Origin of the sequence: Ralstonia sp. 22111, assembly GCF_052045895.1 — a bacterium.
Taxonomy (GTDB): Bacteria; Pseudomonadota; Gammaproteobacteria; order Burkholderiales; family Burkholderiaceae; genus Ralstonia; species Ralstonia wenshanensis.
Genome location: NZ_JBQEPR010000002.1, coordinates 170,522 through 225,137, shown reverse-complemented (window position 1 = coordinate 225,137; position 54,616 = coordinate 170,522). Strand labels below are relative to the sequence as shown.

At 65.0% G+C, this 54,616-nt stretch carries 58 protein-coding genes (2 of these 58 cut by a window edge); 32 read left to right on the top strand and 26 right to left on the bottom strand.

The window, feature by feature from the left end:
* Together icd and ACTJK4_RS07335 are read right to left on the bottom strand one after the other, a co-directional pair.
* Positions 1–1,103: the 5' portion of an NADP-dependent isocitrate dehydrogenase gene (icd, locus tag ACTJK4_RS07340; RefSeq protein WP_260802034.1), read on the bottom strand. It extends 148 nt beyond the left edge of the window; the window shows 1,103 of its 1,251 coding nt (coding positions 1–1,103); the start codon lies at positions 1,101–1,103; its stop codon lies off the left edge, out of view.
* A gap of 261 nt (positions 1,104–1,364) precedes the next feature.
* Positions 1,365–1,742: a sorbitol dehydrogenase family protein gene (locus ACTJK4_RS07335; RefSeq protein ID WP_232043043.1), complete on the bottom strand. Its 378-nt coding sequence runs from the start codon at positions 1,740–1,742 to the stop codon at positions 1,365–1,367.
* Positions 1,743–2,112: 370 nt separating this feature from the next.
* Between ACTJK4_RS07335 and ACTJK4_RS07330 the strand changes: the two genes are divergently transcribed.
* From ACTJK4_RS07330 to ACTJK4_RS07310, 5 genes are all read left to right on the top strand, one after another.
* Positions 2,113–2,325 carry a hypothetical protein gene (locus ACTJK4_RS07330; protein WP_004631913.1) on the top strand — a complete coding sequence of 71 codons (213 nt, stop codon included), beginning with the start codon at positions 2,113–2,115 and terminating at the stop codon, positions 2,323–2,325.
* A 187-nt stretch (positions 2,326–2,512) separates the two neighbouring features.
* Entirely contained in the window at positions 2,513–4,027 is a 1,515-nt protein-coding gene (locus tag ACTJK4_RS07325; RefSeq protein ID WP_343621371.1) for a metallophosphoesterase, read from the top strand.
* Positions 4,024–5,364, top strand: coding sequence for a cytochrome-c peroxidase (locus ACTJK4_RS07320; RefSeq protein ID WP_440817161.1), 1,341 nt, complete (start codon positions 4,024–4,026; stop codon positions 5,362–5,364). The genes ACTJK4_RS07325 and ACTJK4_RS07320 overlap by 4 nt, the downstream gene beginning before the upstream one ends.
* A gap of 90 nt (positions 5,365–5,454) precedes the next feature.
* Entirely contained in the window at positions 5,455–5,907 is a 453-nt protein-coding gene (locus ACTJK4_RS07315) for a DUF192 domain-containing protein (RefSeq protein ID WP_322017477.1), read from the top strand.
* Between the two features lie 38 nt (positions 5,908–5,945).
* Positions 5,946–6,911: an MBL fold metallo-hydrolase gene (locus ACTJK4_RS07310; RefSeq protein WP_440817158.1), complete on the top strand. Its 966-nt coding sequence runs from the start codon at positions 5,946–5,948 to the stop codon at positions 6,909–6,911.
* Here the strand turns inward: ACTJK4_RS07310 and ACTJK4_RS07305 are convergent.
* From ACTJK4_RS07305 to ACTJK4_RS07295, 3 genes are all read right to left on the bottom strand, one after another.
* Positions 6,908–7,375, bottom strand: coding sequence for an MliC family protein (locus tag ACTJK4_RS07305; RefSeq protein WP_045202750.1), 468 nt, complete (start codon positions 7,373–7,375; stop codon positions 6,908–6,910). The genes ACTJK4_RS07310 and ACTJK4_RS07305 overlap by 4 nt on opposite strands.
* Positions 7,376–7,410: 35 nt before the next feature.
* Positions 7,411–8,376 (bottom strand): LysR family transcriptional regulator, encoded by a 966-nt coding sequence (locus ACTJK4_RS07300; protein ID WP_440817156.1) that lies wholly within the window; start codon positions 8,374–8,376, stop codon positions 7,411–7,413.
* A 64-nt stretch (positions 8,377–8,440) separates the two neighbouring features.
* Positions 8,441–9,349, bottom strand: a complete 909-nt coding sequence (locus ACTJK4_RS07295; RefSeq protein ID WP_232043044.1) for a LysR family transcriptional regulator — start codon at positions 9,347–9,349, stop codon at positions 8,441–8,443.
* A 73-nt stretch (positions 9,350–9,422) separates the two neighbouring features.
* Between ACTJK4_RS07295 and ACTJK4_RS07290 the strand changes: the two genes are divergently transcribed.
* Positions 9,423–10,979, top strand: a complete 1,557-nt coding sequence (locus tag ACTJK4_RS07290; protein ID WP_440817153.1) for an MFS transporter — start codon at positions 9,423–9,425, stop codon at positions 10,977–10,979.
* A 9-nt stretch (positions 10,980–10,988) separates the two neighbouring features.
* Here ACTJK4_RS07290 and ACTJK4_RS07285 read toward each other — a convergent pair whose 3' ends face one another.
* Positions 10,989–11,399, bottom strand: coding sequence for a DoxX family protein (locus ACTJK4_RS07285; RefSeq protein WP_232040826.1), 411 nt, complete (start codon positions 11,397–11,399; stop codon positions 10,989–10,991).
* Positions 11,400–11,433: 34 nt separating this feature from the next.
* On the bottom strand, positions 11,434–12,318 hold the full coding sequence (locus ACTJK4_RS07280) for a LysR family transcriptional regulator (RefSeq protein WP_260802042.1): 885 nt from the start codon (positions 12,316–12,318) through the stop codon (positions 11,434–11,436).
* 124 nt (positions 12,319–12,442) lie between these two features.
* On the opposite strand from ACTJK4_RS07280, the gene ACTJK4_RS07275 reads away from it, so the two are divergent.
* Both ACTJK4_RS07275 and ACTJK4_RS07270 read left to right on the top strand, forming a co-directional pair.
* Positions 12,443–14,071, top strand: a complete 1,629-nt coding sequence (locus ACTJK4_RS07275; RefSeq protein ID WP_440817149.1) for a gamma-glutamyltransferase family protein — start codon at positions 12,443–12,445, stop codon at positions 14,069–14,071.
* Positions 14,072–14,172: 101 nt separating this feature from the next.
* Entirely contained in the window at positions 14,173–15,489 is a 1,317-nt protein-coding gene (locus ACTJK4_RS07270) for an MFS transporter (protein ID WP_440076185.1), read from the top strand.
* A gap of 30 nt (positions 15,490–15,519) precedes the next feature.
* Here ACTJK4_RS07270 and ACTJK4_RS07265 read toward each other — a convergent pair whose 3' ends face one another.
* Positions 15,520–16,110 (bottom strand): hypothetical protein, encoded by a 591-nt coding sequence (locus ACTJK4_RS07265; RefSeq protein WP_440817146.1) that lies wholly within the window; start codon positions 16,108–16,110, stop codon positions 15,520–15,522.
* Between the two features lie 318 nt (positions 16,111–16,428).
* Here ACTJK4_RS07265 and ypfJ point away from each other — a divergent pair, with 318 nt between their 5' ends.
* Positions 16,429–17,313: a KPN_02809 family neutral zinc metallopeptidase gene (ypfJ, locus tag ACTJK4_RS07260; RefSeq protein WP_316878715.1), complete on the top strand. Its 885-nt coding sequence runs from the start codon at positions 16,429–16,431 to the stop codon at positions 17,311–17,313.
* Positions 17,314–17,320: 7 nt separating this feature from the next.
* Here the strand turns inward: ypfJ and ACTJK4_RS07255 are convergent, their stop codons facing one another.
* A complete protein-coding gene (locus tag ACTJK4_RS07255; protein WP_440817143.1) occupies positions 17,321–18,067 on the bottom strand; it encodes an SDR family oxidoreductase in 747 nt (248 codons plus the stop codon).
* Positions 18,068–18,205: 138 nt separating this feature from the next.
* On the opposite strand from ACTJK4_RS07255, the gene ACTJK4_RS07250 reads away from it, so the two are divergent.
* The 4 genes from ACTJK4_RS07250 (at position 18,206) to ACTJK4_RS07235 (ending at position 23,100) form a co-directional block, all read left to right on the top strand.
* The gene (locus tag ACTJK4_RS07250; protein ID WP_440817141.1) at positions 18,206–19,681 is read left to right on the top strand and encodes an AlkA N-terminal domain-containing protein; all 1,476 of its coding nucleotides are present in this window, start codon (positions 18,206–18,208) and stop codon (positions 19,679–19,681) included.
* 17 nt (positions 19,682–19,698) lie between these two features.
* Positions 19,699–20,247, top strand: coding sequence for a methylated-DNA--[protein]-cysteine S-methyltransferase (locus ACTJK4_RS07245; protein WP_322017487.1), 549 nt, complete (start codon positions 19,699–19,701; stop codon positions 20,245–20,247).
* Positions 20,248–20,307: 60 nt separating this feature from the next.
* Positions 20,308–21,240, top strand: coding sequence for a DMT family transporter (locus tag ACTJK4_RS07240; RefSeq protein WP_440817139.1), 933 nt, complete (start codon positions 20,308–20,310; stop codon positions 21,238–21,240).
* Positions 21,241–21,789: 549 nt separating this feature from the next.
* Positions 21,790–23,100, top strand: coding sequence for a HipA N-terminal domain-containing protein (locus tag ACTJK4_RS07235; RefSeq protein ID WP_322017489.1), 1,311 nt, complete (start codon positions 21,790–21,792; stop codon positions 23,098–23,100).
* Positions 23,101–23,132: 32 nt separating this feature from the next.
* Here ACTJK4_RS07235 and ACTJK4_RS07230 read toward each other — a convergent pair whose 3' ends face one another.
* Entirely contained in the window at positions 23,133–23,408 is a 276-nt protein-coding gene (locus ACTJK4_RS07230; RefSeq protein ID WP_024974928.1) for a hypothetical protein, read from the bottom strand.
* A gap of 225 nt (positions 23,409–23,633) precedes the next feature.
* Between ACTJK4_RS07230 and ACTJK4_RS07225 the strand changes: the two genes are divergently transcribed.
* Positions 23,634–25,049, top strand: coding sequence for a M20 family metallopeptidase (locus ACTJK4_RS07225; protein WP_260802050.1), 1,416 nt, complete (start codon positions 23,634–23,636; stop codon positions 25,047–25,049).
* Between the two features lie 72 nt (positions 25,050–25,121).
* The gene (locus ACTJK4_RS07220; RefSeq protein ID WP_440817135.1) at positions 25,122–25,943 is read left to right on the top strand and encodes a transporter substrate-binding domain-containing protein; all 822 of its coding nucleotides are present in this window, start codon (positions 25,122–25,124) and stop codon (positions 25,941–25,943) included.
* Positions 25,944–25,958: 15 nt separating this feature from the next.
* Here ACTJK4_RS07220 and tet read toward each other — a convergent pair whose 3' ends face one another.
* Complete coding sequence (gene tet / locus ACTJK4_RS07215) at positions 25,959–27,140, bottom strand: Tet(A)/Tet(B)/Tet(C) family tetracycline efflux MFS transporter (RefSeq protein ID WP_440817133.1); 1,182 nt, start codon at positions 27,138–27,140, stop codon at positions 25,959–25,961.
* 119 nt (positions 27,141–27,259) lie between these two features.
* A complete protein-coding gene (locus tag ACTJK4_RS07210; RefSeq protein ID WP_232040840.1) occupies positions 27,260–28,066 on the bottom strand; it encodes a hypothetical protein in 807 nt (268 codons plus the stop codon).
* Positions 28,067–28,473: 407 nt separating this feature from the next.
* On the opposite strand from ACTJK4_RS07210, the gene ACTJK4_RS07205 reads away from it, so the two are divergent.
* The 5 genes from ACTJK4_RS07205 to ACTJK4_RS07185 all read left to right on the top strand — a co-directional run bounded on the left by ACTJK4_RS07205 (position 28,474) and on the right by ACTJK4_RS07185 (position 33,204).
* Positions 28,474–28,746: a hypothetical protein gene (locus ACTJK4_RS07205; protein WP_124381667.1), complete on the top strand. Its 273-nt coding sequence runs from the start codon at positions 28,474–28,476 to the stop codon at positions 28,744–28,746.
* A 271-nt stretch (positions 28,747–29,017) separates the two neighbouring features.
* A complete protein-coding gene (locus ACTJK4_RS07200; protein WP_440817129.1) occupies positions 29,018–30,226 on the top strand; it encodes an HD-GYP domain-containing protein in 1,209 nt (402 codons plus the stop codon).
* Entirely contained in the window at positions 30,208–31,764 is a 1,557-nt protein-coding gene (locus ACTJK4_RS07195; protein ID WP_440817126.1) for an ABC transporter permease/substrate-binding protein, read from the top strand. Before ACTJK4_RS07200 ends, ACTJK4_RS07195 begins: the two co-directional genes overlap by 19 nt.
* Positions 31,765–31,828: 64 nt before the next feature.
* Positions 31,829–32,596 (top strand): sulfite exporter TauE/SafE family protein, encoded by a 768-nt coding sequence (locus tag ACTJK4_RS07190; RefSeq protein ID WP_322017495.1) that lies wholly within the window; start codon positions 31,829–31,831, stop codon positions 32,594–32,596.
* A 167-nt stretch (positions 32,597–32,763) separates the two neighbouring features.
* The gene (locus ACTJK4_RS07185) at positions 32,764–33,204 is read left to right on the top strand and encodes a hypothetical protein (RefSeq protein ID WP_232040845.1); all 441 of its coding nucleotides are present in this window, start codon (positions 32,764–32,766) and stop codon (positions 33,202–33,204) included.
* A gap of 68 nt (positions 33,205–33,272) precedes the next feature.
* Here ACTJK4_RS07185 and ACTJK4_RS07180 read toward each other — a convergent pair whose 3' ends face one another.
* Together ACTJK4_RS07180 and ACTJK4_RS07175 are read right to left on the bottom strand one after the other, a co-directional pair.
* Positions 33,273–34,673 carry a GntP family permease gene (locus ACTJK4_RS07180; protein ID WP_322017496.1) on the bottom strand — a complete coding sequence of 467 codons (1,401 nt, stop codon included), beginning with the start codon at positions 34,671–34,673 and terminating at the stop codon, positions 33,273–33,275.
* 153 nt (positions 34,674–34,826) lie between these two features.
* Entirely contained in the window at positions 34,827–35,177 is a 351-nt protein-coding gene (locus ACTJK4_RS07175) for a hypothetical protein (protein WP_232040847.1), read from the bottom strand.
* Between the two features lie 182 nt (positions 35,178–35,359).
* Between ACTJK4_RS07175 and ACTJK4_RS07170 the strand changes: the two genes are divergently transcribed.
* The gene (locus ACTJK4_RS07170) at positions 35,360–36,691 is read left to right on the top strand and encodes an MFS transporter (protein ID WP_440817122.1); all 1,332 of its coding nucleotides are present in this window, start codon (positions 35,360–35,362) and stop codon (positions 36,689–36,691) included.
* A gap of 49 nt (positions 36,692–36,740) precedes the next feature.
* Here the strand turns inward: ACTJK4_RS07170 and ACTJK4_RS07165 are convergent, their stop codons facing one another.
* Positions 36,741–37,493, bottom strand: coding sequence for an oxidoreductase (locus ACTJK4_RS07165; RefSeq protein ID WP_414560994.1), 753 nt, complete (start codon positions 37,491–37,493; stop codon positions 36,741–36,743).
* 311 nt (positions 37,494–37,804) lie between these two features.
* On the opposite strand from ACTJK4_RS07165, the gene ACTJK4_RS07160 reads away from it, so the two are divergent.
* Entirely contained in the window at positions 37,805–38,089 is a 285-nt protein-coding gene (locus tag ACTJK4_RS07160) for an HU family DNA-binding protein (protein WP_003272088.1), read from the top strand.
* Between the two features lie 98 nt (positions 38,090–38,187).
* Here the strand turns inward: ACTJK4_RS07160 and ACTJK4_RS07155 are convergent, their stop codons facing one another.
* The 8 genes from ACTJK4_RS07155 to ACTJK4_RS07120 form a co-directional block, all read right to left on the bottom strand.
* A complete protein-coding gene (locus tag ACTJK4_RS07155; protein WP_440817116.1) occupies positions 38,188–38,766 on the bottom strand; it encodes a HutD/Ves family protein in 579 nt (192 codons plus the stop codon).
* Positions 38,763–39,722, bottom strand: a complete 960-nt coding sequence (hutG, locus tag ACTJK4_RS07150; protein ID WP_414560997.1) for a formimidoylglutamase — start codon at positions 39,720–39,722, stop codon at positions 38,763–38,765. The genes ACTJK4_RS07155 and hutG overlap by 4 nt, the downstream gene beginning before the upstream one ends.
* Positions 39,719–40,522: an amino acid ABC transporter ATP-binding protein gene (locus ACTJK4_RS07145; protein WP_440817112.1), complete on the bottom strand. Its 804-nt coding sequence runs from the start codon at positions 40,520–40,522 to the stop codon at positions 39,719–39,721. The genes hutG and ACTJK4_RS07145 overlap by 4 nt, the downstream gene beginning before the upstream one ends.
* Positions 40,519–41,187, bottom strand: a complete 669-nt coding sequence (locus ACTJK4_RS07140; RefSeq protein WP_012762742.1) for an amino acid ABC transporter permease — start codon at positions 41,185–41,187, stop codon at positions 40,519–40,521. The genes ACTJK4_RS07145 and ACTJK4_RS07140 overlap by 4 nt, the downstream gene beginning before the upstream one ends.
* Positions 41,188–41,205: 18 nt before the next feature.
* Positions 41,206–41,970, bottom strand: a complete 765-nt coding sequence (locus ACTJK4_RS07135) for a glutamine ABC transporter substrate-binding protein (protein WP_260802064.1) — start codon at positions 41,968–41,970, stop codon at positions 41,206–41,208.
* Between the two features lie 60 nt (positions 41,971–42,030).
* Positions 42,031–42,801, bottom strand: a complete 771-nt coding sequence (locus ACTJK4_RS07130; protein WP_440817110.1) for an IclR family transcriptional regulator — start codon at positions 42,799–42,801, stop codon at positions 42,031–42,033.
* A 109-nt stretch (positions 42,802–42,910) separates the two neighbouring features.
* Entirely contained in the window at positions 42,911–43,441 is a 531-nt protein-coding gene (locus ACTJK4_RS07125; RefSeq protein WP_440817108.1) for a hypothetical protein, read from the bottom strand.
* Positions 43,432–43,599 (bottom strand): hypothetical protein, encoded by a 168-nt coding sequence (locus ACTJK4_RS07120; protein ID WP_232040856.1) that lies wholly within the window; start codon positions 43,597–43,599, stop codon positions 43,432–43,434. The genes ACTJK4_RS07125 and ACTJK4_RS07120 overlap by 10 nt, the downstream gene beginning before the upstream one ends.
* 94 nt (positions 43,600–43,693) lie before the next feature.
* Here ACTJK4_RS07120 and ACTJK4_RS07115 point away from each other — a divergent pair, with 94 nt between their 5' ends.
* The 3 genes from ACTJK4_RS07115 (at position 43,694) to ACTJK4_RS07105 (ending at position 46,034) form a co-directional block, all read left to right on the top strand.
* On the top strand, positions 43,694–44,236 hold the full coding sequence (locus ACTJK4_RS07115) for an ester cyclase (RefSeq protein ID WP_260802067.1): 543 nt from the start codon (positions 43,694–43,696) through the stop codon (positions 44,234–44,236).
* Between the two features lie 145 nt (positions 44,237–44,381).
* The gene (locus ACTJK4_RS07110; protein WP_440817106.1) at positions 44,382–45,311 is read left to right on the top strand and encodes a DUF2167 domain-containing protein; all 930 of its coding nucleotides are present in this window, start codon (positions 44,382–44,384) and stop codon (positions 45,309–45,311) included.
* Positions 45,312–45,314: 3 nt separating this feature from the next.
* On the top strand, positions 45,315–46,034 hold the full coding sequence (locus tag ACTJK4_RS07105) for a site-2 protease family protein (RefSeq protein WP_440817103.1): 720 nt from the start codon (positions 45,315–45,317) through the stop codon (positions 46,032–46,034).
* 53 nt (positions 46,035–46,087) lie between these two features.
* Here ACTJK4_RS07105 and sodB read toward each other — a convergent pair whose 3' ends face one another.
* The gene (gene sodB / locus ACTJK4_RS07100; protein WP_009241368.1) at positions 46,088–46,666 is read right to left on the bottom strand and encodes a superoxide dismutase [Fe]; all 579 of its coding nucleotides are present in this window, start codon (positions 46,664–46,666) and stop codon (positions 46,088–46,090) included.
* Positions 46,667–46,813: 147 nt separating this feature from the next.
* The gene (gene xseA, locus ACTJK4_RS07095; RefSeq protein ID WP_440817100.1) at positions 46,814–48,223 is read right to left on the bottom strand and encodes an exodeoxyribonuclease VII large subunit; all 1,410 of its coding nucleotides are present in this window, start codon (positions 48,221–48,223) and stop codon (positions 46,814–46,816) included.
* 1,074 nt (positions 48,224–49,297) lie between these two features.
* Here xseA and ACTJK4_RS07090 point away from each other — a divergent pair.
* The 7 genes from ACTJK4_RS07090 to ACTJK4_RS07060 all read left to right on the top strand — a co-directional run bounded on the left by ACTJK4_RS07090 (position 49,298) and on the right by ACTJK4_RS07060 (position 54,471).
* A complete protein-coding gene (locus ACTJK4_RS07090) occupies positions 49,298–49,918 on the top strand; it encodes a MotA/TolQ/ExbB proton channel family protein (RefSeq protein WP_045202714.1) in 621 nt (206 codons plus the stop codon).
* Positions 49,919–49,946: 28 nt separating this feature from the next.
* Positions 49,947–50,375, top strand: a complete 429-nt coding sequence (locus ACTJK4_RS07085) for an ExbD/TolR family protein (RefSeq protein ID WP_232040860.1) — start codon at positions 49,947–49,949, stop codon at positions 50,373–50,375.
* A gap of 30 nt (positions 50,376–50,405) precedes the next feature.
* On the top strand, positions 50,406–51,455 hold the full coding sequence (gene lpxK / locus ACTJK4_RS07080; RefSeq protein WP_343620148.1) for a tetraacyldisaccharide 4'-kinase: 1,050 nt from the start codon (positions 50,406–50,408) through the stop codon (positions 51,453–51,455).
* Positions 51,456–51,524: 69 nt separating this feature from the next.
* Complete coding sequence (locus tag ACTJK4_RS07075) at positions 51,525–51,713, top strand: Trm112 family protein (protein WP_004631803.1); 189 nt, start codon at positions 51,525–51,527, stop codon at positions 51,711–51,713.
* Positions 51,714–51,729: 16 nt separating this feature from the next.
* A complete protein-coding gene (kdsB, locus tag ACTJK4_RS07070; protein ID WP_316870092.1) occupies positions 51,730–52,536 on the top strand; it encodes a 3-deoxy-manno-octulosonate cytidylyltransferase in 807 nt (268 codons plus the stop codon).
* A 346-nt stretch (positions 52,537–52,882) separates the two neighbouring features.
* Positions 52,883–53,551 (top strand): adenylate kinase, encoded by a 669-nt coding sequence (gene adk, locus ACTJK4_RS07065; protein WP_024974894.1) that lies wholly within the window; start codon positions 52,883–52,885, stop codon positions 53,549–53,551.
* 161 nt (positions 53,552–53,712) lie between these two features.
* Entirely contained in the window at positions 53,713–54,471 is a 759-nt protein-coding gene (locus ACTJK4_RS07060; protein WP_260802072.1) for a 3-hydroxyacyl-CoA dehydrogenase, read from the top strand.
* A gap of 14 nt (positions 54,472–54,485) precedes the next feature.
* Here ACTJK4_RS07060 and ACTJK4_RS07055 read toward each other — a convergent pair whose 3' ends face one another.
* A protein-coding gene (locus ACTJK4_RS07055) for a LysR substrate-binding domain-containing protein (RefSeq protein WP_440076204.1) crosses the window boundary here: on the bottom strand, positions 54,486–54,616 show its final stretch. The gene runs 766 nt beyond the window's last position; the window shows 131 of its 897 coding nt (coding positions 767–897); its start codon lies beyond the right edge, outside the window; its stop codon occupies positions 54,486–54,488.

Sequence of the window (54,616 nt, the reverse complement as noted above, 5' to 3'; positions counted from 1 at the left end):
CCCATGTGACGCAGCATCATTTCGGCCGACAGGATTTCCGAACCGGGGTTCACGTAGTCCTTGCCTGCGTACTTCGGAGCCGTGCCGTGGGTGGCTTCGAACATCGCCACCGAATCCGACAGGTTGGCACCCGGGGCGATACCGATGCCGCCAACTTGCGCAGCCAGGGCGTCCGAGATGTAGTCGCCGTTCAGGTTCAGCGTGGCCACCACCGAGTACTCGGCCGGACGCAGCAGGATCTGCTGCAGGAAGGCATCGGCAATTGCGTCCTTGACGATGATTTCCTTGCCCGTCTTCGGGTTCTTGAACTTGCACCACGGGCCGCCGTCGATCAGCTCGGCGCCGAATTCCTTCTGTGCCAGCGCGTAGGCCCAGTCACGGAAACCACCTTCCGTGAACTTCATGATGTTGCCCTTGTGCACGATCGTGACCGACGGCTTGTCGTTGTCGATCGCGTACTGGATGGCCTTGCGCACCAGGCGCTCCGTGCCTTCCTTCGAGACCGGCTTCACACCGATACCCGAGGTTTCCGGGAAGCGGATCTTCTTGACGCCAAATTCGTCCTGCAGAATCTTGATCAGCTTCTTGGCCTTGTCGCTTTGGGCTTCGAATTCGATACCGGCGTAGATGTCTTCCGAGTTCTCGCGGAAGATGACCATGTCGGTCTTCTCCGGCTCTTTGACCGGCGAGGGCACGCCCTTGAAGTAGCGCACCGGGCGCAGGCAGACGTACAGGTCCAGCTCTTGGCGCAGCGCCACGTTCAGCGAACGGATGCCGCCGCCCACCGGCGTCGTCAGCGGGCCCTTGATGGACACCACGTAGTCCTTCAGGACTTGCAGGGTTTCTTCCGGCAGCCACACGTCCGGGCCGTACACCTTGGTCGACTTCTCGCCGGCGTAGATTTCCATCCACGAAATCTTGCGCTCACCCTTGTAAGCCTTCTCAACCGCTGCGTCCACCACCTTGATCATCACCGGGGTGATGTCGAAGCCGGTGCCGTCACCTTCGATGTAAGGAATGATCGGGTTGTTCGGAACGTTCAGGGAGAAGTCTTGGTTGACAGTGATCTTCTCGCCGGCCGGGACCTTGATGTGTTGATACATGGACGACTCCAGTGCAGACCGCAGGTAGCGGGTGGACGGTGGGGGTTGACAGCACAGCGCGCCGCTCACGGGTTGGCCGGCGTGGCGCGCTGCAATGAACTGGCGATTCTAACGGCCTACGATGACGCTCTCACGATGCACCGCACAAAATCTCGCATCTGGCGCAAGCCGCAACTCTTATATAAGACACAAGAGTGAATTCCGCATTATGCCGGAAAATTTCACCATCCGCCATATTTCGGCCCCTGCTCCCGGGCGTTGTCAACGGCCGATCAGGTCGGCGTCGAAGGCGCGGGCGACCGGGCCGCGGACATCGCTCAAGGCAGGAACCGCATCCCGCCGGGCGCTCCAGGCATCCACCAGCCGGACCAACGCGGCACGCAGTTCGCGGGCGCTGTCAGCATCAAGCAAGCGGACCAGGCCGGCAGCGTCCACGCCCGGATGCCGGCGGACCAACCACGCAAGCGCCTGGATGTGTTCGATAAAGCGATCGTCAGCCCGGTGCAGATGGCTGAAACAAGACAGCCCCACGCGGCGATCCAGCGGTGCGCCGGAAATCGTCTGTGACACGAGCATGAAATCATCAAGTGCGGAAGCGCCGTGCGAACGGGGCCAGAAACCGGGCAAGGCCCCCAGCACAATCAACGCGCCGCAACCCAGGACGAAATCGCGGCGCCGGAGTGGGGCCGGCGGAATGGGAGAGGCGGGCTTGGTGGGGCGGAAGGATGACGGCGGGAGAGACACGGCAAGCCTTGAGCACAATCGGCTCGCATTCTCTGGGGGCAGGCGCCGCCATCCAATCAGATCGGTCCGAAATGCAGGCCCGCAGGCATCTTTCTTGCGCAGCGCAACATGCGCCACATGGCGGATCAGGCGGCGCGGAGGCTTTCGCCGGAGCCCAGAAAAAATTCGACGGAACGTGTCAACGCGCCTGTAACGGCCTGCGTTATTGCAGATGACTCATTTAGCGGGTCGTTGGTTAACTCACTGATCTATAAAAGGATTCACCATGAAGAAGCTGATCGCTGCCCTGATCGCCGGCCTGTTCGCCACCGGTGTGTTCGCTCAAGCCTCCGCTCCGGCTGCTGACGCAGCTGCTGCTCCGGCTGCTGCCGAAAAGGCTGCTCCGAAGGCCAAGAAGGCCAAGAAGCACCACCACAAGAAGGCTGCCAAGAAGGCTGCTGACGCTTCGGCTCCGGCTGCTGACGCCGCCAAGCAATAAGCTTGTGTTTCTGCCGGGCCCACGCGGCTCGGCCGATACAGAAAAAGCAGGTGCTTATGCATCTGCTTTTTTTTTCGCCCTCGCCTGCCCAACGGAAATCCCGGGCACGCATGCAGGGCTGTCAAAATAGCGCCATCAAGCTTGAGTACCTTGCCCGTTCCTCACAACAAGAAACAGGGATGGCGCAATGGAATTCCGATCGATGTTCGCTCCGGTGCGACGAAAACGCACCGTGTTCACGATGCTCTCTCTTGCCGCGCTGGCCGCTGCCGCCGTGATTGCGGGCTGCGGCGGCTCGTCGTCCGATTCGACGCCGGTGTCGACGGCCACGCCCTCGGATGCGGCCACGGCTGACGCCAACATACAGGCCGCGTGGGTGGAGATCGGCGACAGCAACCAGGCTGTCGTGCGCGCCGTCACCAGCTATACGAACAGCGCCTCGCCCGTCGACAGCTCGGTTTGCCCGCTGCTGACGGTGGACGGCACCTCCACGCGCATGACGCTGCGTGTGGCCGCCGGCACCCCCGCACAGCGCACCACGGCCAGCGCCGCCAGCGATTCGAAAGCCTCGTCCTTCCCTGTGAATGCCTGCGAAGCCACCGTGGCATCTACGGCCAAGGCCGCGTCGATCGGCTCGCGTGTGCTGCCGCTGCCCAAGGCCAACCCGCAGCGCGTGGTGATCCTTGCGGACACCGGCTGCCGCATGAAGAAGTCGAGCAACACGTTCCAGTCGTGTAACGACCCGCTGTCGTGGCCGTTTGCCAGCGCTGCCGCCACGGCCGCCAAGATGAACCCCGACCTCGTGCTGCATGTTGGCGACTATCACTACCGCGAAAACGCCTGCCCGCCCGACGTGGCCGGCTGCCAGGGCAGCCCCTGGGGCTACGGCTGGGATACGTGGCAGGCCGACCTGTTCCAGCCCGCCGCCCCGCTGATGGCCGCGGCCCCGTGGGTGCTGGTGCGCGGCAATCACGAGGAATGCGCTCGCGCCGGCCAGGGCTGGTACCGCTTCCTGGATCCGCGCCCGTATTCGGCCGACCGCTCGTGCGACAACCCGGCCAACGACACGGCTGCCAACGCGTCGGACCCGTACGCCGTCGCCCTCGGCAGCGATACGCAGGTCATCGTGTTCGATTCGGCCAAGGCTGGCACGACGGCATTGGCGACGACCGACCCGTGGTTCCAGACCTACCAGAAACAGTTCAGCACGGTGGGCACGCTGGCCGCCAAGCCGGGCGTGATGTCGATCTTTACCAATCACCACCCAATCCTGGGCTTCGTGCCCATCGCGGGCAGCACGCCGCTGGGCGGCAATGCCGCGCTGCTGTCGGTCATGAACAGCCTGAACGCCACGGCGTATTACCCGCCGGGCGTGCAGGTCGCGCTCCACGGTCACGTGCATGACTTCCAGGCCATCAACTTCACCAGCAACCACCCGGCGACCATCGTTGCAGGCAACGCCGGCGATTCGCTGGACGTGGCCCTGCCCGATCCGTTCCCGGCTGTCAGCCCGGCTTCGGGCGTGACGGTTGGCAGCATCTCGCACAACAACTCGTTCGGCTTCATGGTGATGGACCGCCAGCCCGCACCCGCCAAGGGCTGGCTGTTCAAGGCCTACACCGTAGCCGGCAAGCTGCTGACGACCTGCACGCAGAACGGCACGAGCCTGGTGTGCGACAAGACGGGTTTCGTCGCACCTTGAAGCGCCTGAGCACCGCGCTGTGGGTTGCCGCCGCACTCTTCTCGGGTGCGGCGGCGGCTGAATCGATCGGCATGACGCCCAGGCTGGACGCCGTGCCCCCGCCTGCGGAGTCGACCGCGTTCAAGCCGGACCCGAACCTCGTCGCGCTCGGTAAGCGGGTGTTTTTCGACCCGCGCCTGTCTGAGCCGCAAGGCACGTCGTGCGCGGCATGCCATGACCCGGGCCGCGCCTTCGCGCCCACGCTGAAGGGCGAGGCGCTGCGCATCGGTGTGCCGGCCGGCAGCCGCCCCGGGCACGTGGCGGCACGCAACGCGCCGTCGCTGCTGTATCTGCGCTACATCCCGCATCGCTACTTCTTCCAGGACGACGACGCGAGCTTTCCGTCGCCGTTCGGCGGCTTCTTCGCCGATGGCCGGGCAGATTCCATCCCCGAGCAGATCCGCGGCCCGTTGTTCAATCCGGATGAAATGGGCAACCGTTCAGCGCGCGACCTGCAGCGCAAGGTGGTCGGCACCGATCTGAGTCAGGCGTTGGCGAAGCAGTTCGGCGCCGATGCGGTGCATGAGCCCGAACGCCTCGTCGGCGCGTTGGGCAAGGCGCTGGAGGCGTATTTCCAGAGCGACGAATTGGCGCCGTTCACCTCCCGCTTCGACGATTTCCTGCGCAAGCGCACGCCGCTTTCCGCCGCCGAGATGCGCGGCCTCGCCCTGTTCCGCAATCCGGACAAAGGCAACTGCGCGTCGTGCCATCTGATGGTGGAATCGTCGTCGCGGCCGGAGCGATCGCTGTTTACGGATTTCGGCTACGACGCCATCGCCGTGCCGCGCAACCCGCTGCTGCCGGCCAACAAGGACCCGCGCCACTTTGACGTGGGGCTCTGCCAGACCGCCCGCACGCTGAAGTGGCCGGAGCCCGACCAATGGTGCGGCTACTTCCGCACGGCGGGCCTGCGCAACGTGGCGGTGCGCCAGACGTTCATGCACAACGGTGTTTTCCGTACGCTGCGCGACACCGTGGCGTTTTATGCCACGCGCTCGACCGACCCCGCACAGTGGTACCCCGGCGGCAAGCGTTTCAACGACGTGCCCGCCAGATACCAGGGCAACATCAACGTGAATGCCGTGCCGATGAACCGCCGCGCTGGCACCACGCCTGCGCTGACGGAAGATGAGATCGACGACATCGCGTCGTTCCTGCGCACGCTCACCGATGCGCGTTATGTGGCGCTGATGCCCGATCCTGCGGCCGACAAGGCGCGCTCTGTGCATACGCCCAAGACAGGAGCCAAAACGGTTGCCGTCGAGCACCAAGCCGCCCCCGGCCCGAATACGCGGTAACAACTTCGTCGCCCGGCCAGCGGCTGTCTGATTGACGGCGGCTGGCCGAGTGCCGATCATGGAGCGTTTCTTTTCCGACCCGTTCGCGCCATGACCACCCTGTCCCGCTTCTTTGCCGCTCTGTCGCTGGCCGTTGCCGCCACCGGTGCGCTCGCCCAGACGCCCACCGCCCCCAATACCGGCCTGCCCGTGGTCGACCTGACCATCGGCATGTACAAGGTCAAAGCCGAAGTAGCGGCCACCCCGCAAACGCGCGAGACCGGCCTGATGTTCCGCAAGACCATGCCCGACACCGCCGGCATGCTGTTCGTGTTTGATGAATCCGCGGGCCACTGCTTCTGGATGAAGAACACCGACCTGCCGCTGTCCATCGCCTTCATCACCGACGACGGCACCATCTCCGACATTGCCGAGATGAAGCCGCAGACCGAAGACAACCACTGCCCCACCCGGGCAGGCAGCTACGCGCTGGAAATGAACAAAGGCTGGTTTGCACGCAAGGGCGTCAAGCCCGGCATGAAGGTGGGCGGGCTGCCCCGCTAAAACAGGCACGCAGACAACAGCAGAGAGGAGACCGCCGCATGCACGCTTTCGACAACAACCGTCGCCGCTGGATGCGGCAGGCCGGCGCGCTGGCCGTGGGTGCGGGCGCGGCGTCCGCAAGTTTGCCGTTGAGCGCTTTGGCTGCCGATGCGCCCAAGAAGGGCACGCGGTTGATCCTGCTGGGCACGGCGGGCGGGCCGACGCCCAAGAAGAATCGCTCGGCCCCGGCGCAGGTGATCGTCATCAACGGCGTATCGTACGTGGTCGATTGCGGGAACGGTGTCGCACGCCAATACGTGACGGCGGGCCTCAAGCTCAAGGACATCCGCCACGTCTTCCTCACGCATCAGCACTCCGACCACAACGCAGACTACGGCACGCTGATGCTGCTGGCGTGGGCCACCGACCTGACCGGCCCCGTCGATGCGTGGGGCCCGCCCCCGCTGGCCGCGATGACGACCAAGTTCCTTGAGCTGTACGACTACGACATCCGCACCCGCATTGCCGACGAAGGTCGCCCGCCGCTGGCGCCGATGCTTCATCCGCACGAGCTGACCGAAGGCGGACTGGTCATGCAGGATGCCAACGTGAAGGTGACGAGCGCGCTGGTCAAGCACCCGCCGGTGTCGCCGGCATTTGCGTTTCGCTTCGATTCGGCAGACCGCTCCATCGTCATCTCCGGCGATACGGCGCCGAGCGAAAACCTCGTGCGCCTGGCGTACGGCGCCGACGTGCTCGTCCATGAGGTGATGCATCTGCCGTCGCTGGATAAGCTGCTGTCTACCGAGCCCAACGCCAAGACGCTGCGCGAGCATCTGCTGGCGAGCCACACCTCCACCGAAGAGGTCGGCCGCATTGCCACCGAGGCCAAGGTGAAGACGCTGGTGCTGTCGCACTTCGTGCCCGGGGGCTATCCGTTCCTGGAAGATTCAGTCTGGCTCGATGCCGTGCGCCCCCACTTCAAGGGCGAGATCATCGTCGGGCACGATCTGCAGGAAATTTAAGGCCGGCCGCTGGTCGCTTCGCTGCAATCGCGGTAGAGCTGATTGCGGCTGCCGGGCAGGGTCTCGTCGGCGAGGAAGCCGGTGGGGCCCTTCGTCCACCACACATACTGGCCCGACGCATAGCGCGCCCCCGAAGCGGCCATCACGTTGGCAAACACCAGTGTCTTGCCGTTAAGTGTCATGGCCGCCAGCGGGGTATCGCCCACGGTCATGTATTTCACGAGGAGCGTCTTGCCGCCCTCGCACGTGTAGCGCACGTCGTGCGGGTCCTTGATCGGCAGCGCGGAATACGCACGCGCCTGATCGATCGCCTTGTTGAGGCCGGCCTTGGCAAAGTCGAGCGCCGTGTTCAGATCGTCGGACGACATGCCGGGCACCGGCGACTGCTGCGCGGTGGCGACGCCGCTGAAGACGCCGGCGCCCAGCGCCAGCCCAAACATCACTGCAGTTGCAAAACGACGCATGGATCCGTCTCCTGGAAATGGTCAGTGCAAGCCGGTTAGTCTGCCGCGTCGCTGTCAGGTTCGGTGGGCTTGAGCACAAATGCGGTCGGTTCGACGCGCTGCGGGAGTTCATCGGACAGCGCGCGCGCGGCCTCGGCAAAACACTGCACCAGGCTATCCGCCAGCGATGACGGTGCGTGATGCTCGGCACGCATGGCGCGCACGTCAAACGTCTGCGCCGGCTCCAGCGCGAACAGCGCGATGCGCTCCATGCTGCCGGTGGCGGCAGTGAACTGATCAAGCATCGTCACGCCGAGCGACTCCTCTACCAGCGATCGCGCCAGCGAATACGTCTGCACTTCCAGCGTCGACTGCGGCGCCAGACCGCCGCGCGCCAGCGTCTGCCCGACCAGCGAGCCGAGCGAGATCTGGTCTTCCAGTCCGATGAACGGCTTCTCGGCAACGAGCTTGTGCAGCGCGCGGCCATCCGTCGTGTCCCCCACCCAGGCGCGCGGCGCGGCCAGCAGGATGCGGCCCTGCGCGACCGGCGTGGTGCTGATGGCCGGATGCACGGGCGGCGCAAAGGCGAAGCCGACGTCGATGTCCTGCGCGAGCAAGCCCTGCACGATCTCGGCCGTGTGATGCGTAAACACGCGCACCAGCGTATCGGGATGGCGCTGAGAGAAACGCCGCACGGCAGGCGCCAGGATGCTCGGGGCCAAGCTGGGCGTTGCCGCCACGCGCAAGCGCCCCGCCCCCTTGTGGCGCAGATTGGCCGACACGCGCCGCACGCGCTCGACCTCCTGGTACAGCCGCTCGACTTCGCTGAACAATTCGAACGCCTCGGCGGTGGGCTGCAGGCGCCCTTTGGTGCGGTCGAACAGGCGGAAGCCGAGTTGCAGTTCGGTGTGCTGCAACACGCGTGTCACCACGGGTTGCGACACGTTGAGCATGCGCGCCGCCTCGCTGACGGTCCCGACCAGCATCACGGCGCGGAAGACTTCAATCTGGCGCAGACGCATGGCCGCCGGTCCTCACAATCCGAATTGGGAAGCGCCGATTGTGACATCCAGCGCCGGTCTTCGGCTAGGCAGGGGCCGGTGTGGCGGAAACGCCCTCTGCTTCCAGCGCATCCAGAAACACGCGCACCTTGCGCGGCACCAGCTTGCGCGCAGGCATCAGCGCATAGACGCGCAGCGCGGTCAGTTCGAAATCGGGCAGCACGCGCACGAGCCGACCGGCCGCGACTTCCGTATCACCCACGGAGCGCGCCATGCGCGCCACACCCAGGCCACGCACGGCGGCCCGGGCGCGCATTTCGGCATTCAAGGTCTGCAGGCGCGGCTGGATCGGGACTTCGATTGGCTCCATTGCGGGCTGGCCGACGGGGCGGAAGGCCCAGCTTGCGTCGTCGGGGCCGGACAGGCAGGGCCAGCCGGCCAGATCGGCGGGTGTCTTGAGCGGCGGGCGTTCCGCCAACATGGCCGGCGACGCATACAAACCGCGCGGGATCAGCACCACACGACGCGCCACGAGCGACGAATCCGGCAGCATCTGGTCGACCATCACGAAGACGATGTCGTAGCCGCTAGCCAGCAGGTCGGGCTGCTCCCACGAGATGTGCACCTGGATTTGCAGATGCGGATACTTCTCGAGCGTACGGCACACCGGTTCAGTCAGGTGCTGCGCACCGACTTCGTACGGCGCGGCGATGCGCAGCGTGCCGGCCACGGTTTCGCTGGCTGCTGTGGTGTCGGCGTGCACTTCGCGCAGGCGTTCGAACAACGGCGCGATGTCGTCGTAGAACTGCGAGCCCGCTTCGGTCAGCCGCAACTGGCGCGTCGTGCGCGTCATGAGCCGCACGCCCAGCGCTGCTTCCAGCCTTGATACGGCGGCGCTGGCGGTCGATTTGGGAATGCCCAGCGCCTCGGCGGCGGCGGTGAAGCTGCCGGCCTCCACCACGCGGCAGAAGGTTTCCCAGTCGTTCCACTCCATTGTTCGCATGACTGGACAGTGTTCCTAGAGTTGGCCGTTTATCCGGCTGGCGGGCAAGTTTATGCTCGGGCACATGTCGCTGCAAATCCTCAAACCCGCGTCACTGCGGGCGTTCCCCCACTTCTCTTCTGCACGCGTCCACGCTTTTGGGCTGGCGCTGGGCCTCTCCACAGGCCTCGATTTTGTCTCGTCGCAGATGTTCGCCGTGGCGGGCCAGCACATCCAGGGCGGTGTGCATGCGAGTCCCGAGGCGTATCTGTACGCCGTCACAGCGTATGCCGTGGCGGCCGTGGTCGCCAACCTCGCCATTGGCCGCATTGCGGCGCACGTTGGCTACCGGACGTACTCGCTGGTGGGCATCGTGCTGTTCGCCATCGGCTGCATGGTGTGTGCGCAATCCAACAATATCGGCGAACTCGTCATCGGGCGGACCATCCAGGGCCTGGGCGCGGGCGGCTTGTTTTCGGCGTCGCGCATCCTGGTGCAACTCACAGCCGAGCCCGACGAGCGCATTCCACCGATGCTGATGTTCAGCGTCGGCCTGTTCGGACTGACCACGCTTGCGCCGTGGATCTGCGCCGAGGTGCTGGAGTACAGCGAATGGCGCGTGATTTTTTGGATCGAACTGGCGCTTGCCGGTGTGGCCTGGATGGCGATGTTCTTCCTGCCGCCCGAGCACCATCAACCGCGCACACGCGCCGCACGCCGCCCCGATGAAGCGCCGCCCGAAGACAGCCAGTGGGATTGGGTTGGCGTGGGCGCCATGGCCATCGGCGCGCTGTCGTTCCTGATGGGCCTGTCGGAGCTGCGCTACAGCCGCCTGACGGCCTCGCCGTTGATTCCGCTGTTGTTGCTGGGCGGTACGGCTTCGCTGCTGCTGGCCATCCATCGCCTGCGCACGCACCCCGATCCGTGGCTCGATCTCTCGCGCCTGAATGGTCGCCGTTACCTGTGGGGCATCGGCTTCTACGGCGTCTATTACCTGATGAGCGGGTACTGGTCGTACCTGTTTCCGGCGGTGTCGCAAGGCGGCCTGGGCTTCACGTTCCGCACCACCACGCTGTTCTTGATGATCAGCGGGGCAGTGTCGACGGTGGTGGCCGTCGTTATGACGATTTGGTTGCCGTTCTTCTTCCGCAAGCGCCGCTTCATCGCCATCGGCTTTGCCGTGTATGCGGCAGCGGCGCTGCTGCTGGCGACAAGCCTGATGCCGGGCGCGCCCGACTATGCGTTCTTCCCCGTGTCGATTCTGGAAGGCATCACGCCGGGCGCAGTGATGATTCAGGTCGCGATGATGACCTACCTCGATCTGGACCGAGAAGACTTCGCCCACGGCTACCAGATGAAGAACATCGCGCGCCAGTTTGCGACGGCGGTTGGCACAGGCTTGGCGGCTGTGTCGCTGCAGACGCAGCAGGCCGAATCGCGCTCGCTGATCGTCGCGCATGTCACGCGCTTCACGGCAGACCTGCAGGCCGCCAACCCGCTCACGCCGGAGCGCCTGGCGAGCCTGTCCGCCGAAATTGATCGGCAAGCCACGCTGCTGGCAGGCACGCAGCTCTTCAGTTGGTTTGCCGTGGCATGCGGTGTGTTTGCCGTACTAGTGCTGGTGCAGCGGTCGTTGCGTTGAGCGCGCGCACTACGACTTCTGCACCGCGTACTTGCCCGGCCCCACAGCAGCCAACAGAAACAGCCCGCCCATGATGCTCAGGTTCTTGTAGAACTGGATCTTGTTGGCGGCCTCCATGGCGCCTTGCATATCCCAGTAGGAATGGGCGATGAACGACGTGCCGAGCACGAACAGCGCCATCAGAATGGCCAGCGGCCGCGTCCACAGCCCGATGAGCAAGGCAATACCGACGCCGAACTCCATGACGACGGCCACCGCAGCGGCCACCATCGGCATGGGGGCGCCCGTGCTGGCCATGTAGCCGACCGTGCCCTGGAAACCGGTCAGCTTGCCCCATCCGGACATCACGAACAGCACCATCATCAGAATGCGAGCGAGCAGGATCAACTCGTCGCGCCAGCGTTGAATGATTGCGTCCATCGCGGTCTCCGGAGCCTGTCTGGGTGCATCCAGTCTAGGCGCTGGAATTGCCAAGTGTGGTTTCGAGCGCATCGAGTACCGCCTGAATCACACCGTGCCGCACGTGTTCTTTCCGCTCGATCATCCCGACAGCGCGCACCGGCGTCTGCGGCGGCATGGGCAGCACGCGCAGGGCGGGGTCGCTCTCCCAGCTTGCGCGGCGCAGGCGCGGCACCAGCGTCACACCCACCTGCTGGCGCACCAGCTCGACAATCGCCTCGATTGAATTGACCTCGATGAATTCGTTGACCGCCATGTGCGTCTTCCGCAGGGCCCGGTCGATGAGCGCCCCCGTGCGCACCGCGCGGTCGAAACGCAGGAATGGATGGGTGCGCAGGACTTCTTCGGCGCGGCCGCGCGTATGACGGCCCGCCACCACCACCAGCGGTTCGGTATAGAGCGGATGCCACGCGAGGTTGGCCGGCAGGCGCTCCAGGTGTTCGACCACCAGCGCGCCATCCAGCTCGCCCGCTTCCACCTGCTCGGCCAGCTCGCCCGATTTGCCGGTGATGAGCTTGACGTCCAGCCCCTTGTGCACCTGCTTGAGCCCCGCCACCGCATGTGCCAGCGACCCCATCACCGACACCACTGCGCCAATCGCCACGGCGCCGGACAGCTCCGTCTGCGGTTCGTCTCCGACACGCATGGCGTCGTACAGCGCCAGCAGGTGCTCGGCTTGCGGCAGCAGCGCGCGGCCATGCGCATTCAGTGTGACGGTGCGCCCCGACCGGTCGAACAGATCGCGGCGCAGTTCGGTTTCGAGCGCACGCATCTGCAGGCTCACTGCGGCCTGCGTCAGCGCAACGCGCTCGGCGGCGGCGGCAAACGAGCCATGGCGTGCCACGGCAACAAAGGTGCGGAGGAAGCGGACGGTACTCACGGCAAGGCGCGGCGGATTCTCAAGTTTTTCTTAAGCTGAATCCAATGAATTTTAACTTTATTAAATCCAGAGCACCGCAAATAATCATTCGTCAAACATTCCTGCTTATTCCCACTTAAGTCCCATGCCCCACCAGTTCGATTGGCAAAACCCGTATCCCACCGTCCGCATTCCGCTGTTTGCGCGCAACGTTGTGTCCACGTCTCACCCGCTGGCGGCCCAGGCCGGACTGCGCATGCTGCTAGCGGGCGGCAGCGCCGTGGATGCGGCCATCGCGGCGGCGGCCATGCTCACCGTGGTCGAGCCCGTCTCGTGCGGCCTCGGCAGCGATGCATTCGCCATCTTGTGGGACGGCAAGGAACTGCACGGGTTGAACGCCTCCGGCACCGCGCCGCAGGCCTGGAACCTCGACTACTTCCGCAACAAGTACGGCGAGGACGCCAACGGCAACCCCAAGCGCCCCATGCGCGGCTGGGACGCGGTGACCGTGCCCGGCGCCATCTCCGCCTGGGCTGCGTTGCACGAGCGCTTCGGCAAGCTGCCGTTTGCGGATGTGCTGGAACCGGCCGCCGAGATTGCCGAGCGTGGCCACACCATCGCGCCCATCGTCGCGCACAAGTGGGCAGCGGCCATCCCCGAACTGCACAACCAGCCCGGCTACGCGCAGGCCTTCATGCCGCACGGCCGTGCGCCGGAAGTCGGCGAGAAGTTCAAGCTGCCCGACGCCGCCGCCACGCTGCGCCGCCTGGGCCAGACCAACGGCCGCGATTTCTACGAAGGCGAACTTGCGGAACGCATTGCCGCGTACTCGCGCGAATGCGGCGGCGGCATGACCGCACAAGACCTGCGCGACTATCGCCCCGAATGGGTCAAGCCGATCACCAAGCGCTACCGCGGCTACGACCTGCACGAGATCCCGCCGAACGGCCAAGGTATCGCTGCGCTCATCGCCCTGGGCATTCTCGACCGCTTCGACCTCGGCGCCCTGCCCGTCGACTCGGCCGACTCGCAGCATCTGCAGATTGAAGCGATGAAGCTGGCGTTTGCCGATCTCTACAAATACGTGGCCGACCCGCGCTCGATGGAGGTCACGCCCGAGCAGATGCTCGACGACGCTTACCTCGATGCACGCGCCAAGCTCATCGACATGGGCCGCGCGCAGATGCCGACCTTCGGCATGCCGCGCGCCGGGGGCACGGTGTACCTGACGGCCGCCGACGAGAACGGCATGATGGTCTCGTTCATCCAATCCAACTACATGGGTTTCGGCTCCGGCGTGGTGGTGCCCGGCACCGGCATCAGCCTGCAGAACCGCGGCTTCGGTTTTTCGATGGACGCGCGTTCGGCCAATGTGGTGGAAGGCGGCAAGCGGCCGTTCCACACCATCATTCCGGCGTTCCTGACCAAGGACGGCCAGCCGCAGATGAGCTTTGGCGTGATGGGCGGCGACATGCAACCGCAAGGCCATCTGCAGACGCTCGTGCGCATGCTCGATTACAAGCAGCAACCGCAGGCCGCGTGCGACGCACCACGCTGGAAGGTCAACCGCGATTTCACGCTCGACGTGGAAGGCACGATGAACGCCAAGACCGTCGCTGCGCTGGAAGCGCGCGGGCACAAGCTCGAATCGGTGGCGGATCCGTACATGGATTTCGGCTCCGGCCAGTTCATCTGGCGCCTGTCGGACGACGCCGACCACGGCTACGTGGCTGCCAGCGACAGCCGCCGCGACGGCCACGCGGTGGGTTTCTAAAGAAAGCCCCTGCACGAGCGCGCTGACCCGTCGGACCGGGCGGGCAACGCGCTGCAGTTCCCATAAAAACGATCCCGGCCGGCACCAAAGGAACCCTGATCATGACCGCCCCCTCTGCGGCAGGCACTGCTGCGCCTGCTCGGCCCGCAACAACGAGTGCAGCGCATGCACGCCGCATCGTCGTTTCGTCGTCGATCGGCAATGCGCTGGAGTGGTACGACTTTCTCGTCTACGGCTTCTTCGCATCCATCATCGGCAAACTGTTCTTCCCAGCCGATGACGAATGGGTGTCGCTGCTGTTTGCGGTGGGCAGCTTTGGCGTGTCGTTCATCACGCGGCCGGTGGGCGCGATCGTGCTGGGCATGTATGCCGACAGGAAGGGGCGCAAGGCGGCACTGACGCTGTCGATCCTGCTGATGATCGTCGGCACATTGGTGATTGCCGTGATGCCGAGCTACCAGCAGATCGGCATCGTGGCGCCCATCACCATCCTGCTTGCACGCTTGGTCCAAGGCTTTGCGGTGGGTGGTGAATTCGGCAGCGCGACGGCCTTCATGGTGGAGCACAGCACGCGCGGGCGCGGCTACTACGCAAGCTGGCAATTCGCCAGCCAGGGCATTGCGACCATTCTGGCGGCGGGGCTTGGAGCGCTGCTCACCGCGTCGCTCACGCCGGCGGATCTGGAAGGCTGGGGCTGGCGGCTGCCGTTCATCTTTGGTCTGCTGGTCGGCCCGGTGGGTTTCTACATCCGCCGCCATCTGGATGAGACGCCCGAGTTCGTTGCCGAACAGAAGAAGACAACGGTCGACCCGCAAGCTTCATTCAAAGCGCAATGGACGAACCTGCTGCTGGCGGTGGGAGTGGTGGCGCAGTCGACCGTGTCGGTGTACGTGCTGCAGCTCTACATGCCCACGTATGCCGTCAAGCAGCTGCATCTGCCGGCGGCGCAGTCGTTTGCGGTGGTGGTGCTCAACGGCGGGCTGCAGTTTCTGCTCTCACCGGTGATGGGCGCGCTGTCGGATCGCATCGGCCGCATCCGCATCATGCTCACCACGTCGGTGCTGATGATCCTGCTGATCTACCCGATGTTTGCGCTGTTGCGCGCGTATCCGACCATCGGTGCGCTGCTGGCGCTGCAAGCCGTGTCGGGCATCTTCAAGGCCGCGTATTCGGGCCCGATGCCGGCACTGATGTCGGAGATCTTTCCCACGCGCGTGCGCTCGACCGGCCTGTCGCTCGGCTACAGCCTGGGCGTGACACTGTTCGGTGGGTTCGCGCCGTTCATCGTCACGTGGCTGATCCACGCGACGGGCGATACGCTGGCACCGAGCTACTACGTGCTGACCGCCGCCGTGGTGAGCGGCATCTCGCTGACGATCATCGCGCTGCGTCGTCGCAGGCACGCGCACGCGGGCTGAGCGCGCATTCGGCTGGATGCAGGAAGCCGATCAGGCGCCCTTGTACCAGGCCGCGTTGAATGGCGCGCCATGGCGCATGTAACGCGTGCCGCGATGATGACGGCGCACGTTGGCAGGTGCCGGCGCGTCGTTGTCTTCCAGCGTCTCGCGTTCGGCCACGGTGCGGGCGCGCGGCTGCTGCACTTGCGAGTACACACGTTGTTCCATCCGGTCACGTGCTGCCGCAACGCGGTCGGGCGATGCGGGTTGCGTGGCAGCTTCCGCGGGCGCCGGAGCAGCGGCCGACGCCGGCGTGGCTGCGTTGGCAGGCCCGGCGGCCATGGCAACACTCATCGCATCACCGGCCTGGGCGGCCGTCGGCGTGTGGCCGGCAAGGCTCTTCACCCAGGGAGCGTGATACATCCCAACGTAGATGGCCCCCGTCACGGCAATCAACGCAGCTGCAACACTGCTGAATGCACCGCCGACCACGGCACCCGACACGCGCTCCCACCAGGGCTTGCGCGCTGCGGCGGCCTGCTCCACGTCCGACACCTCGGTCGGATCAACATGGGTGGCAGCCAGATGCGACGACTCTGCGGCGTCTGGTGGTTGAGCGGTGATCGAAGCAGGCAAGCGCATGGTGAGAACTCGAGATCATGGATCGGCAGCGTGACCTTCTGCCGAACGTTATTCGGGAACCGCCCCATGCCACCTGTGTGACAGCCGGACGGAGGATGAGCAGCCTTGGTTAGCAAGTTTCCTGCCGGGCTTTGTGCAATGCCGCAAATCGCCGCCAGCCCTTGTCAATGCTTGCACCGGCTCTGCGTGCAGACGATTCGGCAGCGCCGCGGCATGCCCGTACGTACCCACAGCAGGTAGACTTTGCAAAGTTTACCGGGTGTGACGCCCGGGCTGACCCTGCCCTACTAGCCTCTCAGGCCTCTCAAGGAGAACATCGTGCGTTGGGATGACATGCGCGAAAGCAATAACGTCGAGGATGAGCGCGCCTCCTCTGGCGGCGGCTTCGGCGGCGGCGGCATGCGGCTTGGCATCGGCGGCATTGCGATCGTGGCCGTCGTGGGCTTGCTGATGGGCAAGAACCCGCTGGAAATCCTCAGCATGGTGATGCAGGTGTCGCAGAACGCGCCGACGCAATCCGCGCAACACAGCCCCGCCCGGCCCTCCGGCGAGACCGACAACGATCGCAGCAAGCAATTGGTTTCGCACGTGCTGGGCGACACCGAAGACACCTGGACGCAACTGTTCAAGCAAGCCGGGCGCGCATACCAGCCGCCCAAGCTCGTGCTGTTCCGCCAAGGCATCCGCTCAGGCTGCGGCGACGCCACTTCGGCCGTTGGCCCGTTCTATTGCCCGGCCGACACCAAGGTCTACCTTGACCTCGGCTTCTTCGACGAACTGCGCCGCAAGTTTGGCGCCCCGGGCGACTTTGCCGCCGCGTACGTCGTCGCACACGAGGTGGGCCATCACGTCCAGAACCTGCTGGGCGTGTCGGAGAAGGTCAGCCGCGCGCAGGCCGGTAAATCGCAGGCGGGGGCGAATGCGCTGTCGGTCAAGCTGGAGCTGCAGGCCGATTGTCTGGCCGGCGTGTGGGGCCACTTTGCGCAGCAACGCGGCTTGCTTGAGCGTGGTGACCTGGAGCAGGCTCTGACCGCCGCGCACGCCATCGGCGACGACACCCTGCAGCGCAACGCTGGCCGCAGCGTCACGCCCGATGCCTTCACGCACGGCACGTCAGAGCAGCGCATGCACTGGTTCCGCCAGGGCTTCGACGGCGGCGATCTTCGCCAGTGCGATACCTTCCGCTCCGGAGCGAATGCCTGATCGCTGATCAGCGCCCACCCGCGCAATCCAGCAGCGCGCCCGTCACGTAAGAGGCCGCATCGGAGAGCAGCCACACGATGGTCTCGGCCACTTCGTGCGGCGTGCCGGGCCGGCCGATCGGCGTGGCGCTGCCAAGGCGCTGCGCGCGATCGGGCTGGCCGCCTGAAGCGTGAATATCGGTCTCGATCAAACCGGGGCGCACGGCATTGACCCGCACGCCATCGCGCCCGAGTTCACGCGCCAACCCGAGCGTCATGGTGTCGACGGCGCCCTTGGAGGCAGCGTAGTCGACATATTCGTGCGGCGACCCCAGCCGCGATGCCGCCGACGACACGTTCACCACCGAACCGCCCACGCCACCACGCGAGGTCGACAACCGCCGCGCCGCCTCGCGCGCTACCAGAAAGGCGCCCAGCACGTTGGTCTCGAACATCGTACGCAGCCGGTACGTGGTCATGTCGGCCACGTCCTGTGCCTCGGCCACGATGCCTGCGTTGTTGACCACGCCATGCAGCGCGCCAAAGCGCCCCGCCGCTGCCTCGAATAGCGCGATCACATCTTCGTCGTTCGACACATCGCCCTGCACCGCCAGCGCGTGGCCGCCGGCCTGTTCGATCAGCCCCACCGTCTCTTCCGCCGCCTGCCGGTTGCCGCGATATTGCAGCGCGACAGACCAGCCGCGTTGCGCGCACAGCACTGCCGTGGCGCGACCGATACCCCGGCCCCCGCCGGTAATGACGATGGTCTTGGACATGCCGATCTCCCGATGTGTTGTTGTGTTCGCAATTGTGCCGAGATACCGCGTTTTTGGCAGCAAGGGATGTGTCCGAATCCGGCGAATCCATGCGACCCGACAGGGCTAGACTAGCTGCCGAGTCCCCCGATCACCACCATGCACCTCGACCACAACGCCTGCTACCACGCCGTGCAATCGCGCGACCGTCGCTTTGACGGCTGGTTCTTCGTCGGTGTGACATCCACCGGCGTATATTGCCGCCCCGTTTGCGCGGTCCGCACGCCGCTGGAAAAGAACTGCCGCTTCTTCAACACGGCCGCCGCCGCCGAGCGCGCGGGCTTTCGGCCGTGCCTGCGGTGCCGCCCAGAACTCGCACCTGGCCACAGCCTGGCCGAGATGTCGTCGAGCCTCGCGCGCGCCGCCGCCCGCATGATCGACGAAGGTTTTCTGCAAGAGCACGACCTGGCCGCACTGGCCGCAGCCGTGGGCGTGACTGACCGCCACTTGCGCCGCATCTTCCGCGCCGAGTTCGACGTCTCGCCCATCGAGTACGCGCAAACGCAGCGCCTGCTGCTCGCCAAGCAACTGCTGACCGACACCGCCATGCCCGTCGGCGATGTCGCCTTTGCGGCCGGCTTCGGGAGCGTGCGGCGTCTGAACAGCGGCTTTACCGAGCACTACGGCTTTGCACCCACGCGCCTGCGCTCGCGCACGACGGCTGCGCACACCGAAGACGGCCCCACACTCATGCTGGGCTACCGGCCACCGTTTGCGTGGCAAGCGTTGCTCGCGTTTTTGCGCGCTCGTGCGGTCGATGGCGTCGAGGTGGTCGACGCCGACAGCTACGCGCGCACGATCACCGTCGACTACGGCGGCGCGCGTCACTTCGGCTGGCTGCACGCGCGCGATGTGCCGCAACGCCATGCGGTGGCGCTCACCCTGTCGCCCAGCCTGCTGCACGCCATGCCGCCCGTGCTGGCGCGCGCGCGGCGGCTGTTCGACCTCGATTGCCGGCCCGATCTGGTGGACGGGCACCTCGGCACGCTCGCTGCCGAAACCCCCGGCCTGCGCGTGCCGGGCGCTGTCGACGGCTTCGAGATTGCCGTGCGCGCCATCACCGGGCAAGTCATTTCGCTGGCGCAGGCGCGGCGCATTCTCGGGCGCATGACTGCCGCCTATGGCGTGCCGTTGCCGCAATCGCGCGAAGGGCTGTCGATGGCGTTTCCGAGCGCTACCGCACTGGCGAACATCGACGCGCAAGCGCTGTCCGCGCAAACCGGACTGCAAGCCAGCCGCGCCACGGCCGTCGTCGAGCTCGCCCGCGCCATCGACGGTGGGAGCCTGCGGCTCGAACCGCTGGTGCCGCTTGCACGCACGCTGACTGCCTTGCAAGCGCTGCCCGGTGTCGGCGAATGGACTGCGCAATACGTCGCCATGCGCGCGCTGGGCTGGCCGAACGCATTTCCGCTGGGCGATTACGTCCTGCGCAAACGGCTCGCCAACGGCGACGGCACGCTGCCCACGCGCCGTGCCATGGTCGAGCGCGCCGAACCGTGGGCGCCCTGGCGCGCGTATGCCGCCATGCATCTCTGGCACCGCGAGGATGCGCTCACCCAACCTGCGCCGCATTGATTGACGAGTCGACCGCCATGTACCGCCACACCTTTGCCTGCCCGCTCGGCGATCTGCTCTTGACCGCCAGCGACACGCACCTGACCGGCGCGTTCTTTCCCGGCCAGAAGACGATTCCGCTGAATGCCGCGCGCATGTCGCCGGGCGCGGACATCCCGGTCATCCGCGAGGCACAGGCACAGTTCACGGCGTACTTTGCCGGCAAGCTGCAGGACTTCGATCTGCCGATGGCGCCCGAGGGCACGCCGTTTCAGCAAGACGTCTGGCGCCTGCTTTGCAACATCGCATTCGGCAGTCGCACCACGTACGGGCAGATGACCGCGCGCCTGGGGCTCACGCGCGAACATGCGCGCGCGGTGGGCACCGCCGTGGGCCGCAACCCGATCTCGATCGCCATCCCGTGCCACCGCGTGGTCGGCGCGGATGGTGCGCTCACGGGCTATGCCGGCGGCTTGCCACGCAAGGCCGCGCTACTGCGGCTCGAAGGGCATCCCGCGCGGGTCGGCGAACGCCTGCCCATGGCTGACGACGACCGCCAAGGCACGCTGGCACTGCAGCCTGCATAAAACCCGAATCGCGCGGACAATGCGCGCACACCGCCCCACAACGATAACGAGCCCCCTTCCATGCGCCGCTCCGACGTGCTTGAACTTCTCACCCTGGCTGCCCTGTGGGGCGGCTCTTTCCTGTTCATGCGCGTGGCAGCGCCGCCGTTCGGGCCCGTTGTGCTCATTGCGCTGCGTGTGGCGATCGCCTCATGCTTCCTCGTCCCGATTCTGACCTTGCGCGGTGGCATGGGCGCCCTGCGCACGCACTGGCCGCATCTGCTGGCCGTGGGCGTGCTGAACTCGGCCATCCCGTTCTGCCTGTTCGCCTACGCCGAACTCACGCTTACGGCGGGCTTCACCTCGGTGCTCAATGCGGCGGCCCCGTTGTTTGCGGCCATCGTCGCGTTCACATGGCTGGGCGAGCGGATGCCGTCGCTGCGCGTGCTTGGATTGGCGATTGGCTTCATCGGCGTGATCGTGCTGGTGGGCGGGTCGTCTGTCATCGATGCAAAACAAGGCGGCGTGGCGGTAGCCGCGGCACTGTCGGCTACCGTGCTGTACGGCGTGGCCAGCAGCTACACCAAGCGCTTCCTGACCGGCGTGCCGCCGCTGGCCGTGGCGACCGGCAGCCAATTGGCCGCCGCCATCGTGCTCGCTCCGCTGGCCTACTGGCTTTGGCCCGCGCAAACGCCCACCGGCAGCGTGTGGCTGCACGTCATCGCACTGGGCATCGCATGCACGGGCGTCGCCTACATCCTCTTCTTCCGCCTTGTCGCGCACGTGGGGCCGACGCGCGCGGTGTCGGTCACCTTCCTGATCCCGGTGTTTGGCGTGCTGTGGGGCATCCTGTTCCTGGGCGAGCAGCTGACGCTCAACATGGTGATCGGCTGCGCGGTGATCCTGCTCGGCACGTCGCTGTCGACCGGCGTGTTCGCACCAGGCAAAAAGGCCCCTGCAAATGCGGCAACCGCTGCAAAGGATAAGGATTCGCTTTTGCGTTCCGGCCGCTGAATGGCCACGTTGATCGTGCCCCGCTTGGCGGGGGCACCGCACTGCGCCGGTCAAAGCCCGCTTGAAGTCGACGCTTAAATCCGCAGTTGAATCCGTAAGCAATGCGGTTATGTCTTCTCCGCCCCACATTGCGAAGGATTTTTCCGTCGATTCGTGCAACGCGAGAAAACGTTGGCGCTGCCCCGATAAATAGCCGATTTGTAATGAATACCCTACCGCTTTGACGCCCATGCAATTTATTCAATGGCGCCAGCATTGGCTCTGTAGCTAGATTTAAAAAATCTGCAAAACTGAAGTAGACGGCCGAAACATCGACCAACGCGCACTCGATCTTAACGATCCGATAATCCGATTTGAGAAAATTGCATCATCGATTACGGATATCTCCGCGCGTTGCACAGATTTTCTTTGTTATGCTCGCCATCGGTCGATGAGGGGCGTGCAAGGGAACGGCACATTTGCTGCAAAGCAGCCGAATTCCCAATTGCCGGCGGGTTCTCCGCTGCACAGCCGACTAAGCACGCTCCATCAAATACGTTGGATACGCGCATGCTGGACGTCTACCTGAATAAGCATCTGATCGGTCAGCTATCGTGCGGCCGCAGCGGTTGGGCGTTCGAATACGATTCCCGCTGGCAGGCTTCGTCGCAGGGCTTTGATCTGAGCCCGCACCTGCCGCGCACCGCTGGCAATATCGCCGACACGGCAAAAGCCCAGCCGGTACGCCACTTCTTTGAATACCTGCTGCCCGAACCGGCACGCAACACGCCGAAGGCTGCTGCCGCGGCGCTGGAGCATCTCGCGCAGGCGGCGCCGCATCTGGATGGCCCGCTGGCCCTGGTGCCGGCCGGCCTCAAACCATGCAGCGGGCGCGCCGACGGGCTGTCCGAGCGCGATCTCGTGCTGCAGTTCCAGCAAACTGTCGGACGCCCGCCCCGCAGCACGCCGCTGCGCGTGGCTGAACCTCGCGCACGCTATGGCACCGATGCTGCCACAACGTCCGAAGAAATCAGCCTGCCCTTCCTGGCCTCGAATGGCTTGCCGGTGTCGATGTGGCTCGGGCGGTTTTCCGCGCCCGCCAATGCCGCACAATCGAGCCACTTCGTTCGGCTGGATCTGGGCGAAGGCGCGCACTTGCCGTACGCCACCATCAACCACTGCTGGGCCACGCTGTTGGGCCGCAGCATCGGGCTGGACACACCGTTCATCGGGCTGCGCCAGTTTCCCGAAACGGCCGCGGTGGTGCAGCGCCTTGATCGCACCCTGCGCTGCAAGAGCGACGATACCGCGCTGGTGCAGGCCCGCTATGTCGTCTCGGCGGTGCAACTGCTGGGGCTTTCACCCAAGCACCGCTTCCTGCCGATTACAGTCGAGCAGGTCGCGCAATGTGCGAGCTTGTGTGCAGACCCCGCTTCCGCCACGGCCGCGCTGTTCCGCTGGATGGTGTTCTGCCTACTGATCGGCGGGCGCAACGCCTCGGCCGGCACACTGCACTTCCACATTGGTGCGGACGGCATCCGCCTTGCGGCGCACGACCACCTCTTCTGCGCAGCGGTCTACGCCAACGAATGGAATGCCGATGAATTGTCGCCAGATGCGCAAGCCCGTTATGAGGCCATCGACCAGGACGCCCTGCTCGCCCTGGCCGATCACCTCGGCTACGACGCCAGCCAGGCGCGCCGCGAGTTGCTAAGGCTGATCAGCATGCTCGCGCCGCAGTCCTCATTCGTGGCGACGCATCTGTCCCAGGCGCTCGGGCATTCGCCCACGCGCGCCGCGGAGATCGATTTCCTCGCGCGCATCCACCGCCACGTATCCGAAACGGCACGGCGGCTGGGCGGCAAGACCGCCGAAGTCTGAACTAAAGCGCGAGCCTTGAGCCGCCAGCAAACTTAGAGCGCGGCCAAGCTGACCGTGCCATAGCGCGCATAGCCGTGCGCGGCCAGCGTATCCATGGCCTCGGCTTCTGCGCGGGCAAATGTCAGCGCGAGCGTATCGGGGCTTCCTGCCCCGCTGGCGAAGGCCTGATAGGCCGCGAACGCCTCGCGCGGCGACACACCACTGCGCTCAAGCACGCGCTGCGCGGCCTCGAGCGCCGCACGAATCGCCGTCTCCCCGGGCGGGGCATCGCGAAACGCCAGCTGTAGACAAGACGTCGTCGGATTCATCCGCGTTTCGATGTTCGATTCACTGGAACAGCACACCTGACCCAGTCTAGGAAAGCGCCTATCGAGTGCCAAGCGTTGCGCTCGCCCTAGGGCGTGTTTCTGCCCAACGCGCATGAGGGACTCGGGGATGCCCCCGGGTGCACATGCCATGAATCACGTTGCATAATCGAATCGATTGACGAAGCAACGACTTTGTTGGCGCCACCATAACGACAGGAGACATCCATGATCACGCCCCCCATCCGGCTGAAACGTACTGCGCTCGCCTGGCTTCTGGCCAGTGCAGCCTTGCCGACGTTCGCGCAGATTCCGTCCAGCCCTGGCGGCACGCCATCCGCAACTGCGCAACCTGCGGCGGCCACGGCCGGCGGGATCGACGTGGCGCAGATCAAGCCGGCGGTGGACGCGGCGGTCAATGCGGAATACGGTCAGCTCGACCTGCTCTACAAAGACATCCACGCGCATCCAGAGCTGGCGTTCCAGGAAACGCGCACGGCGGCCAAGCTGGCCGAGCAGATGCGCAAGATCGGCTTTGATGTGACGGAGCACGTTGGCAAGACCGGCGTGGTGGCTGTCTATCGCAATGGCGCCGGCCCGACGATCCTGGTGCGCACTGAACTCGATGCGCTGCCGATGGAAGAGAAGACCGGCCTGCCCTATGCAAGCCACGTCCACACGAAATGGCGCGGCGAGGACGTAGGCGTGGCGCATAGCTGCGGGCATGACGTACACATGGCGTCGTGGGTGGGCACCGCCAAGACGCTGGTGTCGCTCAAGGACCGCTGGCACGGCACGCTGGTGTTCGTCGCGCAACCTGCCGAGGAAACCGTGACGGGCGCGCAGAGCATGATCGACGACGGCTTCTTCAAGCGCTTTCCCAAACCCGACTATGCGTTTGCGCTGCATACCGGCCCGGGGCCATACGGTTCGATCGTTTTCAACAGCGGTCCGATCACGTCCAACTCCGACGGGCTGGAAATTACGTTCAAGGGCCGCGGCGGCCACGGCTCTGCGCCCGACAAAACCATCGACCCGGTGATGATGGCGGCGCGCTTCGTGGTCGATCTGCAAAGCGTGATCAGCCGCGAGAAGGATCCGCAGGAATTTGGCGTGGTGAGCATCGGCGCCATCCAGGGCGGCAGCGCCGAGAACATCATCCCCGACAGCGTGCTGCTGCGCGGCACGATCCGTTCGTACAAGCCGGCGGTGCGCCAGAAGATGCTCGACGGCATCCGCCGCACGGCCAAGGCCGTTACCGAAATGTCGGGCGCGCCGGACGCCGATATCAAGATCACGGAGGGCGGCAAGGCGGTCAACAATGATCCGACCGTGGTGGCGCGCACCGAGGCGATGTTCAAGACGGCCTTTGGCAACGACCGCGTGCTGCGCGTGCCACCCATCACGGCCAGCGAAGATTTCTCGGCGTTTGTTGACGCGGGCATCCCGTCAATGTTCTTCTTCATCGGTGTGAACGATCCGCAGACGTTCTTCGCCTCGCTCAAGCCGGGCGCCAAGCCGCTGCCGACCAATCATTCGCCGCTGTTCGCGCCCGTGCCGGAGCCGTCCATCAAGACGGGCGTGACGGCAATGTCGCTGGCAGTGCTCAATGCGCTGCAATGGAACAAGGCGTCGGGCCAGTAGGCCGGCGTTGATGTGGGCGCGGAGCCCGATGACCGGGCGGCCGCGCCTTTTGATTTCTCAGGAGGGGATTCCATGTTCAACCGTTTCATCCGCACCGGCGCCCTGCTGCTGTGCGCCTGCGCCGCGGCACCCGCCCTGGCGCAAACCACGCCCGCCAACCCGGCCACCAACCGTCTCGACGAAATCATCGCGCGCGGCACGCTGCGCGTCGGCACCACCGGCGACTACAAGCCGTTCACCTACAAGAACCCCGCCGATGGCCGCTTCATTGGCCTGGACGTCGAGATGGGCGAGCGCCTGGCCAAGGCACTCGGCGTAAAGCTCGAAATCGTGCCGACCACGTGGTCGACGCTGATGCAGGACTTTGCGGCCGACCGGTACGACATCGCCATGAGCGGGGTCTCGGTCACGCTGGAGCGGCAGAAGAAGGCGTTCTATTCGATCCCGTATCAGCGCGATGGCAAGACGCCGATCACGCGTTGCGAGAACCAGGCGAAATACCAGACGCTGGCGCAGATCGACCAGCCGAACGTGCGCGCGGTGGTCAACCCAGGGGGCACCAACGAGAAGTTCGCGCGCGAGCACTTGAAGCAGGCGCAGATCCGCGTGTATCCGGACAACGTGACGATCTTCAACGAGATCGTCGCCGGCCGTGCAGACCTGATGATGACCGACGCGGTGGAAACGAAGCTGCAGCAGAAGCTGCACCCGGAACTGTGTGCCGTGCACCCGGAAGCGCCGTTCGATTTCTCCGAGAAGGCATACCTGCTGCCGCGCGACGTGGTGTTCAAGAACTTCGTCGACCAGTGGCTGCGGCAAACCACCGAGAGCGGTGAATTCGCCAAGCGCTTTGATGCGTGGCTGGCGTATCCGTGGAACACACCGGCCAAGTAAACGGCCTGAGCAGTGCTATGCCCGTGCGGCGCGCCTGGCAGCGCCGCCCATCAGCAGCACGAGGCACACTCCGTTAAGCAGCGCGCCAAGCATCCAAACCGTGCCGGACCACACCGGCGCGGTCATCGCATACACCGCTGTGGCGGCCAGCGGCCCGATCATGGCCGCCACGCTGGCAAGGCTTGCCAGCGCGCCCTGCAACTCGCCCTGCTCATGCTCGCCCACCTGGCGCGAGAGCATGGCCTGCAGCGCCGGCATGCCAACCTCGGCCATGCACAGCACCACCATGGTCGGGTAGACCATCCAGCCGGCGCTGATCCAGGCCATCGCCGCAAAGCCCGCCACATCCATCATCACGCTCAACACCACGGCGCGGCGCTCGCCCAGCGCACGTGAGATCGGCCCGGTCAGGAAGGCCTGCGCCAGCGCATGCATCAGCCCATAAGCCGCCAGTGACAGGCCGGCGGCACGCGTGTCCCAACCGAAGTGCGCCTCGCCGTGAATGACCCACAGCGTTTGCGGAATCTGCCCGACGATTTCGATGATCGCCAGCACAGCCAGCAACGGCAACAGCGTCGGCACACGTGCCACGCGGCGCAGCGACTGCACCGGCAGCAGCGCGCGCCAAGCAAAGGGCGCACGTTCAGCGCGGCGCGACTCCGCCAACGCGAAGCAAGCCACCAGAAAGTTGACGCCATTGAGCGCCGCCGCCAGCAGGAACGGCGCACGCAGCCACCAGTCGCCCAGCAGCCCGCCCAACGCCGGCCCGGCGATGAATCCCAAGCCGAAGCACGCGTTCATCAGCCCGTAACGGCGCGCACGATCGGCCGGCGCTGTGATGTCGGCGACGTACGCTGTGGCCACCGCATAGTTGGCACCTGTGATGCCCGCCACCACGCGGCCGACGTACAGCACCCACGCGTGCGGCGACAGTGCCATGACGAGGTAATCGACCGCCGCGCCCGCCAACGACAGCAGCAGCACCGGCCGGCGCCCGTAGCGATCGGCCAGCGCGCCCAGGATCGGCGCAAAGACAAATTGCATCGCCGCATACGCCGCGATGAGCAGGCCGAATTCGAATGCGATGTCGCCCGTGTGGTCCAGCTCGCGCAGCAGGCTTGGCAGGATGGGCAGGATCAGCCCGATGCCCATGGCATCGAGCGTCAGCGTAACGAGGATGACGGCAAAGGCAGGCATGCGAACGCGCCGCGGGCCCGTCGGGCGGCGGCGCTTCGAAAAACAGAAAGCCGAGATGATGCCGTGGAAGTGCGCGCTTGCAGCGTCGTGCGGCGCTCAGGCGAAAGCCGCCGGCAAGCTTAGTGGAGGTTGGCCGGATCGCCGTGTTGCAGGGCCAGTGCGTCGCGCAGCAGCGCGTCGGTCATGTCGCGGCCCAGGAGCGCCGGGTCAAAGCGCGCGGAGAAACGCGTCGAGCACGACTCCACCTGCAACACCACCTGGCCCGGCGGCAGCAGTTCGATGTCGACGTGGATGACCTCGTCGTCTTCGGTAAAGGAATGCAGCAACGTGAGTGCGCGGTAGCCGTCGGCGCGTTCCACGGCGGTTTCGGTCCAGGACGGCGCCAGCAGCGCGCAGTTCACCAGCGTTTCGGGCTCGTCAGGGCGATACAGGTGCAGGCCCATCATGGTCGAAGCAGCATCGGCCACGCCGGACCATTCGGCTGCAGGAATCAGATCACCGAGCAGCCGAATGTCGTCGACCGCGGCGTCGGTCTGCACAAAAGCGGCACCCAGGAAAAAGGCGGTCTCGTCGCGGAAACCACCCGCCACGGTATTGCGCCACAGGCGATGGCTGCTCTTGCTGCCGAGCGCCACTTGCGACAGCACCTTGGCTGCGCGTGCGCCGTCTGCGCCCGACCACTGGTCCACCGCACCATGCGAGAACAGGCGATCGGCCATCACCAAACCCACGCCCTCGGGCAATACGCGCTCTTTCAGCCAGTTGGCCAAGACGTGCACACCGCTGAACGGCATGTCCGGACGGCCGATCGCATGCGCTCGCACGCGGCCGTTTTCCGGCACGTGGAACGGCATGGCAAACAGCCTCGCCTGATAAGCGACGCCGTCAATCTCGAAACGGGCGATGGAAGCGGTGGTGATGGACATGATGACCTTCCTGCTGCAAGGGGCGGAAAACGCCGCCCGTACCTGCATCAACGACCATCCACGCCGAATGTTTAGCCGCCACATGGGGGGTTGGGGGGAGGGGAATCCCCACGTCTGTAATGCAACGCAACAATCGGGGGACTGCAAGGCAGGAATCTTTTGCCGCTCCAGCCGTCACACCTTCGCATTAAGGGTTATCCCGCATCTCATATTTTCATTTCAATTCAATGACTTATATGCAGATTGTGGTGCTTGAGGGGTCACAATTGTTCTTATTTTTTGAACAAAGAGTTTAATAGAACTGCTTTTTTACCCTCTGAGCAACGACTAAGCTTATGCCATCGCGTTACCGCACCGCAGCGAAACTGCCCTGCGGCAATGCTCACCCCCCTGTTGTGGAGTTCACCATGAAAACCAAGAACCTGATTCTCGCCTCGCTGATCGCTGTTGCCGCTGTTCCCGCCTTCGCTGCTGGCGTGCAAAGCCAAGACCCGTACACCAACGGCCAAGCCGTGACCAAGGCTGACCCCTACACCGACGGCGCCCGTAAGGCCGACGTCTACACCGACGGCGCCGTGCGCAAGGCAGACCCGTACACCGATGGCGCGCTGCGCAAGGCCGATCCGTACACCGATGGCGCCCTGGTCGGCAAGGCTGACCCGTTCAGCGACGGCCAATAAGTCGGCCGTCCGCTGTTCGCATCACCCGTATCACTCTCCCTCCCCGATGCCGGGTGCCTCAGTTGGCACCGGCACCGGCTTACCGAGGCGGCCGTTTGGCCGCTTTTTTTTTGCCTACACCCGCAGAGTTCACATTGCGAGCCCGGATTTTTCCTCCCTCAAGCCCCTGGGCGCGCGTCCGATAGAAGAGAATGCATTCATTGGCGGGGCGCCTTCCCTTGAACCCGTTGCGCAAACGTGCCTCGCCACGGACTGATCCCTGAACATCAACATGCGCAAGCGCATCGCCATCGAACACCTGCGGGTGGGCATGTACCTCGACGAATTTGTCGGCTCGTGGCTCGACCACCCGTTCTGGCGGGCACGTTTTCGCGTGGAAGACGCCGCCCAATTGCAGCGCCTGCGTGCCAGCGGCGTGCGTGAGGTGTGGATCGACACCACACGCGGCACCGACGTGGCCGCCGCCAATGCGGCACCTCCGGCCCCTGACGCCCCGGCGCCGCCCGCCTGCGCCACCGCCGCCAACATCGCGCCGCGCCCCATCACGTATGCGGAAGAAATGCGCCGCGCCGCCCGTCTCATCAGCAAGGCAGAGGTGGCCGTGCAGGCCATGTTTGCCGATGCGCGCATGGGCCGCACGATCGAAGCGCGCGACGCATTGCCCTTGGTGGAAGCCATTTCAGGCTCCGTAGACCGCCACCCGAGCGCACTGACAAGCCTCGTGCGCCTGAAAGCAAAAGACCGCTACACGTTCCTGCATTCCGTGGCGGTATGCGCGCTGATGGTGTCGCTGGGCCGCCAGTTGGGGCTCTCCGATGACGAAGTGCGCGACGCCGGCCTTGCCGGGCTGCTGCATGACATCGGCAAGATCGCGATCCCGCCTGAGGTGTTGAACAAGCCCGGCGCCCTGACCGATGCTGAATTCCGCCACGTGATCGTCCACCCGCAGGCAGGGCACGACATCCTCGCGGGCGACAGCAGCATGCGCGACATCGCGCTCGACGTCTGCCTGCACCACCACGAACGCATAGATGGTACCGGCTATCCGCATAAGCTCGCGGGCGAAGGCATCTCGCTGTTTGCGCGCATGGGCGCCATCTGCGACGTGTACGACGCCGTCACGTCCGACCGCCCATACAAAAAGGCGTGGGAAGCTGCCTACGCGGTGCAGCGCATGGTCGAATGGCGCGGCAACCATTTCGACCCGATGGTGTTCAATGCCTTTGTCAAAAGCGTGGGCATCTATCCGGTGGGATCGCTGGTCCGCCTGCGTTCAGGCCGGCTGGCGGTGGTCATGCAGCATGCGCCGGGCGCCTTGCTCACGCCCACGGTCAAGGTATTCTTCTCGATATCATCGGGCACGCGGATTGCGCCCGAACTCATCGATCTGGCGCAGACCGGCGACCAGATCGTCTCGCGAGAAGAACCCCGCGACTGGGGCCTGACCGACCTCAACGAACTTTGGATACACGGCGACTGATCCGTAGCCCCTTTGTGTGGCGCTGGCTGGCATGGCTCGCGCTGGGCTGGCTGGCGTGCAGCGCATCGGCCTTGGCGGAACCACCACTGCGGATCGGCTCCAAGCGCTTTACCGAGTCGTACGTGCTGGGCGAAATCCTCACGCAGACCGCTAACCCGCGTGGCCCTGCCGAGCATGTGCCGGGCCTGGGCAACACCGCCATCGTCTTCGCCGCGCTCAGGAACGGCAGCATCGACGTCTACCCGGACTACCTCGGCACCATCGCCGCAGAAATCCTGCACTTGCCTGCGGAGCAGGCTGCCAACCCCGATCAGGCAGCGCTGCTGGCCGACGTGAACCGTGGCCTGGCGCCGATGGGCCTGGCGGCCGGCGTGCCCCTCGGCTTTGAAGACACCTACGCGCTTGCCATGCGCGATGCCGATGCCGAACGGGAACACATCCGCACGCTCGCCGATCTGGCCACGCACCCGGCGCTACGGCTTGGCCTGTCGCACGAATTTCTCGGCCGCGCCGATGGCTGGCCGGCCATTGCGCAGCACTACAAGCTGCCCCAAAGACCGACGGGCCTCGACCACGGCGTGGCCTACGACGCGCTGCGCGCCAGCCAGGTCGACGCGATCGACATCTACTCCACCGATGCCAAGATCCGCCGCGAACATCTGCGTGTGCTCGACGACCCTGCGCACGTCTTCCCGCGCTACGACGCCGTGCTGCTGTACCGCGCTGACGTTGCGCAACGGCATCCGGCGCAATGGCAGGCGATCAGCGCCCTCGCCGGGCGCATCCAGCGCGACGACATGGTGGCGATGAACGCCGCGGTCGAACTCGAAGGCCAGTCGTTCTCGCAAGCCGCGCGCCAGTTTCTCGCTGGGCGTGGCAGCACGCCAGCAGCGACGCCGGCTCATGCATTCTTCACCCGGCTGATGGACGGCCTGGGGCGGCTCACGCAACGACATCTGATGCTGGTGGGTATTTCGACTGGCGTTGCCGTGCTGCTCGGCGTGCCGCTGGGTCTCATGGCGGCGCGTCGCCGGATCAAGCAGCCGATCCTTGCCGTCGTAGGTGTGCTGCAGACGATTCCGTCGCTGGCGTTGCTGGCGATGCTCATCCCCATCGTCGGGTCGATTGGCGTCGTGCCTGCGCTGATTGCGCTGGCGGTCTATGCGCTGTTGCCCATCGTGCGCAACACGATCGTCGGATTGGAGCAGGTGCCCGATGGCCTGCGCGATGCGGCATTGGCGCTAGGCTTCACGCCGTCACAACGCACGCGCGTAGTGGATCTGCCGCTGGCGCTGCCGGTCATTCTGGCTGGCGTCAAAACCGCCGCGGTCATCAGCGTGGGTACGGCGACCATTGCCGCGTTCATCGGCGCCGGCGGCTATGGCGAGCGCATCGCCACGGGGCTCGCGCTCAACGACAGCGCAACGCTGCTCGCGGGTGCCATCCCCGCCGCGGTACTGGCGCTGCTCGTGCAGGGCGCGTTCGAGGTGGTCGAATGGTGGCTGCGCCGACACGGCAGTGACACCCCGCTCCGCTGACGAGCACGCGCGCGGACGTTCCATTACCATCGCGGTCATTCCAGCCGCCTTGCACGCCCCGCTTATGACCACGCTCCCGTTTTCTACCGCCCTGCTCGTCGCGGCGGCCGGCGTTTATGCCGGCGCCCAGAATGCCCTTGCGGGCGGCGGATCGTTCATCACGTTTCCGGCCTTGCTGCTGGCGGGTCTCAACCCGCTGGGTGCCAACATGACGTCGACAATCGCGCTGTTCCCCAGCCAGATCACCTCGTCGATTGCCGGGCGCAAACTGGCCGGCGGCGTCGATGCCGGCGAACATCACCTCTCGCTCAAGCAGCTCATTGTCATCAGCCTGGTGGGCGGTGTGCTGGGCGCACTGTTGTTGCTGGCGACGCCGCCGTCGTTCTTCGCCAAGCTGGTGCCGTATCTCGTGCTGTTTGCGACGAGCGTGTTTGCGTGGGGCAGCTTCCGCCGCAAACCGCTGCATGCGGCATCGGGCATGTCGACCACCGCGCTGGCGACCGCCCAGTTTGCAATTGCCATTTACGGCGGCTACTTCGGTGGCGGCATCGGCTTCCTGATGCTCGCGGCGCTGACTGTGGCCGGCCAGCAGGTGCGCATGGCGGGTGCGACCAAGAACGTGCTCGCCATGACGATGAATGCATCCGCCGTGGCGGTGTTTGCGTTCTCTCCGCAGGTGAACTGGGCGGCCGTGGTGGCGTTGGGCATTGGCGGCATCGCGGGCGGATTTGCCGGCGCGTGGCTGCTGCACCGGCTGCCGGAAAAAGTGCTGCGCGGCTTCGTCGTGATCGTCGGGATCGTCCTGACGGTCTGGCTGTTCATGCGCGCCTGAGCGCCACACCTGACGTTGACTTGACAGCGTTTGTCCGACAGACGGTTCAGTCAACGCCTACTGTCTGCCGGGGGGCCGCTTTCCTATTGTGACGTTCGGGATGCACGTCGTGGCACGCGGCATGCGTGCCGTGAAGTCGACCCCGTGTCACAACAAGGAGAACGAGCATGCAAGCACGCAAGATGTCGAGTCTGGCCGCAGCAATTGCAATGGCCGCCTGCGCGTGGATCGTCGCGGCGCCCGCGCAAGCCCAGCAGAAGGATCACAGTGCAGTGACGGGCGTCGACAGCCCGATGGAGGGCCCGCGCACCCAGGTTCAGCGCAACGCCGATGCCGCTGCCAACCCCGGCTATCACAACAACGCCACCGGTGCGCAACCCGAAGCCACGCCCGGCACGCTCAAGCAGAAAGTCCACCGCGCGCATGTGAAGACCGACAAGTGGGTCGACAAGCACGTCACGCACCGCCATGGCAAGGGCAAGGCGATGGCCGAATCGTCGTCGGACCGCGCGTTCTGGTCGCACCGTGCCAACCAGTGCGATTCGCTGGTGGGTGAAGCCCAGCGCGTCTGCCGCGAACGTCGCTCCGAAGCGGTGAACGGCCAATAACGCTGCACACGGCCCATAGAAAAAGCCACCGATATCCGGTGGCTTTTTTTGTTGCGACAGACAGAGCGTCAGACGATACCGGTGGCGTAGAACACGGCAATCACGAAGAACACGGCCAGCGTCTTGATGATCGTCACGCAGAACACGTCGCGATACGCCTCGCGGTGCGTGAGGCCCGTCACGGCCAGCAGCGTGATCACGGCGCCGTTGTGCGGCAGGGTATCCATACCACCCGAGGCCATCGCCGCCACACGGTGCAGCACCTCCATCGGAATGCCTGTTGCCTGCGCGGCCTGCACGAACTGATCGGCCATCGCCGCCAGCGCGATGCTCATACCGCCCGATGCAGAACCGGTGATGCCTGCAAGCGTGCTCACCGTCACCGCTTCATTGACGAGCGGATTTGGAATCGCACGCAGGCCATCGGCGAGCACCAGGAAACCCGGCAGCGCGGCAATCACGCCACCGAAACCGTATTCCGAAGCGGTGTTCATCGCGGCCAGCAGCGCGCCTGACACGGCCGCCTTGCTGCCTTCGGCAAAGCGGCCCTTCACAGCGCGGAAGCCGAACACCAGCACCACGATGATGCCGATCAACAGCGCCGCTTCCACGGCCCAGATCGCGGTCAGCTTGTCGGCTTCAACCGTCAGCGGCTTGGGCAAGCCCGGCAACGCAACGGTGACGACCTTGCCGTACCACGTCGGAATCCAGCGCGTGAACAACAGGTTCATCACGCCCACCAGCACCAGCGGCGACAGCGCGACGAGCGGATGCGCGAGCGTGCCCGTTTCGGCGGTCTCGGGCTCGTTCACCAGCTTGGTGAGGCCGTGGTCATAGCCGTGGCCATTGCGCAGCGCTGCGCGGCGGCGCCATTCCAGATACGACATGCCGACCACGATGATGAACAGCGCGCCGATGGTGCCGAGCCACGGTGCCGCCCACGACGTGGTGTGGAAGAACGTGGTCGGAATGATGTTCTGGATCTGCGGCGTGCCCGGCAGCGAATCCATCGTGAACGAGAACGCGCCCAGTGCGATCGTGCCTGGAATCAGGCGCTTGGGGATGTTGCCCTGGCGGAACATCTCGGCTGCAAACGGGTACACCGCAAACACCACCACGAAGAGCGACACGCCGCCGTAGGTCAGCAGCGCGCACACCAGAACGATGGAAAGCATCGCCCGCTTGGCGCCCACTACACGGATGACCGACGCGACAATCGAGCGCGAAAAGCCCGACAGCTCAATTACCTTGCCGAACACGGCACCGAGCAGGAATACCGGGAAATACAGTTTGACGAAGCCGACCATCTTCTCCATGAAGATGCCGGAGAACACCGGCGCCACAGCCGATGGATCGGTCAGCAGCACCGCGCCGAGGGCAGCGAGCGGTGCAAACAGGATGACGCTGTAGCCGCGATATGCGGCGAACATCAGAAATGCCAGCGCAGCCAGCACGATGATGACGGACATCGACAATCTCCTCGCATGCTTTTCTTTTAAGAGCGAAGGATTGTATGTCGCGATGCAACAGATTCCGTTACGCAATCACGCGTATTGAACTGACGGCGGAACTGGCGTTCGCGCGCGCCGGATGGGCCTCTTCGTCACGTTGACGATGACGATTCAATGACGGTGCCCCCACCCTCCTCCGTGACCCCAGCCGCCGCGACCGCCCCACCCGCGGCCACCCCAACCGCGATGGCACCCCCAGCAGCCGCCCCCGCCAATCCACACGCTGCCGAACACCGGCGCCGCGTAAACCGGCGCTGGGTAATACGCCGGCCCATAGTAGTAGTAAGGATCGTACGGATACGCAGCCGCTGGCGCAGGCGCCACGGCCATCGGGGCGATCGGGTTGCCGTAGGCATCGTAATACGGTGCGACCACGCAGCCGCCCAGCAAGACGACCGCGCACGCGGCCAGCGCGCCCGGCAGGATGGCGGCACGGCGGCCAGGTTGCGATGCGCGGTCCATGATGTGCTCCGTTGGATGCATGTGCATATGCGTTCGACAGTGTTTGGCTGACTCAATTCCAAGGTCTTCGTATACCGCGCCGCAGCGAATCCTTGCCGGATCACTTACCATGACCGCTTCGCCGCCCGCGCTGGGGAGAGATCGAGGCAGGCGATGCCCATAAAACACTGGAGGACACATCCATGCAAGCCACGGCAGCGCCCACCCACGGCGATCGGGCAGCGGCACCGGCCATCTCTGCGGCCACCCGACGCAAGGCCATCATCGCCGCCACGATCGGCAACGGCCTCGAATGGTTCGACTTTACCGTCTACGGTTTCTTTGCGCTCATCATCGCCAAGCTGTTCTTTCCCACCGGCAATGAACTCACTTCGTACCTGCTGACCGCCGCCACGTTCGGCGTGGGGTTCTTCATGCGGCCGGTCGGCGCCGTCGTCCTTGGCATTTACGCCGACCGCGTAGGACGCAAGGCAGCGCTTACGCTGACCATCATGATGATGGCGCTGGGCACGGCCATCATCGGGTTGGCCCCCACTTACTCTCAGATCGGCGTGGGCGCGCCGATCCTGATCGTCATAGCGCGTCTCATCCAGGGGTTCTCCGCCGGTGGTGAAGTTGGCGGCGCCACGGCGTTCCTGATCGAATACTCCCCCGACGAAAGGCGCGGCTACTTCGCAAGCTGGCAGCAGGCGAGCCAGGGCATCTCGTTCATCCTCGGCGCGGCAATGGGCGCGCTCGTCATCAACGGGCTTTCGCCGGAACAGGTCGACGCCTGGGGCTGGCGCATTCCATTCCTGTTCGGGCTGCTGATCGGGCCGGTCGGTATGTACATCCGCTCGCACCTGCACGAGCCGCCGGCGTTTAAAGAGCAGAAGGCTAAGGCCGCCAAGGAATCGCGCCTGGCGCCGCTGTCGCAAGTTTTCCGCGACCATCCGCGCGAAGTGCTGGGCGGCCTGGGCGTGACGATTCTCTGGACGGTCTGCACCTATACGCTGGTGTTCTACATGCCGACGTATGCCAAGCAACAACTTGGGCTACCGCTCGGTGCGACGTTCCAGTCGACTGCACTTTGCGGCGTGATCATCTTTGTGCTGTGTCCCATCATGGGTACCCTGTCCGACCGCATCGGGCGCAAGCGCATGCTGGGCACGGTGGCGCTCGTCATTGCAGCTGCGGCGTATCCGCTCTTCCACTGGCTCAACGTCAACCCGACGGTGCAGACCCTGCTGCAGGTGCAGGTGATCCTGGGTGTGTTGCTGGCGGCATTCACGGGCCCGGCTCCGGCCGTGCTGGCCGAGCAATTCCCGACGGCGGTGCGGTCTACCGGCCTGTCGATTTCGTACAACCTGGCGGTCACGATCTTCGGTGGTTTTGCTCCGCTGATCGTCACGAAGTTGATCGAAACCACCGGCAGCAAGCTGGCACCGTCGTACTACGTGATGGCCGCGGCGATCATCAGCGTGCTTGCGCTGTCGCTGATGCACGACCGCACGGGCAAGGCGATCGAAAAGTAATCGCTTGAAGTAGACCCCGCGCGAAACACGAGCGAAAACGGCCGGTGGATCACCCCACCGGCCGTTCGTCTTTTGCGCCCAGCAACGCTGCGTTTTCCAGCACACGCACGCCCGGCGCATCCACACGCGCCGCCATGACGAGCGCTGCCGCCACCGATTCCGCCGACACCGGTCGCCATGTCTTCGGAATCATCCATCCGATTGCATGCGACACGCCTTGCGCAACGCGTTCACCGAGCCGAAATTCTGCGCGCGCGCCGAGCAGCAATGACGGCCGAACCACCGTCACGGACGGAAAGCCGATCGACAGGATTTCGGCCTCCACCTCGCCTTTGCAGCGGTTGTAGAAAACACGGGAGTGCGCATCTGCGCCCAACGCGCTCACCAGCAAAAAATGATGCGCACCCGCAGCAAACGCGCGCCGCGCCAATTCGACCGGATACTCGACATCAACGCGCCGGAATGCAGCCTGCGAGCCAGCCTTCCGGATCGTCGTGCCAAGCGCGCAGATCACGATATCGGCGGCAAACGCAGACTGCGTTTCGGGCGCATTCAGGCGTTCAAAATCGACCACGCATTCGCGCAATCGACCGGGTGCTGCCTGCCCCGCTGTCAAGGCCGCGCGCCGCCGTACAAACGCCGTGACGCTGCCCGCCCAGGGCTGCGCAACCAGACGACGCACCACCGCGCGGCCCACCAGCCCGTTGGCGCCGGCCACCAGAACGGCCGGTCCGCTGGGTTGCTCCGGCGATTCGCCGCCGGCCGCGAAGCCTTGTCCGACAGGCATTTGCGAACTCGACATGATGTTCTCCATGAAGTTTGCACGGGCCCAGAAACACAGTGTACGGCGTCTGCCGAACCGGTTTTCGGCAGCGCCGCCTGCGCGCTTTCGGTGCGTTTTCGGCAAGAAGGACGCTTGCGGAAATGCAAACAAACCCCGTCGATATCAGGTGTTTCCCGGATACCCGCCCGCAAACCCAGGCGGGACAAGTGTCGGCTGCAAGCAACGGCCCGCAAACCCTTGCAGTTAGGGGATGTGCAACCCTTCGCAACGGTGATATAAAACGGGTCGCAGTACAACGCTGTCCAACAAACCTGAAGTGGGGAACTGACATGACGACCAAATCCGAACTCGTAGCCGCCATTGCGAAAGACGCTGAACTGAGCAACGCCGCCGCCGAGCGCGCGCTGAACTCCGCGCTGGAAAACATCAAGAAGACCGTCGCCAAGGGCGGCACCATCACGCTGGTTGGCTTCGGTTCGTTCTCGTCGGGCAAGCGTGCAGCACGCACGGGCCGCAACCCGCGCACCGGCGAAGCCATCAAGATCCCGGCAACCAAGACCGTGAAGTTCACGGCTGGCAAGGGCTTCAAGGACGCCGTGAACAAGAAGAAGTAAGAGTCTTCTGCCGAGCCCGGCATGCGTGCCGGGCCGGGAGACTTGCAAGGGACCCTACGGGGTCCCTTTTCTTTTGGTGCGTTTGATCTGGCGCAACGTCATGCGACCGGCCACACACCCACCAGATAACCGACCGAACCGACACGCGCGACAACCGTGCACGGATCGCCCTCGGCATCGAGCCATGCAGCCGCGCCCTGTGGTACATCGCCCGCGCCGATCGACAGCACGCCGTGCACGCAATACACCAGCCATTGCATGCCCGGATGCAATCGCGGCAGCGAACGGCGCTCGCCGGCTGCCAGGGTAATCGCCTCGGCGTGATGCGCCCAGGCGTCGCGCCGCGTCATCACGTTGAAATCCGACAGCGGCGCATCGAGCGTGGCATGCACGTCCGCTTCCCCGGGAAAGCGCACCGGCGCTTCACCAGGGGCCAGCATCACGGCTTCGAAGTCGGCACGATGCATCGTCAGACGGCCGCCCGCAATCACCGCAAGCGATCGGTCAATACCGGCAAAGCGCGAGAACGGCCCGGCCGCGTCCACCTGCGCGGTGCTCACGCGCCAGTCGAAATTGTCGAGCGTCGCTCCAGCCGGCGCGATGGCGATTTCAGTCGTGACGCCGCCGCCGTTCTTCCACGGCATGCGGCGCATTGCATCTGCAGGAATCAGCTTCATGAGCGACGCAACAGGTGATAGGCCAGACGCGCCGCCACGCGCACGGTGCGACGGTCCTGGTCGTATTCGGGATTGGTCTCGGCGATGTCCGCCACGCGCACCTTGCCGGTGGCGCAGACATGCTGCACGAGGGCTTCGAGCACCGGCAGCGTGATTCCGTAGGCCGCAGGTGCGGACACGCCCGGCGCAACGGCGGCCGCCAGCACATCCATGTCGATGGTCAGGTAGACGTGATCGGCATCGGCCAGCCATGCATCGAGGTCGGCCATGCGGGCATCGAGGTGCCGCTCCTGCACGTCGGTGTCTTCTACGTAGTGCGCGTGCAGTGCATCGGCGCGCTCGAACAGCGCGGGCGTGTTCGACAAGCGGCTCACACCGAGGCAGCAATACGTGAGGTCGACGCTGTGTGCGGCGCAGTCTTCTGCGATCTGGTCGAACGGCGTGCCGGAGTTGCCCGGGCGGCTTGTGCGCAGGTCGAAATGCGCATCGAAATTGACGACCGCGAGACGCCCCCTCCAGCCTTGTTTCTGCCAATGCTGACGCAGGCCCTGGTAGGTGCCGAACGCCACCTCGTGTCCCCCACCGAGCACGACCGGCCGCGCACCGGCATCGAGCAGCTTGCACACGGTGCCGCCAAGCGCGGCTTGCGCGCGTTCCAGATCGCCGTCTTCACACGTGACATCTCCCGCGTCGGCGAGCACCGACAGCCCATGCGCGGGAACATTGGCCAATGCACGGCGGATTTCGCGCGGGCCCTGCGCAGCACCGGCGCGGCCGTGGTTGCGCACCACGCCCGCGTCGCACGCAAACCCGACCAGCGCGGGCACGCCGCACGACGTTGTCGCATCAGCCGCTTGCACGATCTGGAACAGGCGCGTGACGTCACCGCGTTCGCCGGTGTCGTCACGCCCCTGCCAGATGGAAGCATCGAACGTAGCAGCTTCGGTCATCGTCATGCGCGTGTCAGCACCGCTTGCAGGAACGAACGCGTGCGCGCTTCCTTGGGCTCGCCAAAGATGACCGACGGCGGCCCAGCTTCGACGATGCCGCCGCCGTCCATCACCACCACCACGTCGGCCACTTCGCGTGCGAAGCCCATCTCGTGCGTGACCACGAGCATCGTCATGCCTTCCTTGGCCAGCACCTTCATCACCTGCAGCACTTCGCCAACGAGTTCCGGGTCGAGCGCAGATGTCGGCTCGTCGAACAGCATCACCTTGGGCCGCATCGCCAGCGCACGGGCAATGGCCACGCGCTGCTTCTGTCCGCCTGAGAGGCTGGCAGGCATCGCGTCGGCCTTGTGCGCCAGGCCCACTTTCTGCAGCAGCTCGCGCGCTTCGGTCTCAGCTTCGTGCTTGGACTTGCCACTCAGCATGCGCGGACCAACGGTGACGTTGTGCAGTACCGAAAGATGCGGAAACAGGTTGAACGACTGGAACACCATGCCGACCTGCTGCCGCAGCTGGTTCAACTCGCCATCGGGCAGCAACTTGCCGTTGTCGATCAGGCGCTTGCCGCAGATGTCGATGGTGCCGCCTTCTGCGGTTTCCAGCCCGTTACAGCAACGCAGGAACGTGCTCTTGCCCGAGCCGCTAGGGCCGATGACGACCACCACCTGCGAGGCGTCGACGTCAAAGTCGATGCCCTTGAGCACGGTGTGATCGCCATACGATTTGGTGAGCCCGCGGATCTGGATCATGGGCACATCCAGCGCGGATTTGAGAGTTTGCGGGTGAGCCGCATTTGTCATGCTCATTGCACCATGCCTCCCGCACGGATGTTGCGCTCAAGCCGGTGCAGAAGATAGCTGGCGGCACTGGTCAGCACTAGGTACACCAGCGCAATCGCCAGATACACCTCCAGCGAGCGATACGACACGCTGATGATCTTCTGCCCTTCGTGCATCAGGTCGTGGATCGTGAGCAGCGACACCAGCGCCGAGTTCTTGATCAGCGCGATGAACTCGTTGCCCAGCGGCGGGATCATCCGCACCACGGCCTGCGGCAGGATGATCGCGCGCATCGACTGCGCCGACGACATGCCGATCGAGCGTGCCGCCTCCATCTGCCCACGATCCACCGACTGGATCGCACCGCGCACGATTTCGGACACATAGGCGCCCGAATACACGCCCAGCCCCAGCACGCCGCACACGAACGCCGGCAGCAGGATGTCGAACTGCGGCAGCCCGAAAAACAGCAGGAAGAGCTGCACCAGCAGCGGCGTGCCACGGATGAACGTCACGTACACCGTGCAGATGCCGTAGATGAATCGGCGGCGCGGGTTCAGCCGCCCGATGCCGATCAGCAAGCCAAGCACGCAGCCGAGCACCAGCGCGGCGGCCGTCACCTCAACGGTCACGAGCGCACCGCGCAGAATGTCGTGCCAGCCGGCCCAGACAGGAGAAAAATCCAGTTCCATCAGTGTGTCCGTCGGTCGTTACTTGGCGGCGGCGCCAAACCACTTCTTGACGATCTGGTCATATGTGCCGTCGGCCTTGATCTTCTCCAGCGCGGCGTTCAACGCCTTGGTCAATTCCGGTTGATCGCGGCGCACGGCGATGCCGTATTCCTCCGTGGTCAGCGCGGGCTCAACCAGGCGCAGACCCGGACGCGCCTTCACGTAGTACGCGGCTGCGGGGCGGCCCGTGACAGCAGCATCGGCACGGCCGATCTCGACGAGGTTGAACATCTGCTCGTTCTTCTCGACTTCCACGCGTTCGACCTTCGGGTAGTTCTCGCGCAGGTAGTTGACCGACTTGGTGCCCACCTGCACGCTGACCTTCTTGCCGTTCAGATCCGCCGGCGTCTTGATGGCCGTGTTGCCTTGCTTGACCATCGCGACCAGGCCGCCGTGGTAGTACGGCACCGTGAAGTCGACCACCTTCTTGCGCTCTTCCGTGATGTAGATGCCGGAGATGGCCACGTCAAAGCGGCGCGAGATCAGGCCCGGGACGAGGCCCTTGAAGTCGATGTCGGTCCACTCGACCTGACGGCCCATGGTGCGGGCCAGCGCTTCGATCATGTCTACATCAAAGCCGGTGCGCTTGCCGTTTTCGACAAACTCCATCGGCGCGAAGGTGGCGTCGGTGGCCACGCGCAGTGGCTCGCCAGCAGCGTGCGCAGCAGTTACGAAAGACGCCGCAGCGGACAACGCCACGGCACAAGCCAGCATCGAATGCATGAAGTGACGACGATTCCCCATGAGTGGTCTCCTTGTGTGATGCTTGTGGGGTGAGAAAAAAGAATCGGAAAAATCAAAAATTCAAATGTCCTGCAGCCGCGCAGAAATGGACGCAGCCGCCGCAACGGTCATGTCGATCAGGCGCTGCTCCTTGCCGCGCACGCGCGTTGCCGGCGCCATCAACGTGATGGAGCCGAGTGCGTGGCCGGGCAGCCGGAACACCGGCACGCTCACGCCCCAGACGCCGGGATCGACCTCGCCTTCGGACAGCGCATAGCCCGCGGCGCGAATGTCAGCGAGTTCACTTTGCAGTTGCGCCTGGGTGTCGGTATCGACGGCCAGTAAGTCGGCGAGGATGGCGCGCGCGGCAGCAGGTGGCATGAACGCGAGCAATGACTTGGCAGAGGCGCCGGCCAGGAGGGGCACGCCGCGCCCCTTCTCGAATGAGCAGCGCAGCGATTGCTGGCTCTCGACCATCTCCAGGCAGACGGCCTGGTCCTTCACGGCCACGACCAGCCCCACCGATTCGCCCGACTCGGCCACGAGTTTGGCCATGCCGATGCGCGCTTCCTGCACAAGATGCGAAGCGTGGTCGAAACCGAGTGCGAGTTGCAGGCTGATCGGGCCCGGAGCATAGGTGCCGGCCGATTCCAGGACAAAGCCCCATCGCTTGAGCATCGCCACCTGGCGGTACAGCGTGCTCTGCGGCAGGCCGGTCAGTTCGACCAGCTCGCGCGCTGCAACCGGGCGGCCGTGGCGCGCGATGGTCGCGAGCACCATCAGCACGCGGTCCGAACCGCTCGTGGCGGCAGCGGATTGTGCTGGCGAAGGGGCCAAGCCCGGCTCGGTCATCGCGAAACTCCGTCGAGTGATGTTGCGACGGAGAATGCGACGATTTTCTCAATACATCAACGCAACATTCCCATCCACCGGGAATGAATCACGAATTCGGTGTTAACACCTAGGACGCGTCGGTCACATTCCAGACTTCTTCGTCCAGGCGCGCTTCCAGAAACGCGACAACGGCGTGGGCGGATGCCTCGCTGCGGCATGTCGCGAGCGCGGCGTACAGCGGTGCGGCCAGGCCGTTGAGAAAGTCGGTCGGCGCTTCCGGACCTTCGGCGAGATAGCGCTGCAAGGCCGAGAATGCCCCCGCCTGGCTCAGGCGCCAGTCGGCAATCGAGGCCTGCCGCACGTGGCGCGGTGCAAATGGCTTGGCAGGCGCAGGCTGGAGCGGCGGCTTGAGCATGGACACCGTCTTGATTGGCGCGCGGCTTGCGACATAACCCTCGGCGATCAGGCGCGCGAGGTCTTCGGCACGATCGTCAATGTCGGGGCCGGCACTGCTCAACTGCGCCAGGATGTCCGCCGCGCAGCGTTCGCCATTGACGAGCAGCAGGATCGCCCGCTGCCGATGCGTTAGGTGCCCACTGCGCGCCTGCAGCTCCTGCGTGCCGCGCTCCGTGCGCGACAGGATGTGGCTCAGATCCACCGTCCCCTCCCTTGTTTTTTATGCGTCTGTTCGATGAAGGGCCAGTCTAGAAAAACCCGGCGCGGCGCGGACCATTTGAATGCCGTATGGCGCGCGATACCGACTATCACGTGCGCGGCATTGCGTTCGCGCAGGCGACCGGCATGGCGATCGATCATCAAATCTGGATTGAAACCAGATCGACTCACAGGGCCTTTATCGTCTGCGATTGGAAATCTACAGTGCAGCGCTTCACAACCAACGGAGTCCACCATGCTTATCCGCCCCGCCTTGCTCGCCGCCGCCGTGCTGACGCTGCCCGCCCTCGCAATGGCACCCGCAGCCATTGCGTCAACCTCCGATGCTGATCTCATCCGCGCGAACCACGTCGCTGCGCCTGACACGCCGCAGGCTGCAGCCGCCGTGCTGGCCGCACGTCGCTACGCCACCTTCTGGCATACCGGCGATGCTCGCTATGCCACGCAGGCCCTGTCGCCCGCATTTGTCGACCGCACATTGCCCGCCGGGCGCGTGCAGGGCACGCAAGGCCCGCTCGATGCGTCCAAGGCGTTCCGCACCGCCGTGCCCGACATGCGCGTGGAAATCGAAGACATGGTCGTTGCCGGCGACCGCGTTTCGGTTCACCTGCGCTTTCGCGGACACTTCACCGGAGAGTTCGGCCGCACGCACGGGCAGAACCAGCCGATCGACTTCCAGGCCTTCGACCTGTATCGCATTGCCGACGGCAAGATCGCAGAAAACTGGCACCTGGAAGACAACCAGACGCTGCTGCGGCAGATGGGCCTTCAACCGTAATCCTCACGGCTTCATTAACGCCCATTAACAGCCCTGCTCGCCGCTCCCGCTATGCTTCGGCCCAGCTTGCAGACCGCCCGGCGGCTGCGCAAGCATGAGAAGAATCGAGCCAATCAACACACAAGAACATCTTCGGGAGAAGCACATGGGAAAGGGGTTTCAGGGCGCGTTGCGCACCTGGGCGGGCGCACTCGCCTGCACGGCGGTGCTAGGTGCGATGGGCGCGATGGGCGCTACGTCAGCCCACGCGCAACCGGCCAGCGATCCGCAGCAGGAAATGAAGCAAGCCTGGGCTGCAGCCAAGGCTGCCGCGAAGGTGGGCCCCACCTCGATCGAACTGCGTGACCAGGCCACGCTCAAGATCGGCAAGGATGAGGTCTTCATTCCGCAGCCGGCCGCCGGGCAGCTCATGCATGCCATGGGCAACAGCAACAACCCCGACATGCTGGGCCTCGTCATGCCCACCAGCGACGAAGACGAATGGATGGTCGTCGCCAAGTACGAGGCCTCGGGCTACATCAAGGACGATGACGCCCGGGACTGGAACGTCGACGATCTGTACAAATCGCTCAAGGAAGGCACCGCCGCCGCCAACGAAGATCGCGAGAAGCGCGGCATCCCCGCACTGGAAATCCAGGGCTGGGTCGAGCGTCCGCACTATGACGCCGCCACGCACCGCCTCATCTGGTCGATGGCTGCACGCTCCAAGGGCCAGCCGGCAGATGACCCCGGCGCGGTCAACTACAACACCTACGCACTGGGCCGCGACGGCTACATCAGCCTGAACCTGATCACCGGCCGCGACCATGTCGACGCCGACAAGCCCGCCGTGCAGAAGCTGCTCGCCGATCTCGATTTCAAAGATGGCAAGCGGTACACCGACTTCAACGCGAAGACCGACAAGGTGGCCGAGTACGGGCTGGCAGCGCTGGTGGGTGGCATCGCCGCCAAGAAGCTGGGCCTGTTTGCCGTGATGGCTGCGTTCCTGGCCAAGTTTGCGAAGGTGGCGATCCTGGCGGTGGCAGGCTTTGGCGCGGCCATCGCGAAGTTCTTCAAGCGCAAGCCGAGCGCATAAGCCGTGGCCAAGCTGCTGATCCTGCTGTTTTCAGGGCTGAAGTTCGGCAAGCTGCTGACCACCGGCGGCACGATGCTGCTGTCGGTGGCCGCCTATGCCTTCGTGTTCGGCTGGCGTTATGCGGTGGGTTTCGTGGTGCTGCTGTTCATCCACGAGATGGGCCACTTCATGGCGGCACGCCAACGCGGGCTGGCCGTGGGGGCGCCCACCTTCATCCCGTTCGTGGGCGCATGGATCGACCTGAAAGAGCAGCCGATGGATGTCGAAACCGAAGCCCATATCGGCTTGGCTGGCCCCGTCGCCGGCACGGTCGGCGCGATGCTTTGCTACGGGCTTGCGCGCTACACCGACAGCCAGTTGCTGCTGGCGCTGGCCTACGCCGGCTGCTTCCTCAACCTGTTCAACCTGATCCCGCTCTCGCCGTTTGACGGTGGACGGATTACGGCGGTGCTGTCGCCGCGCATCTGGTTTCTGGGGGTGCCGGTGCTGGTGGCGCTGTTCGTGTGGCGGCCGAGTCCGATCCTGATCCTGATTGCGGTGCTGGCCGTGCCGCAGTTGATGAAGGCTTGGCGTTACGACCCGCATGCGCCCGAAAACCGCGCGTACTACAGCATCTCGAACGAATCGCGCCTGACCTACACGGTGTATTACATCGGCCTGGTCGTCTTTCTGGCGATAATGAGCCACGAGTTGCACGACATGCTCGGCAGCGTGCGCGCATAAAAAAACCTCCGCTTGTGCGGAGGTTTTTTCTTGGGTCGCCGGAGCGATTCGCCTTAGGCGAAGTTCTTGGCAACGAAGTCCCAGTTGACCAGGTTCCAGAACGCCTCGACGTACTTCGGACGGGCGTTGCGGTAGTCGATGTAGTAGGCGTGTTCCCACACGTCGCAGGTCAGCAGCGGCTTGGCGTCGGTCGTCAGCGGCGTGGCGGCGTTCGAGGTCGACACCAGATCCAGCGAGCCGTCGGCCTTCTTCACCAGCCAGGCCCAGCCCGAACCGAAGGTGCCGATGGCCGTCTTCGTGAACTCTTCCTTGAACTTGTCGAAGCTGCCCCACTTGGCGTTGATGGCGTCAGCCAGCGCGCCGGTCGGAGCGCCGCCGCCTTGCGGCTTCAGGCCGTTCCAGTAGAACGTGTGGTTCCACACCTGTGCGGCGTTGTTGAACACACCGCCCGAGGACTTCTTGACGATGTCTTCGAGGCTCAGGTTCTCGAACTCGGTGCCCTTGATCAGGTTGTTCAGGTTCGTGACGTAGGTCTGGTGGTGCTTGCCGTAGTGGAACTCCAGCGTTTCCTTGGAGATGTGCGGCGCCAGAGCGTCTTGGGCGTACGGCAGCGGGGGGAGCGTGTGTTCCATTGTTCTTGCCTTCTGTGGGTTGTACAGGTTGGGAGCGACGATTGTAGGAGACTTGCAAAACCGGCGCAAACCGCATGCCAAATAGTGGGAATACCCGCTAAACGCGTGCGGAATCGCGATCGTTGCCGCGATAAGGTCATGCGCTGGTCACAGTTCGAGCTTCGGTTGCACGCGGGCGATTTCGATGTCGGCCGTACCGTGCGCCAGCCGCGCCTCGATACGTGCCCGGGCATGCAGGGCGTTCGGATCGCGGATGGCATGGCCTTTGGCATCGAGCAGCACCGCATAACCGCGCTCCAGCGTGCGCTGCGGCGCCAGCAGTTCCAGCCCGCTGTGCTGACGTGCCAGGCGCTCCTGCGCGCGAGCCAGCCTGTCTCGCATGACGCGTGCCAGCGTCGCTTCGGCTTGCTGCAGGCGCGTGCGCTCTCGCGTGGCGTCGGGGCGGGCTGCGGCCAGGCGCATCGTCAGCAGACGCTGCTGGTGTTCCGCGCGCTGCACGCGGCCTGTCAGGGCGAAGCGCAGGCGGCCTTCGAGATGAGCGAGCTGCGTGCGGCGTTCGCGCATCTGCGCCTGCGGGCTGCGCAGGCGGCGCGCGAGCCAATCGACAGTCTGCGCGCGGCGATCGAGTTGCCGGCGGAACTGTGCGGACAGCGCATCCCAGTCGCGCCCCACATCGCGCAGCATGCGAGCGCGATCGGGGCTGACGAGTTCGGCGGCCGCAGTCGGCGTGGGCGCCCGCACGTCGGCCACAAAATCGACGATGGTCACATCCGTCTCATGCCCGACACCGGCCACAATGGGAATGTCCGATGCGGCCACGGCGCGCGCAACCGGCTCTTCGTTGAAGGCCCAAAGATCTTCAATGCTGCCGCCGCCCCGGCACAGGATGACAACGTCGACCTCTGCCCGGGCATTGACCCGTTCCAGCATGGCCGCGATGCGCTCTGACGCTCCCGCGCCCTGCACTGGCACGGGATACACCACCACCGGCACGTGCGGCGCGCGCCGGCGCAGCGTGGTCAGCACGTCGCGCAAGGCCGCCGCCTGCAGCGACGTCACCACGCCAATCGCACGCGGATGCCGCGGCAGGGGCCGCTTGCGGTCGGCGTTGAACAAGCCTTGCGCCTCCAGCGCGGCCTTCAGCCGCAGGAAAGCCTCGTACAGATTGCCCAAGCCGGCCCGACGGATGGCTTCGACGCTCAATTGCAGCTCGCCGCGCGCTTCGTACAGCGTGACCAGCGCGCGCACCTCGACGGCCTCGCCTTCGCGCGGGGTGAAATCGGCGTACTGGTTGCGGCCCTTGAACATCACGCAGCGGATCTGCGCGCCTGCGTCCTTGAGCGAAAAATACCAATGGCCGCTGGCCGCGCGCGTGAAGTTCGAAATCTCACCGCGCACCCATCCCAGCGGAAAGTTGCGTTCAAGCAGCCCCGCAATGCGGCGGTTGACGTCACTGACGGTAAGCACATCCTGCGAGCCCCGAGTCGGTGCAGACGCAGCGGCTGGTGCGGCCGCCATCTCAGGTGTGGATGCGGGCGTGGGTGCGGTGGCATCCATCCAGAATGGGCGGCGGGAAGACGGCGGCGGGGTCATAAGTGGTGCAGGGAGCGCAAAACGATGAGGCTTCGGGGAGACTTCTACCTTGAATAGGGGAGGCAACCGACGCTGGGTGGGCTACCTGTCCACAGCATAACTTCCTTGTCAAGCTTGACAGCGGGCGGGTGACTCGCTCTCTGCATTTTGACGCAACCTGTTGATTCTTATGAAAAATCCACCCATGTCAAAATTTCAGCAGCGCAAGTAATTTCGTTCTGCGTCAAGCATTTAGCGGCGGCGCCCCAAGGATGTTCACAAAGTTATCCACAGCGGCGCTGGAAAACCATGATGTGACGCCTGGGCAGTGGATAAATCGGCCGTCGATTCTCACACGTTCGCGGCGGGTATCCCCATTTTTTCGTGCGAATGCCCGCTGCACAATTTTTAGGCGCACCACCGAACGCCCTTTTGAATCAGTCACTTAAGGTGCTTGTCCGGGCAATGTCCACAACCCGTCCACAGGACTGTCCCGCGCCGGTGTGGATTTCCTTGCGCTTTTTCGAGGCACACTCTCGTTCTTCTCCAAATCCGCACCAAAACCCTGGCTGCCTCATTTTTAAGCACACCATTGGACTTCCTTTGAGATCAAGCACTTAGCATGCTTGTTGAGGCAATGTCCACAACCCATCCACACAACTGTCCCGCAGCGATGTGGATTACTCGCCGTTTTACCGGATCCGTGGGCGTTTGTTCACGGATTGGCCACCGAATTGCCGCTTGCACATTTTTTAAGCACGACACCGAACTCCCTTTCGCATCAAGCACTTAGTTTGCTTGTTCGGGCAATGTCCACAACCCGTCCACAAGACTGTCCCGCGCGGCTGTGGATTGTGCGGTCAGCATCTTTCGTGACAGCGCGTTGACCATCGTCTGCGCCTGTCGCGATGCTGCGCCATCGTGTTGCCGTGGCAGGTCCGACGCGCTAGAGTGCTGCCTGTTTTTGCCGCAACGGACAGCGTTCGGGGACGCGGACGGCATAAGCAGCAAACCAGAACAGAATCACACTCCTTCTACAACGACAAAACGGGTTGTCCAGTGTTTTCCATCATTCAAGCCGCCGGCTGGCCAATCTGGCCGCTGTTGATCGCCTCGGTGCTCGCGCTCGCGCTCATCATCGAACGCTTCGTCGCCCTGCAACGCAAGAAGATCATTCCGCCCAAGGTGTATGACGAGGCGCTGGCCGTCGCGCATCAGCGCCGTGCCACGCCAGAAGTGGTGAACACGCTGGAACAGGGCTCGCCACTGGGCCGGCTGCTGGCCGCTGCGCTGCGCCACGTGGTGCTGCATCCGAACACCACGCGCGACGCCGCCAAGGAAGTGGTGGAAGAAGCCGGCCAGAATGTTGCCCACCGCCTGGAGCGCTATCTGAACGCGCTCGGCACGATTGCCTCGGTGGCGCCCCTGATGGGCCTGTTCGGCACGGTCGTCGGCATGATCGAGATCTTCGGCAGCCAGACCGCCGCGGGCACGAACCCGCAGGCGCTGGCGCACGGCATCTCTGTCGCGCTGTACAACACCGCGCTGGGCCTCGTGGTGGCCATCCCGACACTGATCTTCTGGCGCTACTTCCGTGGCGTGGTGGATAACTACGTGGTCGAGCTGGAGCATCTCTCGACCACGTACCTTGACGCGATCCTGCCGCCGCGGCGCGGCTGATCCGGGCAACGCCCTACTGGAAACAGCCATGCGCTTCCGCCCGCGCCGTGCCCGCGAAGAGCCGGAGATCAACCTGATCCCGCTGATCGACGTGCTGCTCGTGATCCTCATTTTTCTGATGATCACGACCACGTATTCCCGCTACACCGAACTCAAGGTCAACCTGCCCACCGCCGAAGCTGAAAAAGCCACCGAGCGCCCGGGCCAGATCGTTGTGTCCGTCACTGCCAACGGCGTCTACTCTGTCGACAAGCAAGTGCTCGACACGCGCGACGTCACCAGCCTGGCCGACGCCCTGCGCAATGCCGCGGGCAAGACCGGGGGCCCGGAGCCCATCGTCATCGTCAACGCCGATGCGCAAGCCGCGCACCAGGCGGTGGTGAATGTCATGGAAGCCGCGCGGGTGGCCGGGCTGTCGCACCTGACCTTCGCCACGCAAACCGGCAACGCCCGCTGAGAGACCGTCTCTAAACCACAATCACACCGCATGCCCGTCGCCCAGCACCGCCTCGCCAGCTTCGTCACCCGCCAATGGCAGCAACGCGGCTGGTTTGCGTGGGTGATGTGGCCGCTGTCTTGGCTGTTTGGTGCGGTGAGCGCGCTGCGCCGGCTGCTGTTTCGCACAGGCATGCTGCGCTCGGTGCGGCTGCCGATGCCGGTGGTGGTGATCGGCAACGTGACGGTAGGCGGGGCCGGCAAGACGCCCGCCGTGATTGCGTTGGCGTCGGCACTGGCTGAAGCCGGCCTGCGGCCGGGCATCGTCTCGCGCGGCTACGGTGCGCAACTGAAGCATCCGCGCCCTGTGCGCGAACACTCCCGCGCAGAAGACGTCGGCGATGAACCGCTCTTGATCGCGCGTGCCACCGATCTGCCAGTGTGGGTCTTTCCCGATCGCGTGCTGTGCGCGCAGACGCTGCTGGCCTCGCACCCGGGCTGCAACGTGATCGTCTGCGACGACGGCCTGCAGCACTATCGCCTGCGCCGCGATATCGAAATCATCGTGTTCGACACGCGCATGGGCGGCAACGGCTTCCTGCTGCCCGCCGGCCCGCTGCGCGAGCCGATGGCGCGCCGCCGTGACGCCACGCTCATCAACGACCCGAACTACCGCGCCACGCCCGACCGCCCGAACGTCTTTGGCATGCACCTCGAACTGCAGGACGCGTACAACCTGGCCGACCCGGCGCTGCGCCGCCCGCTCGCCCAGTTCGCGCGCATCGAAGGCGGACAATTGCTTGCCGCGGCCGGCATCGGCAACCCCGAGCGGTTCTTCGCCTCGCTACGCGCCGCCGGCCTCAAGCCGAGCACGCTGCCGCTGCCCGATCACTACGATTTCGCCGACAGCCCCTTCACCGACAGCCACGCCGAGGTCATCCTGATCACCGAAAAGGATGCCGTAAAATGCGGCCATCTCGACGACCCGCGCATCTGGGTGGTGCCGACCACACCGGTGGTCGACCCGGCGCTGGTCGAACAGGTCTGCCAGCGCGTACGCGCCCTGGCCGATCGCGCAACGCTCAAGGCAAGCGCACAATAACGCCACCCCATCCGCTGTACCGGCGCGCCGCCCTACCGTTTGGGCGGCCGCCACGGAGCCTCTACCGCCATGGACAATCGCCTGCTGGAAATCCTCGTCTGCCCGTTGTGTAAGGGCACGCTGCAACACGACCGCGCCAACAACGAACTGATCTGCCACGTCGACAAGCTGGCCTACCCGATCCGCGACGGCATCCCCGTCATGCTGGCCGATGAAGCGCGCCAGACTGTGGAAGGCACGCCGGTCGATCCGGCCTGATACGAAGGTCGCCGACATGTCGCACGCGCCGTTCATCGCTGTCATTCCCGCGCGGCTGGCGTCCACGCGGCTGCCCAACAAACCGCTGGCCGACATCGACGGCAAGCCGATGGTGGTGCGCGTGGCTGAACGCGCGCATCAGTCGTCTGCCGCGCGCGTGGTGGTCGCCACCGATGCAGCGTCGGTCGCCGATGCCTGCATGCAGCATCACGTGGAAGCCGTGCTCACGCGCGCCGACCACGCCTCTGGCACCGACCGTCTGGCCGAAGTGGCCACCGTGCTGGGCCTGCCCGATGACGCCATCGTCGTCAATGTGCAAGGCGACGAACCGCTGATCGCACCGACGCTGATCGACAACGTGGCTGCGCACCTGCGCGACCACCCCGACTGCGCCATCGCCACCGCTGCCCACCCGATCCATGACCCGGCCGACGTGTTCAATCCGAACGTGGTCAAGGTCGTGCTCGACGCTGCCGAACGCGCACTGCTGTTCTCGCGCGCGCCGCTGCCCTGGGCGCGCGACACCTGGACGCCCGCGGTCATGGCGCGGTCCGTTGCGGAGCGCCCGCTGCCAGCCATGCCCGTGCTGCGCCATATCGGCATCTACGCGTACCGCGCCGGGTTCCTGCGCCGCTTCCCGCAATTGGCCGCTGCCCCGATCGAACAAACCGAGCAGTTGGAGCAGCTACGCGCCATGTGGCACGGTGAGCGCATTGCCGTGCTGACCACGAATGACGCCCCCGCGGCCGGTGTCGACACCCCCGAAGACCTCGCCCGAGTGCGCGCTGCCTGGGCCGAACTGCTGACCCAGGACGGCCCCTGAAGCCGCGATTTCTCTGAACTTTGCGCGCGGGGCTGCCAAAACCCCGGCCCCGCCATGGCATAATCGCGAGGACGACAAGCCGCATGACGGCGCCCACGCAGGCGCCACAGCGGCGACAGGGAGACAAATCGAGCCATGGGTGCCGCCGTCCGGCGGACGCCTGATTCCCCAGAGTCCGGTAAGGCTGGCGTCAACTTCGCCCGCTAGGCTGCCTGTTTGCGTCGATTGCGTCGCCATGGCTTGATCACCAGGCGTATTGGGAATCCGCCCTCTCGGACCGATTCCCAACGCGCTTCATACAGCCTGACAGCGCGACAAGATTCGAAAACTTGAGGAACTCGTCACCATGCGGTTGATTCTGTTGGGCGCGCCCGGCGCCGGCAAAGGTACGCAAGCCAAATTCATCTGCGAAAAGTTCGGCATTCCGCAGATCTCCACCGGCGACATGCTGCGCGCGGCCGTCAAGGCAGGTACCCCGCTGGGTATCGAAGCGAAGAAGGTGATGGATGCCGGCGGCCTGGTGTCGGATGACATCATCATCGGCCTCGTAAAAGACCGCCTGCAGCAACCTGACTGCAAGAACGGCTACCTGTTCGACGGCTTCCCGCGCACCATTCCGCAAGCGGAAGCCATGAAAGATGCCGCCGTGGCAATCGACTACGTGCTGGAAATCGACGTGCCGTTCGACGCCATCATCGAGCGCATGAGCGGTCGCCGCGTGCACGTAGCATCGGGCCGCACGTACCACATCAAGTACAACCCGCCCAAGACCGAAGGCGTGGACGACGAAACCGGCGAAGCGCTGATCCAGCGCGACGACGACAAGGAAGAGACCGTGCGCAAGCGCCTGGACGTGTATGAGAATCAGACGCGTCCGCTGGTGGACTACTACTCGCAGTGGGCGGCGAACGGCAATGGCGCCGCCAAGGTTGCGCCGCCGAAGTATCGCAAGATCAGCGGCGTGGGCAACGTCGACGAGATTACCGCCCGCGTATTCGGCGCCCTGCAAGACTGAGCGCCTTCCCGCCCCGACCCGCTGACGAAAAGCGGCGCCTCCTGACGAGGCGCCGTTTTTTTTTGCGCGATCACCAGTGGCTTCGCGATACCATATGACGCTGAACTTGACGCGAACGTAAACGTCAAGTAACGCGCAAACCACAACCAAGGAGACACGGCATGGAGATTCGCGATCAGGTATTCATCGTCACGGGCGGCGCGTCTGGACTGGGCGCAGGCACTGCGCGCACGCTGGCCGAAGCCGGCGGCAAGGTGGTGATTGCCGACCTGAACGAGACCGCCGGCGCGGCGCTCGCGCAGGAACTGGGCGGGCGCTTCGTGCGCTGCGACGTCGCCTCGGAGGCCGACGGCCAAGCGGTGGTGGAGACCGCCACGTCCCTGGGCACGCTGCGTGGGCTGGTGAACTGCGCAGGCATCGCCACGGCGTCCCGCACGGTGGGCAAGACGGGGCCGCATCCGCTGGACCAGTTCGCACGGGTGATCAACATCAACCTGGTCGGCACGTTCAACATGATCCGTCTGGCCGCGACGGCCATGGCCGGTAACACGCCAAACGCCGGGGGCGAGCGCGGCGTGATCATCAACACGGCATCGGTGGCAGCGTTTGACGGGCAGATTGGCCAGGCGGCCTACGCGGCGTCCAAGGGCGGCGTGGTGGCGATGACGCTGGCGATTGCACGTGACCTGTCGCGCGACGGCATCCGCGTGATGACGATTGCGCCGGGCATCTTCGAAACGCCGATGCTGCTGGGCATGCCGCAGGAAGTGCAGGACGCGCTGGGCAAGATGGTGCCGTTCCCGCCGCGCCTCGGTAAGCCGGCGGAGTATGCGCAGCTCGCTCGCGCGATCGTAGAGAACCCGATGCTCAATGGCGAAACCATCCGTCTGGATGGCGCCATCCGCATGCAGCCGAAATAAGCGCGGCGGTCAGGTCACGAGGTGGCTGGCAGCGCCATCCGGCGAATCATCTGCCACGCCGCCTCGGCCGCCGGTGAGAGCGAGCGATCCTGCCGACGCGCCAGCACAATGGCGCGCGTTTCCTTTGGCGACAGCGGCACCGCCA

Excerpts from the sequence above, each read along its gene's own strand:
- ACTJK4_RS07330 (WP_004631913.1), top strand. The coding sequence starts at position 2,113 with ATGAAGAAGCTGATCGCTGCCCTGATCGCCGGCCTGTTCGCCACCGGT.
- ACTJK4_RS07325 (WP_343621371.1), top strand. The coding sequence starts at position 2,513 with ATGGAATTCCGATCGATGTTCGCTCCGGTGCGACGAAAACGCACCGTG.
- ACTJK4_RS07315 (WP_322017477.1), top strand. The coding sequence starts at position 5,455 with ATGACCACCCTGTCCCGCTTCTTTGCCGCTCTGTCGCTGGCCGTTGCC.
- ACTJK4_RS07310 (WP_440817158.1), top strand. The coding sequence starts at position 5,946 with ATGCACGCTTTCGACAACAACCGTCGCCGCTGGATGCGGCAGGCCGGC.
- ACTJK4_RS07305 (WP_045202750.1), bottom strand. The coding sequence starts at position 7,375 with ATGCGTCGTTTTGCAACTGCAGTGATGTTTGGGCTGGCGCTGGGCGCC.
- ACTJK4_RS07300 (WP_440817156.1), bottom strand. The coding sequence starts at position 8,376 with ATGCGTCTGCGCCAGATTGAAGTCTTCCGCGCCGTGATGCTGGTCGGG.
- ACTJK4_RS07295 (WP_232043044.1), bottom strand. The coding sequence starts at position 9,349 with ATGGAGTGGAACGACTGGGAAACCTTCTGCCGCGTGGTGGAGGCCGGC.
- ACTJK4_RS07290 (WP_440817153.1), top strand. The coding sequence starts at position 9,423 with ATGTCGCTGCAAATCCTCAAACCCGCGTCACTGCGGGCGTTCCCCCAC.
- ACTJK4_RS07285 (WP_232040826.1), bottom strand. The coding sequence starts at position 11,399 with ATGGACGCAATCATTCAACGCTGGCGCGACGAGTTGATCCTGCTCGCT.
- ACTJK4_RS07275 (WP_440817149.1), top strand. The coding sequence starts at position 12,443 with ATGCCCCACCAGTTCGATTGGCAAAACCCGTATCCCACCGTCCGCATT.
- ACTJK4_RS07270 (WP_440076185.1), top strand. The coding sequence starts at position 14,173 with ATGACCGCCCCCTCTGCGGCAGGCACTGCTGCGCCTGCTCGGCCCGCA.
- ACTJK4_RS07265 (WP_440817146.1), bottom strand. The coding sequence starts at position 16,110 with ATGCGCTTGCCTGCTTCGATCACCGCTCAACCACCAGACGCCGCAGAG.
- ACTJK4_RS07255 (WP_440817143.1), bottom strand. The coding sequence starts at position 18,067 with ATGTCCAAGACCATCGTCATTACCGGCGGGGGCCGGGGTATCGGTCGC.
- ACTJK4_RS07250 (WP_440817141.1), top strand. The coding sequence starts at position 18,206 with ATGCACCTCGACCACAACGCCTGCTACCACGCCGTGCAATCGCGCGAC.
- ACTJK4_RS07245 (WP_322017487.1), top strand. The coding sequence starts at position 19,699 with ATGTACCGCCACACCTTTGCCTGCCCGCTCGGCGATCTGCTCTTGACC.
- ACTJK4_RS07240 (WP_440817139.1), top strand. The coding sequence starts at position 20,308 with ATGCGCCGCTCCGACGTGCTTGAACTTCTCACCCTGGCTGCCCTGTGG.
- ACTJK4_RS07235 (WP_322017489.1), top strand. The coding sequence starts at position 21,790 with ATGCTGGACGTCTACCTGAATAAGCATCTGATCGGTCAGCTATCGTGC.
- ACTJK4_RS07230 (WP_024974928.1), bottom strand. The coding sequence starts at position 23,408 with ATGAATCCGACGACGTCTTGTCTACAGCTGGCGTTTCGCGATGCCCCG.
- ACTJK4_RS07225 (WP_260802050.1), top strand. The coding sequence starts at position 23,634 with ATGATCACGCCCCCCATCCGGCTGAAACGTACTGCGCTCGCCTGGCTT.
- ACTJK4_RS07220 (WP_440817135.1), top strand. The coding sequence starts at position 25,122 with ATGTTCAACCGTTTCATCCGCACCGGCGCCCTGCTGCTGTGCGCCTGC.
- tet (WP_440817133.1), bottom strand. The coding sequence starts at position 27,140 with ATGCCTGCCTTTGCCGTCATCCTCGTTACGCTGACGCTCGATGCCATG.
- ACTJK4_RS07210 (WP_232040840.1), bottom strand. The coding sequence starts at position 28,066 with ATGTCCATCACCACCGCTTCCATCGCCCGTTTCGAGATTGACGGCGTC.
- ACTJK4_RS07205 (WP_124381667.1), top strand. The coding sequence starts at position 28,474 with ATGAAAACCAAGAACCTGATTCTCGCCTCGCTGATCGCTGTTGCCGCT.
- ACTJK4_RS07200 (WP_440817129.1), top strand. The coding sequence starts at position 29,018 with ATGCGCAAGCGCATCGCCATCGAACACCTGCGGGTGGGCATGTACCTC.
- ACTJK4_RS07190 (WP_322017495.1), top strand. The coding sequence starts at position 31,829 with ATGACCACGCTCCCGTTTTCTACCGCCCTGCTCGTCGCGGCGGCCGGC.
- ACTJK4_RS07185 (WP_232040845.1), top strand. The coding sequence starts at position 32,764 with ATGCAAGCACGCAAGATGTCGAGTCTGGCCGCAGCAATTGCAATGGCC.
- ACTJK4_RS07180 (WP_322017496.1), bottom strand. The coding sequence starts at position 34,673 with ATGTCCGTCATCATCGTGCTGGCTGCGCTGGCATTTCTGATGTTCGCC.
- ACTJK4_RS07175 (WP_232040847.1), bottom strand. The coding sequence starts at position 35,177 with ATGGACCGCGCATCGCAACCTGGCCGCCGTGCCGCCATCCTGCCGGGC.
- ACTJK4_RS07170 (WP_440817122.1), top strand. The coding sequence starts at position 35,360 with ATGCAAGCCACGGCAGCGCCCACCCACGGCGATCGGGCAGCGGCACCG.
- ACTJK4_RS07165 (WP_414560994.1), bottom strand. The coding sequence starts at position 37,493 with ATGTCGAGTTCGCAAATGCCTGTCGGACAAGGCTTCGCGGCCGGCGGC.
- ACTJK4_RS07160 (WP_003272088.1), top strand. The coding sequence starts at position 37,805 with ATGACGACCAAATCCGAACTCGTAGCCGCCATTGCGAAAGACGCTGAA.
- ACTJK4_RS07155 (WP_440817116.1), bottom strand. The coding sequence starts at position 38,766 with ATGAAGCTGATTCCTGCAGATGCAATGCGCCGCATGCCGTGGAAGAAC.
- hutG (WP_414560997.1), bottom strand. The coding sequence starts at position 39,722 with ATGACGATGACCGAAGCTGCTACGTTCGATGCTTCCATCTGGCAGGGG.
- ACTJK4_RS07145 (WP_440817112.1), bottom strand. The coding sequence starts at position 40,522 with ATGAGCATGACAAATGCGGCTCACCCGCAAACTCTCAAATCCGCGCTG.
- ACTJK4_RS07140 (WP_012762742.1), bottom strand. The coding sequence starts at position 41,187 with ATGGAACTGGATTTTTCTCCTGTCTGGGCCGGCTGGCACGACATTCTG.
- ACTJK4_RS07135 (WP_260802064.1), bottom strand. The coding sequence starts at position 41,970 with ATGGGGAATCGTCGTCACTTCATGCATTCGATGCTGGCTTGTGCCGTG.
- ACTJK4_RS07130 (WP_440817110.1), bottom strand. The coding sequence starts at position 42,801 with ATGACCGAGCCGGGCTTGGCCCCTTCGCCAGCACAATCCGCTGCCGCC.
- ACTJK4_RS07120 (WP_232040856.1), bottom strand. The coding sequence starts at position 43,599 with ATGATCGATCGCCATGCCGGTCGCCTGCGCGAACGCAATGCCGCGCAC.
- ACTJK4_RS07115 (WP_260802067.1), top strand. The coding sequence starts at position 43,694 with ATGCTTATCCGCCCCGCCTTGCTCGCCGCCGCCGTGCTGACGCTGCCC.
- ACTJK4_RS07110 (WP_440817106.1), top strand. The coding sequence starts at position 44,382 with ATGGGAAAGGGGTTTCAGGGCGCGTTGCGCACCTGGGCGGGCGCACTC.
- sodB (WP_009241368.1), bottom strand. The coding sequence starts at position 46,666 with ATGGAACACACGCTCCCCCCGCTGCCGTACGCCCAAGACGCTCTGGCG.
- xseA (WP_440817100.1), bottom strand. The coding sequence starts at position 48,223 with ATGGATGCCACCGCACCCACGCCCGCATCCACACCTGAGATGGCGGCC.
- ACTJK4_RS07085 (WP_232040860.1), top strand. The coding sequence starts at position 49,947 with ATGCGCTTCCGCCCGCGCCGTGCCCGCGAAGAGCCGGAGATCAACCTG.
- lpxK (WP_343620148.1), top strand. The coding sequence starts at position 50,406 with ATGCCCGTCGCCCAGCACCGCCTCGCCAGCTTCGTCACCCGCCAATGG.
- ACTJK4_RS07075 (WP_004631803.1), top strand. The coding sequence starts at position 51,525 with ATGGACAATCGCCTGCTGGAAATCCTCGTCTGCCCGTTGTGTAAGGGC.
- kdsB (WP_316870092.1), top strand. The coding sequence starts at position 51,730 with ATGTCGCACGCGCCGTTCATCGCTGTCATTCCCGCGCGGCTGGCGTCC.
- adk (WP_024974894.1), top strand. The coding sequence starts at position 52,883 with ATGCGGTTGATTCTGTTGGGCGCGCCCGGCGCCGGCAAAGGTACGCAA.
- ACTJK4_RS07060 (WP_260802072.1), top strand. The coding sequence starts at position 53,713 with ATGGAGATTCGCGATCAGGTATTCATCGTCACGGGCGGCGCGTCTGGA.